A 57,671-nucleotide genomic window follows, 5' to 3' on the forward strand; every position below is an offset into this window, starting at 1 on the left:
CCATTCCAGCACCAGAGGAGCCTTCAACAGTAATCAACGCCAATTTCCCTTGCATTTCACTCATTTTACTTTGCATTTGTGATGCTTGTTTCATAAGATTAGCAAAATTTTTCATACTTTATAAACTCCATTGGTTAAAATCATCTTATTCATCAGGATCATAAGGTGGAATGTCTTCATCAAAACGCATTGCCCCGTCATCATCATCCATTGATGAAATATCTTCTGGAAATAGACCATACTCATCTAGCTGAGGATTGACAAGATTCCCAAGCTTTGCACCTGGAAATATTTTTAAAATCCCTAAAATAAATGGATCTTGTCCTACCTCTTTTAAATCTGCTTCTGCTTGTATTGCTTCTTGCTCCATCAAAGAGGGCTCCCCTTGATGTTGAGACAACACAATCGTCCAACGCTGCGTCGAATAAGTATTAAGCAGTTTAGAAAGTTGCTGTGCTAGATTATTCGGTGCTTTATCCTCTACCCTAAATTCAATCATTGGCGGTGCGAATTTAACTAAATGCACAAGATTTCGCAAATGTGCATGTAATAAACGTTCCTGTTTTTCCTTAACAAAAACGACCACTTCACGCCAGGTCTGCCATGTTGTTTTTTCATGAACAGGCTCTGCTTCTTCTTGCACTTCTGGAACAGCATAGGCTTGAGCAACCTCTCCTTGAGGATACCCAGCAGAAACCGCACTGTTTTGACCAACAGCATATAAAAATGCGTCCCCTCCACCTTGAGCAGAAGAGGATAATGACGCTGTTGATGAAGCAGAAGGCGATGAAAGAGCTGAAGGTTTGCCTCCACCCATTTGTGGAGTGCCACCACCATTTTTAATTTGCTTAATCAACTCATCAGGAGACGGGAGATCAGAAACATAACATAAACGAATAAGCACCATTTCCACAGCAGCTTTTCGATTAGGTGCCATATCAACTTCACGCGTTCCTTTAAGCAGCATTTGCCATGTGCGCCCTAAAACAGGCACGGACAATTTATCTGATAGCTCCCCACCTTGAACACGTTCTAATTCTGATAATTCAGCACTATTTCTTAACGCTGGCACGGATTTTATTCTTGAGAGTAAATGCACAAGATCTAATAAATCAGTCAGCAATACTCCTAAATCTGCACCACTGGCATAAGCTTGATCGGTAAGCTCTAAGACTTGATCTGGCTTTCCAGCCATCATTGCTGTGAATAAATCAAACATTAATGCACGATCTGCAAAGCCCAACATTTCAGAAACGGTAGAGGCTTCAATTTGTCCAGCATCTGCATCGCCATCTCTTTGTGCAATAGCTTGATCTAACAAAGACAACCCATCTCGAACCGATCCATCCGCAGCTCTGGCAATAAGATTAATGGCCTCTGGGGCGATAGAGACATTCTCTAACTCAGCCAATTTTGTAAAGTGATCTTGTAATTGCTCTTGCGGCACACGTCGTAAATCAAAACGCTGACAACGCGATAAAACAGTGACTGGAACTTTACGGATTTCTGTCGTTGCAAAGATAAAAGTAACTTGTTCAGGAGGTTCTTCTAACGTTTTTAATAATGCATTAAATGCATTACGAGATAACATATGGACTTCATCGATGATGTATACTTTCATCCGTGCTTGTAAAGGACGGAAACGAGAGCCTTCAATAATCTCTCTGACATCATCTACCCCTGTATGAGAGGCGGCATCAATTTCCAACACATCAGGATGACGATCAGCCAAAATCGCTTTACAGTTCGGACAAACTCCACAAGGATCAGCCGTAGGACCACCTTGGCCATCTTCCCCGACACAGTTTAACGCTCGAGCAATAATCCGAGCCGTCGTTGTTTTTCCAACCCCACGCACACCCGTCAACATAAACGCATGTGCAACTCGTCCCATGGCAAACGCATTGCGCATGGTTCTGACCATTGCTTCTTGGCCAATTAAATCATCAAAATTTTGGGGGCGATATTTACGTGCAAGAACACGATAAGATTTTTCAACAGTTGGTGGTGGTGTTTGCGGCAAATCTTCAAATAAACCAGCGGATTGTGTCTCGTCAGGTAAAGGAAAATTCTCGTCCGGAAGATCTGTCATCAACTCATTCCAGGAAATAAAATAACAAAAGCAGGCAATTTAAATAAAGACCTGCATCCTTACCCTTGCTTATAAAGGAAATCTCTTTCAAAGGTGGCAAGCCACAAATGACCCGAACGATACTCACGATGGCTGCTTCCTTCCGGATCTGACCGAGTTCGCAAGGTATTCGTCCATTTGTGACTTCCCACCCCTCTTCTAGCATAAAAGGTGGGGTGGATGACAAGTCTTTTTTTTCATTTTATGAAAAATTATTCTCCAACAGCGGCACCGCCTGGATGACGATAGTCCGTACCACCATAATAAATACGTTTTCCATCTTTATCTTTACCGACAACAATACCCTCTGCAATCCCCCACGTAGAGTATAAATCCAGAGGATATCCCTTTTTCTTTAATTCTTCACGCACCACAGGACTTAACGCATTAAATTCTAACTGCACAGGAACAGGTTCCCATTGTTGATGAATGCGAGGTAAATTAATCGCTTGTTGAATATTCAAATCGTAATCAATAACGCCAGTTAACACAGATAAAACGATTGTAGGAATACGAGATCCACCAGGGCTGCCAATAACCATAAATGGTTGATTATCTTTGGAAATAATGGTTGGAGTCATAGAGGATAAAGGCGTTTTACCTGGTGCAATGGCATTGGCTTTGCTTCCAACAATCCCATACATATTGGCTTGACCTGCTGCCGTAGCAAAATCATCCATTTCGTCATTCATGACGATTCCTGTATTTCCAGCAACTACACGAGCACCAAACCAACCATTTAAGGTATAAGTCATAGACACAGCCATACCGTTTTTATCGATAATAGAGAAATGAGTCGTTTCATGTTTCTCGTGTGTTTGTGTAACACCAGGTTTAACATTTTTAGCCAATGCCACTTGCCCTGGAACCAATGCTGCAGAATTAACCGCTTGTTTGAAATTCAGAGTTTTACGAACATCTGCTGCATATTGTAGATTTAAAAAACGTTCAATATCATTTTTAACAAACGCAGGATCGCCTAAATCACGACGATCAGAGTAAGCACGACGCATTGCTTCGATTTCTCTTTGAGCAGAAGGTAAGGTTTGCAATCCAAGTTTATGCATATCATAGCCCGAAATGATATTTAACATTTCACATAAAGCCACCCCACCGCCACTTGGAGGAGGTGCTGTATCAATCGTATATCCACGATAAGAACAAGTTAATGGTTGCATAATACGCGGTTGATATGATGCAAAATCTTTCATTTGTAAAATACCACCATGCTTTGCACTCGCTGCAACGATTTCTTTGGCGATTTTACCTTTGTAAAACGCATCATTGCCTTTTTCAGCAATCAATTTCAGCGTTCTTGCCAAATCTTCTTGACGGAATACATCCCCAACTTTCCAAGGCGTGCCATCTGCTTTTAAGAAAATCTTTGCTGCTTCTGGATCTTTTGCAAAATCAGACGTAGAGGTTGAAAGTAATTCAACATCTTCTTTGGTTAAAACATACCCATCTTTTGCAAGTTTAATCGCAGGCTCAATCAAGTCAGCTCTGGATTTGCTGCCCCATTTTTCACGAACCAGCTCCATCCCTGCCACGGTTCCAGGAACACCAACCGCTTTCCATCCAAGAACAGACGCGTTTGGAATAACTTTACCATCTTTATCTTGATACATTTTTTCTGTGGCAGCACTGGGGGCTTTTTCACGAAAATCAACAAAATGAGCCTCACCATTAGGCAAGCGAATGGTTAAAAAACCACCCCCACCAATATTCCCCGCAGCAGGATAAGTGACCGCCATTGCATATGCCACAGCAACCGCAGCATCCGCAGCATTTCCACCGTCTTTTAAAACTTGTGCGCCAACTTTGGCAGCCAAATCGCTGGCAGATACAACCATCCCATTATAAGCAGCAACAGGTTGTGTTGGAATATTTTCAGCAGGCGTTCCACCAAATGCCAAAGCATCAGCACCATTTCCTGCTTGCGCATAAGCAGCAACCGAAAAACAGCTGCCTGACAACAGCAATGCACCAAAGGCAGATTGTAAAACACGTCGTTTCATTTTCGGAGAAATCTTTTCCACGGCAATTCTTTCTTGATATAATTAAATTCCATCTATTCCAGAAATACTAGTCTATTCTGTATAACGCTGTCTAGAGTAACAACAATTAAGTCTGGTTAACATAACTATTTCTGATCATCAGGAGCCTCCGTGACTTTGGTCACTTGTGGATATATTTGACTAATTTGATAGACACGCTTTTTGCCTAAAAGGGTAGGATATTGATATAAAACTGAAGACGCTAAATGATCCTCTATATAAGCAGGATCTTTGGCATTCGTATCCATAGTGCCATAGCCCTCGAATATCGTTTCATAATTAGAGGGATTATCAGAATAAACACATAAATTTGTACTAAGTGATGAATTATTACAGGTAAAGAGAGGATTATCTTTTCCGATAGGTCTGACGATTTTTATTTTATAATAGATGAGATGCATCGTGACCGTTTGTCCCTTGGTATCCCACATGGTGGGTTGTCCCGTATTGGGATTACTGGCAATCGGTACCTGCCATGTATAGGTCTGATCATAGGTCTTTAATACCCCAGAATCTATCATCGCAATGACGTTAGGCTGCCCTCCTTTTGTCATTGTCTTTTGAGAATTTCCTTGACTATCTAACCATTCAATAGATTTAGATTCCTCCCCTCCCCCAGCATGAAACCCTGTATCTGTTAACTGATATCCTAATGCTTGTAATCGTTCTTCCGTATCAACTTTTCCAATCATTATATATTGTGCTATATCACCATTTTTTCTCCAATCTGAGTCATTACTACGAGCTTTTGTGACATATTGAGTAAGTTTCTCAGGGACGATGACTCTAATGGTGTCGTCAGTTTTGGATAAAGGTTTGGCATTTCCTAATTGATTATCAACAGGAATATAGAAGATATTAGGACCACAAGCGGTTAGCCCCAAACAGAATATGAATGTTGTTCCTATGGCATAAGATTTCATTTTTTATTCTCCACTTGTACTAATATTTCCTATACATCTAGTTTTTGATACTGCTGGAAGGGTATAGTAAACGAATACAACAATAAAATTCCTCTATTACTCTTTGATTTACACCCGTTAATTTCAACATGAAAAAGACAAATATTTTCTTACGTATCTTGGGCTATAGTGGCAAAGCCATTTTATTTATACTTGATGTCATTATTTCGAATATTGAACTCATTATTTATTTAGTGGGCGCAGGCGTCTTCATCTATCTTATTTATATCTTAACCCCTTTAATCATTGCCACTTTTTACCTTTATTATACTTATCTATCCTTGATTGCTTTTATCATATTCATTGTTGGCATGATCATGGCGTTTTTATTTTTTATCGACTCGTAAAAAACAATTATCTCAACGCCAAGAACTCGCAATCATCATATCCAACAAGTCTATAAACTCCCATCCTTCTGCTCTGACGGAAATCATGGACAAGCAATCTTGTTTTTCTCTGCCTGGACGACCTGCACCTGTCATGTTCGGTTTCATATTTAAATCAAAAATCTTGAATATTCCTGCTTTATTCGCACGGCAATCAATACGAATGGGGGCTCTGGCCTCTACAATTTCAGCAGCCTTCACACACGCTTGAACAATCGCTTGCATTTCCACAGATTGTAACTCTGTTACACTAATCGCAGCACTATTTTCTGTTACAGGCGTATCGCCATTATAAGGCGCAATATAATCTTTTTGATTAAAACGATGCACAGGACGTAATGCCCAATAATTAGAATGTGCTTCCCAACGATCTGAACCTTTAATCGGAGGCATAATGGTTAAGGTAATTTCTTTGCCTTCTAGTAATTCCTCTACCATAAAGTAAGAACCGAATTTTTGTTCTTGTTGTAACTGTTCAAGCGTCGTTTTTAGATGCGAAAAGTCGTGAACTACACTCACCCCTTGGCTACCCCTGCCACGCACAGGTTTGACCACCAAAGGAAAACTCATCTGACCTTGTTCTATTTTCTTTTGCAACTCCGATAAAGACAAAATCCCAGCGTGAACTTGCTCTCCAACCAAATAAGACTGTGCAACTGGTAAGTTTCTTTGACTTAACAAATAATTGGTTTCAAATTTATCATCAAAGCGTTGCATGCCCTTGGTTGTCTGGCCAATTTTATAAATCGTGGCTGGCACTCTCTCAATCGGATGCCCTTCAAATAAAACAGTATTTAACCAAAGATGTGTCGCCCCTGCTTTTAATGCCGCGTCTATCCCTTCTTGTGTATCAGGAAAAACCCAATCAAAAACAACTTGTGCAGAAGGATTATTACTTGGAGTTATCACCGAACGATGGTGTTGTTGCAGAGTAAAAGCAATATCTGCACCACCATCTGAATATCCTCCTGGTTTCCCATCTTTACGTAGTCCATCAATCACAGGAGGCGATAATGCTTGATATAAAAGTGCTATATTTTTACCTGACATTACAATTCTCCATTTTGATACAAATTGTAGTTAGCATAGCTCTAAATAATTAATTGAGTCATATAAAAATTATTTGACTGCCTTCTTATCTTTTCAATTAAATAAAAAACAAAAAAGGCTATGTTGCTTTCTATACAACACAGCCTTTTCTTAATAATTTAAATAGAAGACTACTTAATCTTATTGACTTAAATCACCACATTGACCAAGCAATGCTTCGAATACACGTGCAACAGCTACCGCACCTGGATCTGCATTTCCAGCCAAGCTATCACTGTTCAAGTAAGAAGAACGACCAGCATTTGCTTTAGTGGATTTTGAAGTATTATCTGCACCTTGAACCGCTGCTTGCGTTGCTGCTTCAAGGCTATTGCTTTTTGCGAATGCTTCCAAGGCAGGTTGTAATGCATCGATCATGGTTCTGTCACCCAAATCAGCGCCACCATAATGCTTCATTTGTTTTAAGCCAGCTAATAAACCTTCAGATAAAGATTTACCTTCTGCAATTTTTTGCCCCGTCGCAGTAAAGAAGATAGACATCAACACGCCACTTGATCCACCCATAACCACAGCCAAGCGTTCACCAACAACTAAACATAATTTAGAAAGATCAGCTAATGGAAGGTCTTTTGCTTTTAACAATGCGGCAACACCACGAGCACCCGCAGCAAATGTTGCACCTGTATCCCCATCACCTACTTTAGCATCTAAATCATTTAATTCATCTTCAAGATCACTTAAGGTTTGGGTAACAACATCAACAACTTTACCTGCAACTTCATTTGAAGATGCTGTATATTGAACTTTTGTTTCAACAGTTTCCATAGAAACGACTGGCATTTTTTGTGGTTGAACAGCATGAATCCAAGAAGACGCTTCTGTCGGTGCTGTTAATGCTTTTTCAATCTTTTCATCTAATACGAGTAAGCTTAAAGAGAAGCCTTTCATATCTAACGCGGTAACAACCAGTGCTGGCCCAACAATCCAAGAGATTTGTGGAGCTAATGCACTATGATATAATTCTTTGGTTAAGATCGCCATTTCAAGAGCTGAAACACCACCTAGATTATTCACCATCACTGCGACGCGAGCATCATTTTTAATATGTGGTGTTAATTTAGATAACATTAAATCAATCACTGCACGACTATTTTGTGTCGCAACAGTGCTAGCACCTGGTTCACCGTGAATCCCTAAACCAACTTCGATAGAACCTTCAGGAATACGTTGTGCATCACTTTGTGCTTGAGGCAAATGACATCCAGACATTGCAACACCAATACTGGATACCTGTTGATTTGCATGATCAACAAATTCTTTAACTTCTGCCAAAGAATGTCCTGCTTCTGCAGCATAACCAGCCATTTTATGAACAAAAACTGTTCCAGCAATTCCACGAGGTTGTTTATTATCTGGCAAAGAAATATCATCACGAACGATAACCATTTCTACTTTATAGCCAAGTTGTTTTGCTTTTTCAGCAGCTAATCCAAAGTTAAGACGATCACCTGTATAATTTTTAATAATTAACAAACAACCAGCTTCACCTGTTACAGCGATAATAGCTGTTAATACAGCGTCAACACTAGGAGATGCAAACAAGTCACCACAAACTGCAGCGGTCAACATTCCTTTTCCAACAAATCCAACGTGAGCAGGTTCATGCCCTGCACCACCACCAGAAACAACGGCTACTTTTTTCTTGTCCCAATCGTTACGCACCACAATACGCATCGATGGATCCGTATCTAACTTAGCAAGATTTTTATGTGGTGCTGTAACTAAAGATCCTTCAATAGCATCATTTACAAGCGCTGTACGATCATTAAAAAAGAAATTCGACATGATCCATCCCTTACGTTGGAAAAATTTTAAATAACTGTTTCTACTATGCACCAAGGCAAATAGTCGTGACAAGATGCTATTCAAGATTCTGTGAAAAAATATATTTTTGCCAGTTATTTCCTTGTTTTTTGACAATAATCAGGTAATAATAGAAGTTTCCCTTTATGCTAAAATAGCACAATATTTATCCTATTAAGGAATAAAAAAAGGAGTGAATAACCACTCCCCTTTTTATCATATTGATATAAAGTTATTATTTCTCTTCATAAGGCGGCTGATTCATTCCTGTTGGAGAATATGTAAAGACTTCACACCCATCTTCAGTAACTCCCATCATATGCTCAAACTGGGCACTTAAAGAACGATCACGCGTTACTGCTGTCCATTCATCATCTAAGATTTTAACGTCTGGTTTTCCTACATTCAACATTGGTTCAATGGTAAAAACCATCCCAGGTTTTAATTCTAGCCCATGTCCTCTTTTACCATAATGCAAAACATTAGGCTCTTGATGAAATACACGACCAATACCATGACCACAAAAATCTCTTACCACTGAAAAACGTTGAGCCTCGGCATATTCTTGAATGACATATCCAATATCACCCAATGTATTTCCTGGTTTAACTTCTTTAATCGCACGCACCAATGACTCATACGTTACATCAATAAGCCGTTGCGCTAAACGAGATGCTTTACCAACAACATACATACGGCTGCTATCACCATACCAACCATCTAGGATTGGGGTCACATCAATATTTAAAATATCTCCATTCATTAAACGGCGATCACCAGGAATCCCATGACACACAACGTGATTAATAGAAATACAACAAGACTTGGGAAAGCCTCTATAATTCAAAGGAGCTGGGATCGCCCCATGTTTAAGCGTATATTCATGGATAATTGTATTCAACTCTTCTGTTGTTACCCCTTCTTTGACAAAAGGGGTAATCATATCCAACGTTTCAGCCGCCAAACGTCCAGCGGCTCTTAACCCAACGAAATCTTCTTGGGTATGAAATACCATCCGTCGATCAGCCATGTTAGTCTCCAGTTTCAATAATCTATAAAATAAAATACCCAACTAATAATACATATTAGTTGGGCAAGGTAAACTCATTCTTAATAACATTTCTGTAGATTGTTACAGTCTACAAAATAGATTTATCTTTTCTTCTGTTTTTTAACAGCACTACTACTATGGGTGGTACGTTTTACAGACGAAGCTTTTGCTTTCTTCGTTGGAAGTTGAGCAACCTCAACAGTCCTCCCTCTGGAAGATCGTGTTGCTTTAGCTAAAATTACATTAGAACGTTTACGCCCACGTGGTGTTGCTCTAGCTAAAACCATTGGCCTCTCTGCAGGAGCAATGCCATGCTTTGCAAACCCATTATCAAGCGCATTCATCATAATCGTATTCCGTCGACCATTGCTAGGAGCACCCATTACAACGCCTACTAATCGAACATTTCCCTGAACAGCAGAACCAACCAAGTTATGCCCAGCCGCAGCAGTATAACCCGTTTTCAACCCATCAGCCCCTGCATACCCTCTGATAAGCGGATCATGATTAGGAATATTACGACCACGAAAATTAAAAGACGGCGTTCTAAAAAACGGATAATATTCAGGATAATCTAACACTAAATGACGAGCTAATGTTGCCATATCTCTTGCTGTCGTCACCTGATCTGGATTAGGAAGCCCAGAAGCATTTCTGAAAGTAGATCTGCTCATTCCGATCACTCTCGCTTGCTGAGTCATCATTTGAGCGAAACGAGCTTCATCACCACCGCCTATAAACTCACCTAATGCACAAGCAGCATCATTTGCAGATTTCGTAACTAACCCTAAAACAGCTTCACGGATCGTAATCATTGATCCTGGTCGTAAACCAAGCTTTGAAGGCTCCATCGAAGCTGCATGAATTGAAACAGGAATCCGTTGGTCCAATGAAATTGCATTTGCGTGTAACGCACGAAACGTCATATATAACGTCATCATCTTCGTTAAACTGGCAGGATAACGTTGCAAATCAGGATCATCTTTAGAAATAACATCACCGTTAATATCGGTAACGATTGTACTAACTCTTCCTACATATTGTGCGTGTGCCAATGGGGACAAAAAGAAAGAACTAAGAGATACTGAGAAAGCAACAGCCTTTGCTACTTTTGTTTTTTTAATTTTTAGTAATGACCTCACGATTGAAAATCGTTTCTTAATCAAAACATATTTATTACAATTAGAAATATACCCTGTCACTTTGCTCCCCTATACGCCACAACAATCAAAGACAAATGAATTATTTAGATTTTAGCACACACAACCCGATGCGACATACTATTTCACGTTTACAAACAACATTTCCTACATCGGTCTATAATTTTTTTAACGTTATCATTTTAATCGTTTTCTATCAATCAGAGAATATAATAAAAATATAAATTACAATAAGATACTGCCTATATTTAAACTACATGAATAAGAAATAATTGTGACATAAAAATAGGATTTTATGATAAATCTTGCCATTTAGATGATTTTTCAACGAATTATTGGATTTTTACAAAAGAATAATCCCTTGAAAATGATGGGTAGATATGCTTTACCTCTTTTGGCTCAGATTAAAAGTTTAATTCTTTCCACTCTTCATTTTGAAGTATTCGTTTAAATATGTCTGTTTTTGCACCACTCTACTCACTTATTTTTCACAATAGCCTTTCTAATTGTGTCGATTCTCCAACATTGGATGAAACAAAAGCAGCGTCATTACACCAAACGAAAAAACCTCCTATGTATAAAGTTATTATGTTAAATGATGATTTTACACCAATGGATTTTGTTGTTTATATTCTGGAAGCTATTTTCCAAAAAAACAATGATGATGCCATGCAAATTATGTTAGATATTCATCATAATGGTAGTGCCAATTGTGGTCTTTATACTTATGAAATTGCAGAAATGAAACAAACACAAGTCATTCAATTTGCAAGACAGAATCAATATCCTTTACAATGTATCCTTGAAAAAGAATAAAACCTGTTTATCTATTTAGACACTCATCGTAACATTTTCTTTAACATAGATTAAGGCACATCTATATAAAATAAAGTTGGAAAAATAATTTTCTTGCAATAGAATAAATATAGTTACGCGTCTTGCTAGTTATAAAAGGTATTATATTGTGTTATCCAACAATTTAGAGCATTCCATACGCCGGGCTTTTGAATTAGCTGGGAAATATCATCACGAATATGCTACCCTAGAACACCTTCTTTATGGGTTAACAGAAGACCCTGACGCTATCGCTATATTTAACGCTTGTCGTATTAATGTGCAACAACTCCGTCATGATATTCAATATTTTATTCAAAATGACTTATCTATTTTAACGACAACAACAGATACACAACCTAAACCAACAACAGCATTCCAACGGGTTATTCAACGTGCCAGCATCCACGTCCAATCAAATGATGCTCAAGATGTAAGTGCTGCTAATGTTATTGTTGCTTTATTCTCAGAACATGAAAGTCATGCAGTTTACTTTTTACAAACTCAAAATTTAACAAAATTAGATGTTTTAAATTACATTGCTCATCGAATTACAAAAAACACTTCCTCTCATCCATATACATCTGAAGAAAATGATGACTTGGAAGACTTTTTCCTTGAAGAACAAGGACAGCAAAATCAAAACGACAATCCTTTAAAGCAATATTGTGTTAACTTAAATGAGAAAGCAATTGCAGGATCAATTGATCCTCTTATTGGTCGTGATGCTGAAGTCGAACGTACAATACAAATTTTATGCCGTCGTACGAAAAATAACCCTTTATTAGTCGGTGATCCTGGAGTTGGAAAAACCGCAATAGTCGAGGGTCTAGCACTAAGAATTACCCAAGAAAATGTTCCCACTATTTTAGAGAATTGTAAGATCTATGCTTTGGATATGGGGATTTTAATGGCTGGAACACGCTATAGAGGCGATTTTGAAGAGCGATTAAAAGCCATTATCCAAGCCTTACAAAATGAAGAAAATGCTATTCTTTTTATTGATGAAATTCATACGATTGTTGGTGCTGGATCAACATCTAATGGGTCTTTAGACGCATCTAATCTCTTAAAGCCTGCTTTAGCAGAAGGTAGCTTGCGTTGCATTGGCTCAACAACCTATAAAGAATATCGTCAACATATTGAAAAAGATCATGCCTTAGTCAGGCGCTTTCAAAAAATTGACGTTGTAGAGCCTTCTGCAGAAGATACTTTTCAAATTCTTTTAGGACTAAAAGAAAATTATGAAAAATATCATAATGTTTCTTATACCAAAGATGCCATTAAAACTGCGGTAACGTTGTCTATTAAATATATCCATGACCGTAAACTCCCCGATAAAGCACTAGATATTATCGATGAGGTTGGTGCGATCCAAGCGCTCCTCCCTAAAACCAAAAGAAAAAATTATTACCGTCAATGATATTGAAAAGACAATTTCTAAACTGACAAAAATCCCAGAAAAGACAATTTCTTCTGATGACAAAAAAGCATTAAAACAAATTGATGCTAAATTAAAGAAAGCAATCTTTGGGCAAGATCCTGCTATTGATATTCTTGCCTCTGCGATTAAACTCTCCAGAGCAGGCTTGCGCTCTCCTGAAAAGCCTATTGGAAGCTATTTATTCTGTGGCTCTACGGGAGTAGGAAAAACAGAAGTAGCTCGTCAACTTGCAGAAGTCTTAGGGATTAAACTCATTCGCTTTGATATGTCTGAATATATGGAAAAACATTCAGTTTCCAGACTGATTGGGGCTCCTCCTGGTTATGTTGGGTTTGATCAAGGTGGATTATTAACAGATTTCGTTGATCAACATCCTCATTGTGTATTATTGCTTGATGAAATTGAAAAAGCACATACTGATATTTATAATATCTTATTACAAGTAATGGATCATGGATCTTTAACAGATCATAATGGCAAAACGATTAACTTTAGAAATACGATTATTATCATGACAACCAATGCTGGTGCTGCAGAATTCAGCAAACCTGCCATTGGGTTTATTAATAATCATGTTAATGTTGATAATAACGAAGCGCTTAAAGACACGTTCTCTCCTGAATTTAGAAATCGTCTCGATGCAATCGTTCCATTTGCTGCTCTGTCAGAAACAACCATCAGTAAAGTAGTCAACAAGTTTATTCATGAACTGCAAGACAGATTATCTGCACAACAAGTTATCTTAACTTTATCCAACAGTGCCAAAGATTGGTTAATTAAACATGGATATGACGCTGTCTATGGTGCCAGACCTCTGGGCAGAGTTATCCAAGATCATATCAGCAAACCATTAGCTGATGAAATCTTATTTGGTAAGCTTATTCGTGGTGGAAACGTTGAAATTCATACAAAAGATGATCACTTAACATTTAAATATCACCCCAATCCTGCCCCAAAACGTAAAGTTAAGAAAAAAGCAGAATTAGAAGCATCTTAAAACTCTGCTTTTACTCAATAACTAGTCGTATTTAACGCCATTAATCATTACATATCCTGAATGTGGCCATTTACGACTAGTTCCTTTATGTGTCCAGTCAACACCTTGACGTCTGGGGTTATCATAATAATAACGTCCAACGACTTCGACATAATCCCCTTTATGAACCCATGGCCATGACGGCGCATTCATTTCATCAAGGTTGCTTACAATACGAATAGAAACCCCAGAACCAATATTTAAATAAAAATATCCATGCTCCCCACTTCGTGTATAACGCGCCTTAGAGAGTGCAATGACTTTCCCACAAACATGAACAGGAACGTCCGCTTTTGAGGGAAAATATGAATTATTCTTAAAAATCTGCTGTGCTTGTAAAAAACCTTGATTATTACAAGCACTAACAGGATCTTTTGCCAATGCTATGACACTGGCAAAAACTAAACAATACAACGCAATAAAGCGTATAATATATCGAAAAAACATCTATTTAGAACGATAGTTTAATTTATTTTTTATCTTTCTTAACCTTTTTTGTTTTTTTTGCATCTGCCTCCGCAGCGCCTAACTCTTCTTTAAATAAACGCAAAGACTGTAACTCTTCTGGAGTAGACGTTTTTTTAATTTCCTCTTTTTTCTCTTTGATCATTTCTTTTAATTGAGGATCGCTATTCAGCTTATCCTTAATAATCCGCAAAGAAGCCAATACTTCAGGGCTAGACTCACTAACAATTTTCTCTTGTTTTTCTTTAACAAGAAGCTTTTTATCAGGATTTCCCCCTAACTCCTCTTTTAATAGATTCAAAGATGCCAAAACCTCCGGATTAGGTTTAGGTGCAACCATTTCAAATTTTTCAAGCTCTGCAATCATCAGCTCGACAACGACAAGACGAGCAAACCATTTATTATTGGCAGGAACAACGAACCAAGGCGCATGAGGTGCCGCGGTAGCTTCAACAGCTTCTTGATACACATCTTGGTATTGTTCCCAAAATTTTCTTTCTTTTGGATCACTTGGAGAAAACTTCCATTGTTTTTCCGATAGATCTAAACGAGATAAAAGACGTAAACGCTGTTCCTCTTTAGAAATATTCAAGAAAATTTTGATTATACTATGCCCTTGACGATGCACATAAGTCTCAAAATTTCGAATATCTTCATATCGATGTTCCCAGAAATCTTTATCTGCCGTAACACTGGCAGGCAAACGTTGAGCACCTAAAATCTCAGGATGCACTTTTGTAACCAATACCTCTTCATAATGACTACGATTAAAAATACCAATTTTCCCAGCAGGAGGCATTGCCATATGGACACGCCATAAATAATCATGAGAAAGCTCAACTGGGCCTGGCTGCTTAAAAGAAGCAACAAAAATACCTTGAGGATTAATTCCTGAAGTTACATGCTTGATTGTACCATCTTTTCCAGAAGTATCCATGCCTTGCAAAGCAACAATTAAAGTACGCTGGGAATTAGCATATAAAAGCTCTTGTAATTCAGATAAGCGTTTTACACGTTGTTTAAGTGCTTTTTTTGCTTCTTTTTTAGATAAAGAGAGGCCTGCTGTATCTGCTGGGTCAAAATCATTTAATTTAAATTTTTTACCATTTTCAACACGGTATTTAGTTCTTAATGTTTCTCTGATGGATTTATCAATCATTTTACGCTCCTATTTTTTATTTATTCATTAATTTATTTTTTTCTAGAAACAGCTACCCCTGCTGGGGCTTGACATACAGGCATCATCTCAATTCGATTAATATTCACATGAGCAGGCAACCCAACGACCCAAGACACCGTTTCTGCAATATCTTGCGCAGTTAAAGGTTGTGTACCTGCATAAACATCTTTCGCTTTCTCATGATCTTTTAACCGAACTTCACTAAATTCAGTTCCTCCACAAAGGCCCGGCTCTATATTCGTAACACGAATAGGAGTTCCCAATAAATCAGTCTTTAAATTCAGCATAAACTGCGCGACAAAAGCTTTGGTTGCACCGTAAACGTTTCCTCCTGGATATGGATATGTACCGGCAATACTGCCAAGAGAAATAACGTGTCCTTTCTGTCTTTTTATCATTCCACCGATTATATATTGTGTCAAATGAATTAGCCCAACAATGTTCGTTTGAACCATTTGATCCCAACTAGGTAAAGATATATTCGGAATAGGATCTACCCCCAAAGCTAACCCAGCGTTATTCACCAAAATATCAATATTCTGCCACTCTGTCGGCAACTGGTTTATTGATTGTTCAACGCCCTTAGTATCCATCATATCCATTACAACTGGATAAATACTTTCTGGAAATTGCGCTACCAACTGCTCTAATTTTTCTTTACGGCGAGCTGCTGCAATCACCTTATACCCGTCACGAACTAAACGACAGGTAATTTCTCGACCAAATCCAACAGAAGCACCCGTAACTAAAGCAATCCCTTTACATGTCATCGAATAGTTCCTTACTATAATAAAACCTTCGTTTCAGTATAGGATACTACTAATCTTTTATTATAGTAAAAATAATTTGAACATTATATCTACTCTGTATTAAAAAAATACTTTATTTTCCTAATCCTAATATTCATAATCACAAATTCATAAATAGTTGTTTTATTTTTCATAACATCACAAAGACTATCAATAATATTTATCGTGTATAAAAAAATAAACTAAAATTATTATCTCAATAATTAACTCTCTCCATTGCCATTCATATACTAAAAGTCATATTAAATTTATAAAAAAGAAGATTTTAAAGATATTTTACTTAAAGCCTTTTAAAAACATTATAATTCTCATAAAATAAAACTTCATATCTTTTTTGCTTCTATAATAAGGTAAAATGACTTTGCATTTTTCTGATCTTACAAATGGTTTGGCTGGTCAATTATTAATTGCTAGCCCATTTATTACAACTCCTCCTTTTGCACAAACGGTAATATTTCTTTGTGCATATTCTCCACAAGAAGGTGCAATGGGGATTATTGTAAACCGTCATTTAACCAAGCCTACTCCAGATGAACTCTTACAACAAATTGGTATTCCCCCTATTCCTAAAGAAGCTCATTTCTCTATTAGTGCGGGGGGCCCAATTGAAAATGCACATGGATTAGTTTTACATTCAGCAGATTGGGAGACAAACGGTTGCATCCCAGTTAATGACAAAGTCATGCTCAATGCTAGCCTAGATGTACTGCGGGACTTATCTATTGGAAAAGGGCCTAAACATGCATTATTAGCCTTAGGACATGCCAGTTGGTCAGCAGGTCAATTAGAAGAGGAATTAAAAAATAGTATTTGGCACATAGCACCTTGTGATGAAACCCTATTATTCAGCACACATTACACTCAAAAATGGCGTGATGCGCTTCATTCTATTTCTATTGATCCTGGGAAATTATCTTTTTTTGTAGGTAAATCTTAATCATAAAAAGGATGTTATAATCTTACACACCGGATTTAACATCCTCTTTTAATACTTTCTTCATTAAAATATCAATTTGATGATCTGTTCCTAAAACAAACTCATGTTGGCTAAAAGGCACAAAGCCGTTTTTCTTATAAAAAGCCATAGCTTTGTAATTATGCTCCCATACACCAAGCCATACGTAATCAACCTCTTTTTCTTTGGCTATTGAAAAAGCATGAGCATATAATGCTTGTCCAACTTTTTTCCTATGAAATTTCTGTAAAACATATACTCTTTCAATTTCTAAAGCATTATCTTCTTTGAACTCATGCTGCGCATGACCTAAATTAACTTTTAAATATCCCACATATACCTGATCAAGCTTAGCCATATAAAAAGCAGATAATGGCTCATCCATTTCTTTCTTTAGCTGTTCTAATGATAAATTATTCATTAGATACGCATCCATATCCTCTTTACTATTCACCTCTGCAAAAGTTTCATAAAAACTCTGACGTGCAATTTGTTGTAGAATCTGAAGTTGTTGTTTTTCTAATCTTTCTATGATTACCGTCATCCCTATCCTCTTATAGAATTTACGTATCTACCTTAATACAAAAAAGGCATGCTTATTATCAGCATGCCTATCTAAACCACTTTATTTGAGCTTAGAACTAGTCTAAAAAGCCATCACGCTTTAAAATCTCTAGTACAGTTTCAATACGCTTACTATATGTATGATCTTTTAATGTACGAGCTTGAGCTTTTTTAGCTGTTTCCAAAATTAACTCTGGATTATTTAGATATTTATCCAATAATTGTTTAAAATCATAACATGTGGAGAAAACTGGCAATTCATCACGTTCATAAAAATCATGAATAGCATAGTTATCTTCATGAAACAGCTGCATTGCCCCTGCTGCTGCTGCCTCGAATGTTCTTGGTCCTGGATTTGATGGCATAATAATGAAACGTTTGTTTTCAAAATGCAAACTACGTCCTAAATTTAAAACAATTTTAGAACGTTGATAAAGTTCAACTAACTGATCTTTTTCAATACGAGCATCAGAAAAACCAATCCCGAATTCACCCCAACCAGGACCTACAATTTTAAGATTTAAATCTGATAAAGCTGGATGAATACTACGCATAACGTCTTTGCGGCTACCAAAAGCAACACCACAAAACATAACATCAATATTTTTCTTTATAGTTTCATCAATTGGACGATAGTGTAACTTTTCACAGGCTGCTAAAGGCAAAAAATGAACATGTGGATGGTCATAAAAATTAGTACCCCAACGATCACAAGAAAAAATAACGTCAAAATCATCTGTAATGCGATAGTTTGCATCCTGTTCATAAGGATCTTCTGTTGCCCAAAAAATTGTTGTTGCCCCAACAGCTTTTGCCTTTTGGCAAACTTCACCAAAATAAGTACTTTCTGGCAAATAAGATCCAATAGAAAATACAATTTTTGGTTTAATATACTCAATTGCAGCTGCTGCACCTGCAATATTAGTAGAAATTACATTTCCTTCACCAAATACACTTTCCCAACCTGACATAATTGCTTCACGAATTTGAGCGTTGGCCTGTGATTCGTAACGACCACCACTACAAACCATGACTTTACCACTGATCCCTTGACTAATTACCTTAGCTGTAGGCGCTGTTTTTTTTGGAGTAATGCTTACTTTTGTTGAAGCTTTCTTTTTTGTTGCTTTGACTGCCATTTTGCCCATTCCCTATTTATGCGAAGTTACTTGTGTTAAAATCTGTTGAAGGTTACTTCTAAAGCGATCTTCATTACATTCAGTATCAATACGCGACAATGCATTATCACGCAGCTTATTCCATAGTTTCTCTTTTTGATAAAGACGGATAATTTGCGATGCAAAAAAATCTGCATTATCAATCGATGCTGCTAAAATATCTTGGTCATCATCCCATCCTAACTGATGCACTAATAAATCTGTTGCAACAATTGGAATTCCATAAGACGCTGCTTCATGTAGCTTATAAGGGATTCCGCCTGCGAAACGAGTCGGTGCTATATAAACACGATGATCATTATATAAATGTGTCAAATCTTCGACTGGACCTAGTAATTTAACCTGAGGATATTGTGAAAATATTGACATATCTACAGATGGATGAACATACCCTGCAATTGTAAAAGTAAAATCATCTCCCATTTCTTTTACCAAAATAGGCAAAATAGCATCTGTAAACCATTTTAAACTATCAAAGTTAGGAGATAGATCATCATGTAATGCACCAACGAACAACAATCCAGTCCGTTGCGCCCATGTTTTTGGTGTTGGACGCACATGCATCATATGCCCTAAAATTGACACTTGATTAAAACCAGCTTGTTTGGCGTAATCCGCATCAATTTTATTCACTGTAATCATTGTTTGACAATGACGCGCACAAGAAAGCTCTACTTCTAAAGCTTCTCCTAACGTTTCTTCACTTTCGTCTTCTAAACCTAAGATTTTTCGACGTAATAATGTTCTAGGAGAAGCAATAACTTCCGTATCCAAAACCAAACAATCTTGAGGAATATAACGATTAGCTTCCCCCATCATCGGTAGAATACGATGTAAATTATGCGTACGCCCTATCCAAATTGCATCATAATATCCTGCTCGCTCTAAAAAGAAATCGCGAATATTATCAATTGTTTTACTAAACATAACCTCAACGGTTTCAGGTAAGTCAGAATAAATTTGATAAAGATGAGGATAATAATTATTAATAGGATAGACTGTTACATGATATCCTAACTTTGCCATTTGATGAACAATATCATTAGAACGAACGTATCCAGATCCTAAACGCCGTAAAGGCACCCGGTCTTCTATAAATAAAATACGCTTGCCCGTTCCCATACGTTCTCGTGCGATAACAACATTATCAGAATGTCTAGGATGTTGAAAACGTAAGAAATCTGTATGCTCTTTAACAAACTGACGATGATTTCGACGAATTAATCCACTAGAAACTATAGGATCACTGGAGGCATATTCCATATGCTCTACCACTGCATCTGGATGATATACAACACGATAACCAGCTTTTAAAATTCGAACACACAAATCTGTATCTTCGAAATATGCTGGATAATAAATTGGTGAAAAACCTTTAAGCTGTTGAAGTAAAATTGTTTTAATAGCCATCATTGCTGTCGAGCAATAATCAACATCCCTAACAAAATTAGCTTCAGCAATAGAAGGATCTTCGCCACGCAAATATCCTGCTGTTGTTCCATCCCGCCAAATCATTGAGCCAGCTTCTTGTAAATTTCCATCTGGATGAATAATTTTACCGCCCACAGCACCTATATCTGATTTAGACATTAAATGTTTGCATAAAACATCAATAGCATTTGGATATAAATAAATATCATTATTCAGAAATACAGTAATAGGAGCTTTAACTTGCTCAATCAAATAGTTACAGGCTCTGCCATATCCAAAATTATATGCAAATCGTGTAACTTGCACACCAATTAAAGAATTTTGAATAAAACGTGTGTCATCCGTTGAATAATTATCACCAATTAATAATTGTATTTTTCCATTATAATTTGCACGCAAAGAGGCCAAAGCCGTTAACGTCACCGCCAACTGATTTTTCACTAAGATAATAACACTAATATCTGGTTTACCTTCATAAGAAAAATCTAATTTTTGGTGTGCAACAACTGGAAGCATGAAGTTCGCTTTTTTACGGAAATACTCCCGAGAATCTTTTGTCTTATCATTCAAACGATAATGAGAATCTTCGGGAAGATTATTAATCCATGCTTCTAATCGTTGATCAAAAATCCAATGTGCGAAAGCATCTCTATATAAACCATTTTCAATATCTTCTTGGATAGATCCAGATAAAAAATAAGATCTTAAATCAACATCTTCACATGGTTTTCTACACTCTAACGAGCCATGTAAAATGAAATGTTGATAACCATTCCTGAAATTTCCTTTACCATTCTCTAAAACAGATCCTGCCAAATCTGGATTATCAGCAGCATAAAATGTTTCAGAGAACCAAGGTAAAGGATCATAATATGTTGGCGTCGAATTTAAGAAGTAATGTTGTAACGCACTGGAATATTCTTTTGAATTTATTTTTTGTAAAACTTCAGGATATTTATTTAAATACCAATCAGAATCAAAATACAAAGAAACACTCGCTTTAAGATCTGCTTTTCCTATATTTAATAAATAATTTCTATAAGGGAAAAACGTTTTTTCAACATCACCACTTTCATAACAATGACGTTCATAAACCAATGGATCAAAGAATAAAGATCCTGATTTACGCAAAGCATCTCCTTTTTTCAAGTAATGATCGTAAGCATTTACATATTCTTCTGTCTCATTAATTTCAAAGGTGAATTGTGGATTTTTACTTAAATAATAATGGGATGAAAACAACCAGTGAGCTTCATGCTTTTTAAAGCCTGTTTTACAATAATGTTCAAAACCAGTTTTAAATTTTCCTCTTTTAATAGCCTTCCTAACAACCTCATAAGACTTTAAATACCATTCCTCATCAAAATATGCATTAGGGCTATGACCTAAAAAACTACCAATTTGTGTATAATATTCTTCAACGGTCTCGACACCACAAATTTCCATTTTTTCATAGACGTCTGAATAAACTGATACATACCATGCCTCATCAAACAGTGCCCATAGCGCCCCTTTATAAGTTTGATCTGTAACCATCAGATCACTAACATTAATCTCTTGTTCAACAGGCTCCTGTACTAAGTCCTCAGTTTTCTGAATCTTAACATGATTAGCCAACCAATGAACATAAATATTAGGGTATAAGCCTTCACTCATATCTTTCTTTACCTCTTTACTTAAAGAGTAACTACCCAAATTTACAAATGGTGAAGGTTGCCATAATAAACTAATTCCTTTATCAATAAAATGATCATACCCATTACGATACTCTTGGAATTGTCCTTGTTCCTCTAAAAAAGACATATATTCAATATTATAAAAAGCTTCATCAAACCATAATAAAGGTGAATATTCAGTAGGATCGTTATTTGTTAAATAATGATGTAATGGATTACTATATTCATGATTTAAAACTTCTTTATCAACGTCAGGATATTGTTGTAAATACCATACAGGATCAAAATACCATGACGTACGAACCAAAGGATCAATTTCGTTAATATGTTTTAAATAATAAGCGTAAATTCCCAACTCTATTTGAATAGAGCATTCATAATGACTAAGGAAAAAATTAGAATCAAAGAAAACACTACCATTTCTTCCTTCCTTATCTCCCTCTTGTAAATAATGATCATACCCATTCACAAAACCATTTCTATTTAACACTTCGTTTGTCAACATAGGGTTTTGTTGCCTATAATAAGCTTCAGAATATAACCAATGCGGAGAGTTAGTTAAATATCCTTGTTGGCAATAGTGATCAAAACCAGAGCTATATTTTGATTGGTCAACAAATTCTTTCACATGAGGATAGGTTCGAAGATACCATTGTTCATCAAAGTAAGGATTGGGTGAATGCCCCTGATGGCAACCAAATGTTCGATAATATTCCTCAACACTATCTAACTCTAAAGCTTTCATCTGAGCGATACCGTCACTATATTGACGCACATACCATTCTTCATCAAAAACACGCCATACAGCGCTATCTGATTTTAAAGCTACAGTTTGCTTATGCTCATCTGATACGACAGTTTCTGATGAAGCCTCTTGCACATTTTTCTTATTTACATGCTGACTTTTATATTCATCAAATTTAATTTTTTTATTCGGTTGCTCTACTAAGAATAAACTGGGATCTTCACCAACCGTAAAACCAGAAAAACTTTCCTTTTCTTCTTCTGTTTCTTTTGCCTCAATTACTACTTCATCTTGATTATTATCAGTGTCTTTTTTCGCTAATAAATTTTCAGAAGTAGATATAACATTTTCTGTATCTGGTGCTATGGACTCTAAAACATCATTTGCAACTAGCTGTACATCATCATCTTTCGGTAACGAAGCTCCTACAAGCTCGTCTAAGAGATCTTCTGAACCATCAATATCATTTAGTGAATCATTTTTTTTAACTGATTTTTCTTTAAATGAAAATCCCATTTTATCACAAAACTGTTGAAATAATACGGGCTGATGCTGTGCAACATAATATTCAAATGCATTTTTAAACACATGCGACGAAACTGCTTGAATAACGCACTCTTGTTTCTTATACTCTTCAAGATTTAAATCTGCATTTGGCTTTCTTCCCTCTGCAAATCCATATAAAATATAATGAATATATGCATTCCTTAGTAATTTTCCTATTCCAATAGAAGATACTACGTCAACGTAAGTATCAGTGTAGAATTTCGTAGAAAAATCAGATAGCGGAGAAAAGTCTGTTACTGTAGTACTTGATAAATAATGATGTATACCACTCACATAAACACGACGTTTTACTAAAGCCGCTACATCAGGATATGTTTTTAAATACCACTCTTCGTCAAATAACCATGAAAACCTTATATCAGCTTTATGAGAAAGTTGTGTTTGTAAATAAAACTGATATGCGCCGCCCTGCTGAATCACTTCTTCTTGATTATCAACCTGAAGTAAATATAAAGTAGGATTAAAAAAAAGGCTTCCTGAATATAAAGAGCGATCTCCTTCACTTAAGTAATGATCATATCCATTTTTATAACCAGAAAAATTATTTGTTTGTTTTGCATATTGTTCTTTATAATAATATGCAGCAAACAAATAATGTGGGGAATAATCTGCATATCCTTCTTTACAATAATGTTCAAACCCTGATTGAAAATCTGAATTTTGAACACGTTTAGCAATATCTGGATAAGCCAAAAGGTACCATTTTTCATCAAAAAATGGATTAGGTGAATGACCTATTTTACTACCTTTTTCTTGGTAATATGCATAAACATCTCCTCCATAAATATCCTCAACAATAGGAAGGATTGAAGAATATCGCTTACAATACCATTCCTCATTAAAATCTTGCCATTTGGGAGTAGAGATATCTTTTTTTACCATATTAGTATTCAACCACACTATTTAACACACCCCGACCTTATGAAGAACAAGTCAGGGTGTTGAATTAATTTTTAATATATAGTTATAATAATAAAACAAACAATCAAAAAAGTTATTTAAATTTACGGTCTATTAGGTGCATACTTTTTTGTATTATTTTATCTGTTAAAATACTATCAGAGATATCTTCTACAGAGTTATTAACAATATTAATTACAATATTCGTCTGAGCTACTTTGTATTCTTTTTGAATAACATTAACCAAATAAATATGATATTTTCCATTTATCTGTGAAAAACAACCTTGTTGCAAATTAACATCTACAACAAAACCATTATTTAATGGTGCTGATTGAAAGAACTCCGCAGTTTGATGTCGCATACATCTTGAGGTACCGATCACAAAACATTCTTCTGCTTCATCACTGACAAATGCAATATACATCCGACCTGCCATCGTATTTGTACGATTAAATGCCCAACCAGAAATCCTAAATTGGCTTTTATCGGCATCAATTGCAACTTCAGACGCATCATCATCTTGAATAAATCCTGTAAAGTGCTCAATACAATATTCTAACTCACCAAACCGCTGAGCGTGAATATTTTTTTCAATAAAATTATTTAGCTTAATCCCACGTATTAACCCATCTTTTTCAGTAATACGTAAAAAATCATCTAAAATAACTTGATTACTATGTACTGAACTATAAATCGCTTTTATTTGCCCTTCAGCAACCTCTATTTCATTTGTTGTTAATTGAAAAGCTGCAGATCCATTGACAACATTAATTAAGCCTATTCTAAAGCGTCCTTCACACCATTTTCCTCTTAATGCTGCAGTACCAGAGAAACCATTACGTATCGGAGCATTTGAAAAACTATCAGCAACATCGCTGCGATTTTCACGTTGACATTCTAAGAAAATAGTTAAGTCACTACTATCATGAATTAACACAGTATATAAAGCACCAGCATTAGATAGCTCAGGGAAAATAAACCATCCACGAATATGGAATTCATTAGCAGGTTTAAATTTCTTATCATCATCAACATTTAGAATATGATAACAAATATCATCTAAATAATAATTAGCGCCTTGAACAACAGCCCAATCATCAACAATTTGTGGCAACTCAACATGTAAATCATTTCCTGTTGGTGGATCAAAAATATGACGTGGTGGTGCCTGATCTTTCCATGATGCATGAGGTAAATAATGTAAACGACCAATATCCCATTTTAAATTACTGACCCCTAATTTATCATAAGGAACAACGCTTTCATAAATGGATAACAATTCTTTTGAATAATCCGCAGCAGTTACCCATAAATCAGGTGTAATATTATCCATGATTTGCTTACGCAAGGATTCATCAGAACGGATAAGCTCTAAACGATCAATAACCGTATTTACAGCCCCAATTTCAACTTTAAATCCATTTACCCCGTCCTTAACACGATCCCCTAAAGCGCCAACATCCGTCACAATAGGAATTAATCCATTTTGCCAAGCTTCTGATAAGGAAATACAATAAGTTTCCGGCCATATAGATAATGTCATTGCTACATCAGCAATTTTTAATGCTGCCACTTCACCAAGGCCATAAGCTCCGTGAAGAATAACTATTTTCTTTTTTTATTTCTTTTAAGACATTTTCATAATCTGGTTGCATATACCCAAAAATATGGAATTCATAAAGATCTGGATTTGCAGCCTGTACAATAGATAATATTGCATCCGCTCCTTTAGAGCGAATAAAGTTTCCAACTGTTGCGACTCTTAACTTTCTACCATTTAATGGTTCATATTTCTTTTGTTTTAATGGAATAGTTGTGTCAGGTGAAGGAATTCCTAAAACATAGTTTTTCTTATTATTTAAACTTGGATAAATTTTACGAGCTAACTCATATGAGTGTTCAGTTCCATATAAACAAATATCAACATACTTCATAATCTTAGCTACAAAAGCACGTCTTGTTTGCTGAACACCAAACTCTAATTTTTCCGAAGTCTTTAAACAAATGTCGCAAGCGCCAATATTCTTTTTATCAATTTCACAATAACGTTGTTCAAAATTCAACAGATTATAATGAGAGCATACAGCTAAAAAATCATGAAAAGAGAAAATAACACCAACACCACATGCCTTAGCAATAATAGGTAAAGATAACGTATGATGTCCTAAATGTTGAATATGAACGACATCAAAACCATATTGATTGATTACACTAGAAAAAGCTGTTTCTTCCCCAGCATCATTCATAGAATCAAGCCAGCCGACATCAGGCATATCAAAACGTTCGATTTCTTTTCCGTTAGCATCTGTTAAATAACAAGCACCACGGCGACGCAACCAATAGAAGAATTCAACGTCTTTTACTAACGTTGTAGACAATATTTGCTGATAAACCTCAATTCCGCCCCAAACATGTTCATGAACAGTTGAATGAGTTACAAACAAGACACGTAACTTACCTTGTCGATCAGGTCTAATCGGCATTATATCTTGTTTTTGTTTTTTACTGAAATTTGCTTGAGTAATATCAGCCATTTTTTGCAAACGGTTCTCATATAGATGCTCACTTAAAGCAGCTTTTTGAGTATCTATTGCTAATTGTTTTCTTAAGCCTTTTTCACTTAAAATACGTGCAATTGATTCAATAACTTCTTCTGTATTACGAGCAACAGAAATACCATTTAGCTCTTTTAAATATTTCTCATCCATTTCAGATGGAAGCTCTACAACTTGAGCAGTTCCCGCTAATGCAAGCTCATATAAACGAGGACCAGGAGCTGTTGCTTGCCCAACATCACCATGACTTGCATAGTTGCGGAACATCGTCAGTGTTACTTGGCTGGCATTTGCAAAATCAATAAAAGATTCAATACTTACAGGTCTTGGAATAATACGCTCGACTAAATCTCTTGGCAAAGGAGGCAAATAGTCATTCCCAGGACAAATCAACTTAAAGCGAGCCTCTGGAAACGCAATTAATAAACGGCGTAACACAGGAACACGATTAGGCCACATCGTTCCTGCAAAGAAAATATCATAATCAAGATCTTCAGTATTTTTGATATCTCTAAAATGAATCGATTGACTAGCACCTAAAGGTAAATAATGTGCTTCAACTTGATACGAATCTACACAACTGGGATCATTTGTAAAAACGTAGTCAAAATTAGAAGTCACATGGACATTAAAATCCAACATAAATGGATCTTCAAAAGCCCAAAAAATCATTGTTTTAAAACACGGGCGCACTCGCTTCATCAGCTCAAAGTCTGTCCTCTGACCGTCAATACAAATTAAAACTTCGTGCTCATGTGTAGCTGCAACCTCTAATAAATTCATATTATCGGCAACAACAACATTCTCCTCGCCCCACAGCTTTTTCGCTGACCTTGCAACAGCAAGTGTTAAATAGGAATTTGAATTATGTGTATAATTTGTATTGTAAATAACAGCCATGACTAATCTTATCACCCAGTTGACATTTTAAAGCGTAACTCAATCATATAAACGATGTAAGTTACGAAATTGAATTATAATCAATAAATATATTTATAAACAAAATAGTCAATAGTTACTATTCTTTAATTGCATCAATATATAACAAATTTGGCATAAAAAAGGTTAAGTGCTGTAAACAACACTTAACCTTTTCAAAATTACGCTAAAATCAATTCTAAAGAATAGAATTATTCAACGTCTGTATCTTCGTTACGACGACGAATAGCTGCTCCAAGAATATCCCCTAAAGAAGCCCCGCTATCAGCAGAACCATAATCAGAGATTGCTTGCTTATCTTCTTCAACTTCGCGACCTTTAATAGTTAAGGTCAAGCGACGAGCTGCTTTGTCAACCGTGACGATTTTTGCATCAATGCGTTCACCAACAGAGAAACGTTCTGGACGTTGTTCTGCTTTGTCACGAGAAAGTTCTGTACGGCGAATAAAGCCAACAAGAACATCATTTACACTAACATCAACACCGTTTGCTTGAATACCAGTAACAGTACAAGTAACAACACTACCTTTGTTCACTTGTGCTAATGCATCAGCAGCTGGATCAGCTTGAAGTTGTTTAATACCCAAAGAAATACGTTCTTTTTCAACGTCAACATCAAGAACTTTAGCTTTAACCACATCACCTTTTTTGTAGTTAGCCATTGCTGCTTCGCCGGTTTCATCCCATGACAAATCTGACATGTGAACCATACCATCGATATCTGCAGAAAGACCAATGAACAAACCGAATTCAGTAATGTTACGGATTTCGCCTTCGATTTCAGAACCAACTTTGTGTGTTTCAGCAAATTGTTCCCAAGGATTAGGTTGAACTTGTTTCAAGCCTAATGAAATACGACGTTTTGAGCTATCAACATCCAACACAACCACTTCAACTTCTTGAGAAGTAGAAACGATTTTACCAGGATGTACGTTTTTCTTTGTCCATGACATTTCAGAAATATGAACAAGACCTTCAACACCAGCTTCTAACTCAACGAATGCACCGTAATCAGTGATATTGGTTACGCGGCCTGTGAAACGAGAATTTGCAGGATATTTATTTGCAACATTTTCCCAAGGATCAGCTTCAAGTTGTTTCATACCCAATGAAATACGATGTGTATCAGAGTTGAAACGGATTACTTGGACGCGAACTGGTTGACCAATTTGCAATGCTTCTGAAGGATGGTTAACACGTTTCCAAGCGATATCGGTAACATGCAATAAACCATCAACGCCACCTAGATCAACGAATGCACCGTAATCAGTAATGTTTTTAACAACACCGTCAAGGATCATGCCTTCTTTAAGACCTTGGATCAATTCGCTACGTTGTTCTGCGCGTGTTTCTTCAAGAACTGCACGACGAGAAACAACGATATTTCCACGAGCACGATCCATTTTTAAGATTTGGAAAGGCTGAGCAACACCAATCATTGGGTTGATGTCACGTACTGGACGAATATCCACTTGAGATCCAGGTAAGAACGCCATTGCGCCACCAAGATCAACTGTAAATCCGCCTTTAACACGACCAAAAATTGTTCCGTTAATACGTTGGTTGCTTTCGAAAGCTTTTTCAAGAGCTGACCATGCTTCTTCACGACGAGCTTTTTCACGTGAAAGAAGAATTAAACCGTCACGATCTTCGTAACGTTCAATATATAATTCAATCATATCGCCAGGTTTAATTTCTGGCTTTACACCTACTGGTGCAAATTCTTTTAAAGGAACACGTCCTTCACTTTTTAAACCGACATCAACAATTGCATAATCATCGGTTAAGCGAACAATTCTTCCTGTTACAACAGAACCTTCGAACCCAATATCTTGACCCAAGCTTTCTTCAAGAAGGGTTGCGAAATCTTCACCAGCAAAGTGATCTTGGTGGTTGTGTGTGGCTTCAGCCATGTGCTTTCCTGCAATCCTAGTCATAATCCCAAGGACAATTTTGCCTTGATCGATATAGACTGTTAATATGCGCGTTTTTATTGTGAGTATCTCTCAACAATAACCATACGACTTTTCTTTGAAAATATTCAAAAAACAAATGAAAATAGTAAATTTAATACTTCGTTAAAAATATTAGCAGGGACTATATAGGAACTATATAAGCAATTCAATTGTTTATTATACAATCTCTCTAAAAATATTGTTTTTTTCTCATTCAAACATTTTGCAATGAAAAATCCGTACATATTCCGCATGTAAACAAGTCGTATCATATAATGGCACATGCGTATCTTTTTGTTGAATTAACAAGGGAATTTCAGTACATCCTAACACAATTCCTTCTGCACCTTGCTGATATAAATCCTGAATAATATCTAAATAGATTTTTTTAGAATCAGGATTAATAATCCCTAAACAAAGCTCATCATAAATAATACGATGCACTGCATCACGCTGAGATAAAGTCGGAATAATCGTTTGAATATTATTTTTCAGCAAACGTGCCTTATAAAAATCCTCTTCCATTGTAAATCTTGTACCTAACAATCCAACTTTTGTGATATTACTCTTTAATATCTTGTCAGCCGTTGCATCGATAATATTTATAATAGGTATAGAAATACGATCCTGAATTTAATCTGCAACTTTATGCATTGTATTGGTGCAAATCACTAAAAAATCAGCACCACCAGCCTCTACTTTCTGAGCCGCATTCGCAAGATATAAACCAGCCCTCATCCCACTTTCCTTGACGTTGCAACAATTCAATCTCACTGAAATCAATGCTGCACAAAATAATTTTAGCAGAATGTAATCCGCCTAGCTTTTCTTTAACTCTCTGGTTGATAAGTTGATAATAAGTCACTGTTGACTCCCAACTCATCCCGCCTAACAAACCAATTGTTTTCATTTCTTTTTACTTCAGTTTTAATTACATTTTCAGAAACTTTACGACGATAAAAATACTTTGAAAACAATTTTGAGAAATTACACAACCTATCGCTGGATAATCTCCAACGCTTTAGCCAAAACCTCACTCGCATTCAAATGATCGGTATCAATAATATGCGCATCTTCCGCAGGACGTAATGGGGCCACAGCTCGTGTTGAGTCTGCCTCATCACGTTGCGTCAACTCTGTTTCAATCTGTTTAATTTGCGCTGTTTTTTGTGGATCATTTGGATCGGTTGCATATTGCAGCCAACGGCGCTCTGCACGAACCTTTGCAGACGCTATTACAAAAAGCTTCACATCCGCATTGGGGAAAATCACAGTGCCAATATCTCGACCATCCATAACAACCCCTTGTTGGGTTGCAAAATGACGTTGCATATCCAACAAAGCCGCTCGAATTTTAGGCTGAGCAGCAACTTGACTGGCAACCTTATCTACTGCAGGCGTACGAAGATCATCTCTTGCCCAGTCTGCTGGCGTTAATCGCTCTGCAATTTGAACAACCGCTTCACTTTCTGCGGATAACCCAGCATCCAGCATTTTTCGTCCAACCGCACGGTATAATAACCCTGTATCCAAATAAGGAAGAGAAAGTTTATCTGCCAATGCTTTGGCCAATGTTCCCTTCCCTACGCCTGACAACCCGTCAATGGCAATAATTAACTTTTTACTCATACGTCAAACTTTGCCCCCAAAGCGTTCATTAATGGAAAGTAATTGGGAAAACTGGTGCGAATAAAGGTCACATCATCAACATTAACACCTTTTTGAGCCACCAACCCTAAAATAGACGCACTCATCGCCAAACGGTGATCCATATGCGTAGATACGACGCCACCGCCAGAAATGTTTCCTGCTGTGCCGTGAATAATTAAATCATCACCTTCAATATCGACTTGCACACCATTACCACGTAACATTTCAACAATGCTGGTAAAGCGATCACTTTCTTTAACTCTTAATTCTTCCAAACCTCTAAAACGGGTAATACCTTCAGCATACGCTGCTGCAATTGAAAGAATCGGGTATTCATCAATCATAGAGGGCGCATGTGATGCCGGAACATCCACAGCTTTTAAAGCACCTGCTTTAATCATCAAATCACCAACAGGTTCTCCACCTTCAACACGTTCATTCAGGATTTGCAAATCAATACCCATCCATTTTAGAACCTCAAAAGCACCCGTACGGAGTGGATTTAATCCAACATTTTCAATACAAACTTCTGAACCTTGAATCATTGATGCAGCGACTAACATAAAGGTCGCAGATGAAGGGTCACCGGGAACTTTTATATCTTTACCTTGTAAGGTTACGGGCCCTTTAAGGCTGATTTTCTTTCCACCTTCAGGTAAATCTTCAACAAGCACTTTAACACCAAAATGACGGAGCATATTTTCTGTATGATCTCTAGTTGCAACAGGCTCTTCAACCCAAGTTACCCCATGCGCATTTAAGCCTGCTAATAAAATCGCTGACTTTACTTGCGCAGAAGCCACTGGCAAACGATAACCAATCGGTGTTGCTTTGGATGTTCCCATAATCGCCATTGGCAATTTACCTGCGTGACGCGTTGCAAAACATGCCCCTGTTTCAGATAACGGAATAGTCACTCTGTTCATCGGTCTTTTACGCAAGCTGCCATCGCCAGTCATAATACTTAAGAAACCATGACTCGCTAAAATCCCACTCAATAACCGTGCTGACGTTCCAGAGTTCCCCATATTTAATACATCATCTGGCTCTGTCAGCTGACCGATCCCTTTACCCACCACATGCCACTCACCTTCGGCAATTCGTGTTGGTTTGGCACCTAACGCCTGCATTGCTGCAGCCGTTTGCATTACATCTTCACCCTCCAGTAAGCCTGTAATATGACTTTCCCCCGTTGCAAGGGCAGCAAACATCAATGCACGATGGCTAATTGACTTATCACCAGGAACATTAATTTTACCTTTTAAAGGCGTTTGCAAAAAAGAAACAGTTAAGGGTTTAGTTGCAGAAGAAATCGTCATATCTTTACTTTCTAAAATAAATTATTGCTAAATAATTCACTACGGGTCATAAAACTTTTATCAGAAATATTAAATTTGTCATTTTAAAGTTTGACATTGCGGTTATATACTGGCATGTCGGCCTGTGTATATTTTATTGGTTAGAGGTAGAATAAATCAATGGTTAAAATAGAGTTAGGTATTAAACGAGTATGTTGTTCATGTGGAACTCGTTTTTATGATCTCAACAAAATGCCACCTGTATGCCCAAAATGTGGCACAGAACAACCCATCGAATTACCCCGTGGTCGCCCACCCGAAGAAGATGACGATACCATTACCGATAAAGATTTGGATACATCAATCGATACAGATGATCTAGATACAGACGATACAGATGTAGATGATGTAATCGAAGATACTTCTGATCTAGAAGATGATGTGGATACAATCGGTTCTGAAATCGAAGTCATGAAAGATGACGGTAGAGACGACGATTCTTAAAAAAGAATTTTATAAGTTTTTTAAGGGCTTTGATTTTTTCAAAGCCTTTTTTTATGTTTAAAGTAAAGAAAATTACTTACTTATTGTTAAATAAAAAAATTAGATATTGCAATACTACAGTTATAATCAGAAAATGAATGCTTAAAATCTGTATTAGAAACTAAACAAAAGACGATAGATAGCTTCAAGCTATTAGAACATAAAGATGTTCATATTGTAGGCTCCATACCAGACAAAGAACCAAAACCGCTCTAGCAAAGCAAAAGAAATGCTTAAAAGTTATTTAGCTCATTATATCTGCATAATTTTTGCGATAATTATAATTTCAATATAAATGACCAACATAATATATTTAAACATAAGGGTATATTGATGACAACAGAGCAGAATTTTTTTTAATAGCAATATTAACGACACTAATGTTTTTATATCTAATGGTCAATTTGAAAACTTTAATCAAATCAACTCAGGTGGAACACTAACCGTTAACTCTAATGGTTCAACATACTATAATACCATCAACTCAGGTGGAATATTGAATATTCTTGCGGAAGGGAAAGCAGATTTAATTACAGTTTTTAGCGGAGGATTATTATCTGTTGGTAACCAAGTTACTATATCTAAGGTAACAGTCAATTCAACAGGCAGTGCTATTTTCAATGAAGGTGCGATTCTTTCTGGAACATTAACACTTAATAATGGTGGATATGCTGTCATTACGACCTCTACAGGTGGAGTAATTAATTTAGTAGATAATACCACGCCTGTTTATTTAGTTGGAGCTACAACCAGAGAAACAACCACGAGTAATATGAGCGGGTTAGTTATTTCTGGAACAGGTAGCGCAACAACGGTAATCAGTGGATTTACCGGGGATGCATCGAACTCAATTACATTAGCAAATGTTCACACAAGTAATGTAACGAATGTTGCTTATCCTGATGTTAATCATGTCACTTTTACATTAAATGATGGGACCACGGTTACATTAAATATAACAGGTGTTGGAAATTATGGATATGCACTGACTTCTGATGCAAATGGAAATTTAGTTTATGAAATCTGTTTCTTAACAGGCACAATGATTGAAATCCCTGGCAGCGTTTGTGCTGTTGAGGATTTGAAAATTGGCGATAGTGTTCTTACTTATAACCCAGTCACTCAGGGAAAAGTGTCCAAACCAGTAACTTGGATTGGACATAAAACAGCCTCTATAAAATCAAACTTACTCAATGATGAAGCAGGTTACCCTGTTCGTATTTTAAAAGATGCCATAGCACCAAATGTGCCGAATAAAGACTTACTTATTACGGCTGAACATTGCTTGTATTTTGATGGTAAGTTCATTCCTGCACGTATGTTAGTTAATGGTTACTCTATTTATTATGATACTTCGATGACTAGCTATGATTATTATCATATTAAAACTGCGGAACATTCTATTTTAACAGCCGATGGAATGTTAACAGAAAGTTACTTGGATACAGGTAATCGTCATACGTTTAATCTAGACCATAAAGTCATCAAACTCTCTGGCAATAAAGTAAAGGCTTGGCAGAATGATGCGATTGCACCTTTGGTAACAGAACGTTCTATTGTTGAGCGGATTTATAATTATCTTTTACAACGTGCGCATGTTCATGGATGTTTAAAACAAGAGCAACCCTTTGAATTGACACAAGATCCAGATCTTTGTTTAATGACAGATCAAGGCGAAGTTATTCATAAAAAAGCATCTTCTACGGATAAGAAACTAGACTTTATTATTCCTAATAACGTTAGTGCGGTTTGGATACTATCTCGAACCAGTCGTCCTTGTGATGTAATTGGTGCTTTTGTTGATGATCGCCGTTATTTAGGAGTGCTAGTCGGAGAGGTTACTTTACAAAGAAACGGTAAAAAACATCCGATTACAACGCATTTAGACGCGGATCATTTATTAGGATGGGATGTTAAAGAAACCATTCCTTTTCGTTGGACAAAAGGAAAAGCATTCTTGCCATTAACTCAATTAAAGTGCCGCTCTGATAAACCTAACTTGTTAACCTTAGATATTTTGTCAGATCATGCCTATATTATCGATTATTCAAAAGAAAATAACAAAAAGCTAGCTTAATCTATTCACATAAGAGAACCATCCTTACAAAATACCTGTAAAATCATCTTGACAAAGTTTACAGGTATTTTCTCTATTCATTTTTATTTAAATAATCGATCTATTCGAAGTCGATCTCGATTATCCGTCAACCGTAAAACAGCTAAAAACGATACCCCAATCGCAGCCATAATTCCTGCACTCGAAATAATAATCAGCAGTAAAATTTGATATTTAGCGGCATCAAAAGGATTCATTCCTGCCAAAATTTGTCCAGACATGGTTCCTGGCAACGTCACAATTCCAGCAGCAGACATTTGATTAATTAAAGGCATAATCCCCATCACAACAGCTTGACGAACCAGAGGATTAAACGTTTCTCGACGTGTGTGCCCCAGTGCCAATCGTGCTTCGATGACTTTTTGCTCTCTTTGAACCATATCTAACAGCCCCTTTAAAGACAGAGAAGCTGCACTCATCACGTTCCCTAAAATCATGCCAGTCAAAGGAATAAAATATTTTGCATCATACCAAGGTTCTGGACGTAGAGCCGTATTTAATGCCACAAAACTGACAATCAAGGTAACAATTCCAGTGACTGTACCACTAATTCCCAAAGACCAACGCCATTGAACTCCAGACTTTAACCGAGCAACGATCTCTCGACTGGCCGCCAGCATCATGACAAACACAACCAACAAACTGCACCAAAATGATTGCACAGCAAAGACTTTTAATAATAAAAATCCAACCAATAGTAATTGCAAAACCAACCGAACCGCAGCAATAATCACAGTCCGTCCGATACCAATCGATAATATTACGGATAACACCGTTATAAGCAACAATAACGATACTGCCAAAGAAAGATCGATAAAACTGAGATGAATATAACCATTCATTTAAAATATACGCTTATAAAGTGAATTTACTGTTGGTGTTTATAAATGAATTTCTTTGAGATACTAGAGGTTGTCTGATTTATTTGAAAATATATATAAATGGGTCATATCTTGACCCATTATTCACATTACTCATTATTTAGTCGTTTATAAGCATCACAGCCATCTTGTGATTTATTTAAACATGCTTGTTTATAATAAACTTTGGCTTTTTCTTTATCTTGTAAAATGTTTTTTTTACCCTGCTCATAAATGGCTCCAATCCCCAAGAAAGCAATAGCATTCCCTTTGTTCGCAGCCTGCGTATATAATTCTATCGCTTTAGCATAATCTTGAGGAACTCCTTGTCCATTTTCATACATGTTTGCAAGCTTTAACTGAGCTTCAGCATCCCCTTGATCTGCAGCCTTTGAAAACCACTTTATTGCCTCAAAATAATCTTGAGGAACACCTCTACCTTCAGCATACAGATACCCAATACCTACTAAAGCATCTATATTTCCTTGCTCTGCAGATTTGTGAAACCATTCAAAAGCTTTTGTATAATCTTGAGGAATACCCCTACCTAGATAATACATTAACCCAAGAATATATTGAGCTTGTGCATCACCCTGCTCTGCAGCCTTAGTAAAATTCTCAAAAGCTTTGGCGCCATCTTCAGACACTCCCTCACCTCTGAAATACATCAATCCAACATTAAGCTGAGCTTTTACATCTCCTTGAGAGGCTTTTTGCTCCAATGCTGCAATATCCTGTGGGGTTGGATCTTCTGCAAAAACTTGTAGACTGATACAAGTAAGGCCAACCCCTATTAACAAAGCATATTTAAATATTTTCATAACTTAGTATCCTGACAATTATTTTTTATAAAGATAATTTCTTTATAACTGATTTAGTCATATCATTCACAAATCAACTTTATTACGCCACTAACTACAAAGCACTAATTGATCTGTTATTAATTGGTAATGCGATGTTGCCAGTCGTTTTACTTGTTCCATATTATGAGAAACCAATAAAATACCGATATTTTGTTTCTGTAATTCTTGGATGCATTGTTCTACGACAATGACCGATTTGGGATCTAATGCAGAGGTAATCTCATCGAGAAGTAAAAATCTTACTTTAGAAGAAAAAGCCCTGATCAAAGCCATTCTTTGCTTTTCACCCGTAGAAAGCTGAACCACATCAGCATCCAACAGCTCTTCTTTTAGGTTAAATTTAGGCAGCCAGTAATAAGCCATCTCTAAATCTGTGAAATGCTCTTTGACCGTTTTAGCCCACCACCCTGATTCAGCAGCAATATAAGTCACTTGCTTACGCCACTCCGAAGGGGCAAAGCTGTTACGTTCTTTGCCATCCAAGAACACTTGCCCTGCATTGGGTATCAAGTCAGCAATCATCCGTAAAAATACAGACTTACCAGCACCAGACTCTCCTGTAATAACAACACAGCTACCGCTATTAATTTCTAAAGAATACGGTCCATGATGCAATGCAAAAAGCGCTCGAACAGATAAGGTAGATTGATTTCTAAGCTCGATCATTTTTATACTTGAACTTCTTTATTCCAACGTTCAATTTCTACGCCTACCCCTTCTGCTTCTGGAATAATATCAAGCTTTTCTAGCATCACACGCGTAACGTAAACGCGTTTATCTTCAAGGATCGTCTCAACAATCGTTTCAGCTAAGGTTTCAACCAAGTGAAAATGGGTATTACTGACGATTGCTTTAACCTGGTTTGTAATATCTTCATAAGATACCGTCCGAGCAAGATCATCAATTCCAATCCCTTTTTCGTCCTCTACCCCCACAGAAATACTAATTTGCAAGCGTTGGGTTGTTTCTTGTTCAAAATCATAAACCCCAATACGCGCTTGTAAAATTAAATTTTTAATAAAAATACGTCTTAATGCTGGTCTGTTTGACCACGAAGGAAAAAAGCTCATTTTAAATTCTATTACTCATCAGTATAGGTTCCCACCGCAGGAGACCATTGTAAATGCTGCCCACCATCTAACGCTAACATTTGCCCTGTAACAGATGGTAAACAAAGCAATCCTAATACTGCTCTTGCGACTTCTTGTGAAGTCGTTCCTTGCCCCAAAGGCGTTGACTTGCATTGATGATCAAACTGCTCATCGGTTTGTCGTTTATGCGCCATTGCAGGTCCTGGCCCCACAGCATTCACCCGAATAGACTTAGACGCCAACGCCAACGCCATTGTTTGTGTTAATGTCCACAATGCTGCTTTAGAAATTGTATAACTCACAAAATGAGGCGTTAAAGACCAAACGCGTTGATCTAACATATTAATCACACAGCCTTCTGCCCCCATAGGTAATAGTTTGGCAAAATCTTGGATAAGCTGAAAAGGTGCCCATAAATTAGGATTTTGATGATGCTGCCATGTTTCCAATGTCACCGTATCCCACTCGTCACGATCAAAAACGCTGGCGTTATTGACTAACACACCAATTGGCCCCAATTTTTGAGTTGCTTGCGCTACTAAAGACGTCACTTCATCAGGATTAGAAAGTTCAGCTGTTAATAAAACAGCAGAACGCCCAAGCGCTCTGATTTCTTTTAACACCTGATCGGCTTGAGGCGTATGGCTACGTGCATGAACAGCAATATCAAAGCCAACTTTAGCCAAAGTTAAAGCGATTTCACGCCCTAAACGAATGGTTGCCCCTGTAATTAATGCAACTCTTGGAATTGTGGTCGGGACCATAAAAAAATCATTTAACAATAAACTGTCCACCCATTAGAAACTTACTTTCAAACTCATTTGAAATTATTTGCATAATACTCTTATTTATCTTAATAACCATTAAAACTTTTATTTTTCTTCATTATAATATGGTTTCATAATGCTCCTCAACGATCTCTTAAAAAAAGAAAATAATAACCTTGATCTTTTTAGGCTGATCGCAGCATTCATGGTAATTTATGCGCATGCTTATCCTCTACTTCCTACACCAGGAAAACAAGATCCTCTTCTGACTATCACTTGGTTTGAAGATATCGGTGGCTTAGCTGTTAAAATTTTCTTTTTTTTAAGCGGACTACTCGTTACTAATAGTTTATTAATAAAAAAAAATATTATTACATTTATCATATCTAGACTGTTTAGAATTTATCCAGCACTTATAACCTTACTCATAATCACTACTTTTATTATAGGACCATTATTTAGTTCACTGTCTTTTTATGATTACTATACATCTCCTTTAACACATATCTATTTTTTCAATAACCTCATTTTAAAAACAGCTTATTTTTTACCTGGTGTTTTTGTACATAATCCCTATCCACTCTTTAATGGTTCTTTATGGACACTCCCTTTTGAGGCGACATGCTATATTCTTTTAAGCGTCTTTTTTTTATTAGGTGGCTTTCGTTTTAAAGGAATGATTATTCTTATTTTTATTATTCTAGTAATAGACACAATTTATAATAATCACCTCGTAATAACTTGGTACGCAAATGGCAACCATAGAGAAACCCTTCTTGCTCCTTCTTTTTCATTTGGATGCTTACTGGCTGTTTATAAACATTATATAAAAATTAACTTATGGATCGTCCTGGCAAGCTTTTCCTTATTTGTTATATTCGGACACTCCGCCTATAATTTTTATTTCTTTTACCTTTGCGTATTTATAAGCATTTTGTACATTTCAAGCCTTAAATTTATAATAAAAGTCAAGTTTTCGGCAGATATCTCTTATGGTGTTTATTTGTGGGCTTTTCCTATACAACAAATTATTATATTAGAATTTCCTCAATATAACCTTTTATTTAATCAAATTATATCCATGATCATCGCATCAATTGCCGGATTACTTTCATGGTATTGCATTGAAAAAAATAGTATATGTCTTGGTAAATATATCAATAAAAAGCTACAACTTACTAAAACCATTCGATGAGACTATTTTTATAAAATAACCTCATCTTATATTTAAAAAATAGGTTTAGCAAAACTAATTAAACTCATTTTTTAATCAATACAAGCAACATATTTCGTGCCATCATTATTTTGCTTTAACCTACTTAATGCTTTTGGTATTTCTTCAAATTGTACTAGATTTATTGGTTGCAAAGACAACTTACGATCCGCAATTTGATTTAATAATTGATGCCCATCTTGCACTAAACGTGCCCATTGCTGGTCACTACCAAAAGCATGTGTCGACGCTAATGCGATTTCGTGAAGCGAAATGCTACTTGTAAAAGCAGGTAATGGTGATTTCTCTATTCTATCTTGGATACAGATTAAATGCCCATAAAAACCAAGTAATGGTGCAATATTAGACGCACTTTTACCACTCACAGTATCATATGCTGCATAAAGAGATTGTCCTGCCAAGTGATTTTGTAAATGAGATTTCCATTTTTTATCATGATAATCAAAAGTTGCAATAACACCTTGCTGATGCAAATTTTGATGATGATACGGACTAGCCGTTACATAAACTTTAGCACCGGCATTGCATAATAACTGCGTTAAAATACTACCAACGCTTCCCCCTGCACCACTCACCAAAACTCTTTCTCCTGCAAGGTTAGGTGCTTTTTGAAAAGCTTGCCATGCTGTCAATACAGGGCACGGAAAAGAAGCTGCAGACACACTACTCAACCGATCAGGAACAGCAATTAAGGCACGTCCATCAACGACAGTATGATGACTATAACTGCCATGAAAACGCAAATCTGTATGGTAGGTATATCGAGATCCAATACGAATATGACGCATATTCTTACCAACTGCAACAACAAGGCCCATACCATCCACACCTGGAATTTGGCCTTGCTTCCAATCTTTGCCAAACCCTGACATAAGCTTCCAGTCTACTGGATTTAAACCAACGGCTCTATTTTCAATTAGGACTTGATGATCTGCTAAAGGTTCTATTTGATGAGATGTTAACACCAAATCCAGAGGATTCTCTGAACCATTCCAACTCCATGCTTTGGTTTCAATAAACATGAACTGTTCCTTTAAATATGATTTATTTACCTATAAATATAACCCTTACATATTTTTTTTAAATAACAAACAGTTTAAAAGGAAATCACTTTTATGATTTCCTCTGAATAAATCTATTGATTAACAGCAACATTTTCATATGGTTGAACAAAATATGGCCCGCCTGCTAAAACTTGAACCACTAAAATAGCAGTATCATTATCATTTTTATCCTCCAAACGTATTAATGCATTCCCATTCGTCCAACGATAGGGCCCTTGCTCATTCACATCCCATCCTTGTAAATTAGGCATTACAAAATGATCACTCACCTGACGGACCGCATTTTTTTCTAATATCGTTATATTTCCAACCAACACACCTAAATGACGACGATCATCAACAAAAGACCCAATCACCTCGCTAGGTTTGCTGGTACGAGATACTAATCGCACATTATCAGTTTGAGGAGGAATAACGAAAGAGAAACGTCCTTTTCCTTGATGTGTTGTCTTAATCACCTCCCCTTTATCCGTCACAAGATGTAAATTACTATCTTCTGTGATTTGATGTTCAGCACCTTTATATTCACAACCAAGCTGTTGCGCACGCTCTGTTAACTGTTGATAAATGGGCTCTACAACTTCTCGTGCAACTGTTAATGGATAAGCTGAATCTGCATGCCAATTTTTTTGTTTATTATGAATATCAATAACATTATTGCTTTGTTTGAAATAACGTCTATTCCCTGTATCTAAATAACTTTCAGTCAACATGCCATCCGCAGTAATCACAGAATGATCTTCGGTTTCAATATGATAGTAAGTATATTCTGTAATAGAAGTATCATAGTAAATAGAATAACCATTCACCAACATACGAGCAGGAATAAATTGATCGTTAAAGAATAAACAATGCTCAGCTGTAACCAGTAAATCCTTATAAGGCACCCCCTCAGCAACTGCATTTTTTAATATTCTTACTGGATAGTCCGCTTGATCTTCCAGCAATAAAGGGCAAGCAATAACATGATTATATCCAACCCATGTAATGGCACGATTTTGTGCCCCATCTCTTGTATGTGTAACAACTTGATCACCAACATTCAACTTCTCAACAGCAACTGGACCATTAATCGTATCAATTAAAGTTCCTTCTACAAAACAAACCACATCCTCAGCATCATTTGTAATAGTTGCACCATTATATTGATATACATTTACAGTACTACCCGTTGCGACACCGACATAACTATTATCAAATGTTGAATTCGCATATACATTAATATTTCCTGCACCATCCGCCAAATGAAAACGAGTATTTACACCACTTGGCAAATTCGTTAAATTATAGGTCGCATAAGAACTTCCAGGCTCATAAAAATAATCATTAATTGATGAGCTCCCACTATAAATATTTGTAATTTCAGAAATATAAATATTATTACGCGAAATTCCTGTTGTAGTACTGGAACCAATCCGTAAATAAGTATTAGCCAAAAAAGAATTTTGAATAGTGCCATTATCATAAATGGTCGGCGTAGAATTCCCTGTTATAGTAATCCCATCAACAACTGCCCCAGCGTTAATAGTTAAAGATGAAATTGCAATTAAATTAATTGGCCCTTCAACATTTGTGACTGTTCCATTTGAATTTGAATAAACAGTTTTTCCATCGACAAGGCTGGCTGTCCATGTTCCTCCTGAATAAGATGGATAATCATTTGATAGTGTAAAATTACCATTACTATAATCTGCGTGTGTCTCTTGTGCGATCACAGAAGATCCATATGAAGATCCTCCATAAACACGAAAAGTTTGATATCCTGTTGTAGGAGCGCTCGCATTATGAGCACTAATATTTGGAAAATTTGGATTTAATACAGTAACATTTGTTGCCGTAGAAATACTGCTCGTTTTACTGGATGTTGTAAACGTAGTCGCCGTACCAGAAGGGAGTTGTGATAAGTTCAACGTGCCGCTGGTGCTACCTGTTGTGCCTGGATTGTAAAAGGTATCATTATCCGATTCAGATCCAGAACTGAATGTTACCGCTTCTGCTACATAATTGTTAGAAGAAGATATTCCACCACTAGCAATCGTTACTTTGCCATTAAATATATCGGAGTTCTCTAAGGTGCCACCTGTTTGCACAGTAATCGTTGGTGATGAGTTACTAGAGCTTCCCACGACAACTGCATTATCAACAACAGCACCCGCAGCAACAATCAGATTAGCACCAATTAAATTAACTGGACCATCAATCGTTTGTGTGCCATCAGAACTAATATAGACTGTTTTACCATCCTGTAACGTTGCAGTCCATGTTCCTCCAACCAAACAAGCATAATCATTAGTAATAACTACATTGCTAAAATCGGTTTCTTGATTAATATAATTTGACATTTTCATTACCTAACTTTTTCACAATGTTTGTTAAAACACCGTATTGAACACCTGTTAGGTATTGATATGTGATGATATTTTTAAATTTCAAGAAAAGATGTATTTTATATGCATAAAAATATACATGATTATAACAATGAAATTAATAAATAAATTTATTTAGAAGAAGGAGGCATAGCTTGATGAAAATACTCTTTATCTGCGTTTAAATCCCGCCCAACAGGGAAAAACCACATGCCAACCGTAACAATTACAAAGAGTAAAATAATCGCGCCACCGTAAATAATTTTTTGCATGTGTTTTTCCTAATATTTTTTAAACTATTTTTGTTGATAAGGGGCTAACATTTGCATCATCTCGGTCCACTCTCTTTTTGTTAAACCACTATCAGCTTGCTCTATTGCTTCGCCGTTTAACATTCTTCCAAGAACTTTCATCATTGACGCAGAAAAAGTCACAGCACCACGACGATAATCTTCGAATGCTTCACAAGCAATTGGCACCCATGCTTGAAGCGTTTTTAACATTGCTTCAGCATAAACTCTTATTTCATATTGGGCATGAGGATCAATACGTAATTGTAAAAAATGGAATAAATTATGTAAATTAATTTTCCAGTACCATTGACTATAACTATTTAACGTTAAGTTCATTCTGGCCAATTCACGCGCTAATCCATAGCCACCTTCTTCAGCTGGATTCAGCATCGTTTCATAGTTGTCATAACATTGTTGCGCATCTTGTTTTAACAAATTAATAACAGCAGCAGCCTGTTCAGAAGATAAAACATCTCCTCTTCCTTGATTATTAATCTTACTTTGTGCTGCCAAAACCTCTGGCTCAGGAATATAAAATTCACGATCCATAATCGAATAACGTGCAGAATATTCATTCACACTTGCAGTACGATGACGTATCCATTGACGTGCTACAAAAATAGGTAAACGCACATGATATTTAATCTCACACATTTCAAATGGTGTTGTATGATGATGACGCATCAAATAACGAATTAATCCACGATCTTCAGAAACTTTTTTTGTTCCTGCGCCGTAAGAAACACGTGCCGCCTGAACAATAGAAGAATCATCCCCCATATAATCAACCACACGAACAAACCCATGATCTAATACAGGTAACGCTTTAAATAGCATTGCCTCTAACCCAGGAGATACAGGGCGCTTTGTAGGTATTTGAAGATTAGACTGAGATTCTATTTCTGCTTGTTGTTCTGCTGTAAGAGGCATGTTCATTCCACTCTATTTAAAAATAAAAACGCAAAAAGGCATTTCTTTATAAACCACAAACACAGTCATGATAAGAACTAATTTTTAGACACGGCTGTGATTGTCATATTATTCTGATTGATTAACTTAAAAAATTCTATGAAATTCATATTCAATAATGTGTTAACACGCTCTGATGTATCAAATACGATCGACAATCGCATCATATGCTTGGGGTTTTGTAATATATCAGCCAGAGCAGTATAAAGTTGACGATCCAACTCAAAATCTTTTCCTTTAGAAAAATCAATAAACTTTCTTAAGGTATCATCATAAACTTGTTTTTCAGTTTGACCTGAAGTCTTAGCCAAAATAGAGAAAATACGCTTCTTCAATCCTGCATCGTAGACAGATAATGTCATTGATTTTAATAAAACACTTTCTGACCAATTAACCGTATAAGGATTAAATATTTTTTGGTCAATATAAAAGCGACTTTGTAAATAAAGACCCAGAAAATCATAACCAAAATAATTTAGTTTATGCAAAGCAAACAATGAATCTTTAGAGTAATACGTAAAATTAGAGTGAAACGCTCCATTAATATGTGTATATCCTAGCCTTTTTAAATATTCAGAAAAAAGGCTAAAAGAGGATAAAAGGTCATAATCCATCTTATCCACTAAAATTTCTCCATCCCAAGTTGTATCCTGTCGTGAAAGATGAAGATTTAACTGACCAATAGATAACCGCTGCTGATGCGCACGAAAACCAACCACTCCATAAGCTTTTAAGAAAAAATTAGTGCTGGTAAAAAATGAAGAAAAAAATTCTTTTTCATTAAATTTCTGATCATTAGACATCTCCAAAACCAGCTGGTCAAAATGAAGCGCATCTAAAGAGGCTGATTGACCTACTTTAATCTGAGGAGCAATATCTAAATTATAAAAAATATATGGTCTATTCTTTGCAGAACCTACCCGAGAGATCTTCCAGCTTCCTAAACGTAATTTTCCCCATTGCGTATAAAAATACGCTCCCTTCATATTTCCTTGATCAAAAGAAATATTCCAAATGTCTGATAATGATAGACCTGCCTTTTGATTGGCTATATTTAAAGTCGGAATAGTTAGATTGCTAAATGCTAAAACGGCAACCGATGCAGTTAAAGACGAAGATTTAATCGCAATATCTTCAATATTTAAATTACTAAGGTTATGACTATCTTTTGGTATTGCCGAGATTTTGCGAATAGTAATTTCTGTATTATTTGATAAAGACAGTTTAATATTATCCACTACAACAGATTGTGTCAGCCAATTAATATGAGCATCTGAATAAGAATAATGCCCTTTAGCACCAACAATTTGCTGTAATCTACCTTGTACATGTAACAAAGCACTTTGCGCATGAGAATGAGCAACTTGGTATCCTTTTACCCCCACCCACACAAAGAGCGAGAGAATCACCAATATCAATAATAACTTTTTTTTCATGCTGTTGGTAAAATTCACAATTCAATAAAACTATTTATTGCTTTTCTTTATAGACCATAAAGCAAAAAAACAAGAAAACAAAAATTTATTTTATATCCCCTTTATTATCTAAATACATACTCTATTCAATATAAAAAAAGCCATCTCACCATTAAAAAGAGATCACTTTAATATATAAAGGAACAATTTTATACTTAGTTTACTGGCTCTGCTTTGATATGCATGTTAAGCAAATCAAAAGTTTCTTGTTCATTTCTTCCTGCTAAACTAGCCCCATTCAACGGCGATGTTGGAATAGAAGTCAATTTAATTTCTGTTTTTTGCGGGTCTTGCACCCATTGATTGGCTGCTTTTATAACCTCTCCAGCGAAAGTAGGACTCATTGTTTCCAAATATACAGAGCCTGCTTTTACAGAATTAACAATGTTTTTCTTTACTTCCTCTTCACTAATACCTTGCTCTTGACTGACCTGTTGAATAAATTTTTCTATAAACCCTGTACTTTTCATAGTCAGTGTAAATTCTCTAAATTTTACATCTGGATTTTGTAAATTATCTACAAGATTATTATAATTCAAATTAACAGGTATATTCGCTTTAAATGTTGCACTGACCTGTCCAATATCTTTAAATAATAATTGATCCAGTGATAAGGAAAGTAATTTTGTCTGTAATTGATATTGCTCTCTTAATATTCCTGAAACAAAAATAACTTTATATCCCAAATCAGTAAGAATTTGTGTATTGGAATAATCTTTTGGTAAAGTAAAAGTAAGATTATCTAAACTATAAATCGCTTGCCTTTCTCCTTGTTGGTGCACTTCTACATTCGCTTTAATTGAGCCCAATGAAATCTGAGCATCACCAAAAACTGATTTTAAATCTGTAAGACTTATATTCGCTTTTTGTGCATTCTCTTGCTGTATATAGTCTTTTTGCATAGCAAGGAAACTTGCCATGAATAAATCGTAATTCGTATAATTTAAATTTTGATAAATTCGATCAATCAAAGAAAAGTCAACACCATTTACATCCAATGACGCCAATTTAAAATAATTATTCCCGCCAAACCCATCAACCAAAGAAAAACCTTTTAATGATTGATCGGACTGCCGTCCAAAACCATAATTTTTCATATCATAATGGGCTAATTTTAGAGTTCCAATATACTGTTTTTTATATTGCAATTGGTCAATACTAAATAAATCAAATTTTAATTTTGCAAAAGTTTCAGAGTATCGTTTCATTAACTCTTGCGTAGAAATCGTATAAATATCATTATTATTAAATAATGCTTCTTGATCTTGCGACATCTCAGCAAGATTAACTTGGTTCAGTGTGATTGCTGACAATTTAAATTTATCAGAACCCGCTGTTATCAAAAAATCTTTTAAAGTAATATCAGTCTTTTTACTCAATCCATAATTCGTCATTTGATATTGAGCAATTTTAAAATTAGAGTGACTTCCTTCACGATATTCAAAATTTTGAATATTAAGCAAATCAAAACTGATTTTTGAAGGGTAAAGTTTTTTAATAGCCCCATTTCCAATGACAATCCAGCCGGCTTCTGCCTTAGCATCTTCTAACTCTAAATGCTCCACAGTTACATCATTGTCATCACTTCCGTCTTCTTTGATAGCAACTTTATCTACAATGAATTTAGGTAAACTATTTCCTAAACCAAAGATAATATCCACTTTATCTGCACTATAAGTTATACCGTCATCATCCTTAAAAACCACTTTATCCATAGTAACATCTTGAGAAAAAATACTTATATGGTGATTGGCATACGTTAATGTTGATCCTGGTAAAGCACTCTTAATCAAATTAATATTTTCTTGAAATTTTTGCTCGGCTTGTTGAGCAACATAATAATACCCTCCTCCACCGACAGCCCCCATACCAACAATAACAACAGCACTAATAATCGTGGCTTTACTCATCGACAACTACCTTAAAATATAACTCATAAAGATCATATTGCATAAAAAAGCTGTAAGAAGAATATTCTTACAGCTTTAAAATAGCCTATATCATTGAATGATCAACAATATTATTTTGCGTCTTGTGTTGTTACTTTTAATTGTAAAGCATTAAAAATATCAGATTGAGATTTGCCCATTAACTCCATTGCAGTAACTGGAGTAGCAGGATTAACTTCGATAACAAGAGATTTTGTAGGATTATTAATCAAATCAAGGATTGCTTCATCACCTTGTTTTTCTACTGTTGTTGTAGAATTCTGTGCATCTTCCTTAATCGTTGCGATCATTTGTTGTTTAACTTGATCTGCAGTCACTGTTTTATTCGCTGTTGCATCTGAAGAAGATTGACTTTGTTTTTTAGCAGCACTTTCAAAGATTTTTTGGAATAAACCTTGATCATGTAACACAACTTTTAAAGCAATTAACTTATAGGATGCAAGTAACTCTTGAGGATTTACCGTGGAAATATCTTCAGGCGCATTAAATTTCAAATCAGCATTCAGACTACCCATATCTTTGATGGTCAAACTAAATGGTGTAAATGCCCATTGTTGTTTCGCTTTATCATAAGTTGCTGAGATGTTTCCAGAGGCATCAATTTGATCATACCCGATTTGAGCTAGAGGATATAATCTTATGTTATGAGCTGTTCCAATTTTAAATCCAGAAAACACACCAGAACTTTTTAGATCACCACTGGCAGCGACAGAATTTTCTGTTTCAAATTTAGCAAGCGACCAAGTTTGACCAGCTAAATTCGCAGATAACCCTTCTAAAGTTGCTTTTGCAGGCTGACCAGGAAGCGTTTTAGGAGATTGTTTTTGCTCTATTTGAGCAGCAATCTCTGCAACATTCAGCCCATCAATCTGAGCTTGATCTAATTTCAAAAATTCTTGGCCATCAGCACTTGCTTTAAGTTCTAACTGTTTTAAAACTTGATTAGAGTTCTGCTTTAAACCGTAATTTTTTAATTCATATTGACCAACAGTAATACCTGTTTTATCTGGCCCTATCGCACTAAAATTCTGAATATTTAATAAATCAAAACTGACTTTAGAAGGGAAAACTTGAGTGATTTTACCATTTTCAATAACAATTGCCCCAGCACCAACAGCGATATTTTTTGCATCAACATGTGCAATATCAATTGTACCACCTTCAAAAGCTGTATGGAACTTATCAACAGAGATATCTCCTACTTTATCAGCAGAAACACCACCAATGATAACCGTATCAGCGGTATATTCCTGCCCTTTTCCATCTTTAAAAATTACTTTATGCAAAGTAGCAGATTGCGAAAATGGACTTACGCTGTGGCTTTCATATTTAATAGAAGATCCCGGCATTGAATTTTCTGCCAACTGAATTGCATTCGTTAGCTCTTGCTCTGCCTTGTTAGACGCATAATAATATCCGCCTCCACCAACAACACCAATACCAATAATAACAACAGCACCAACAACCGCGGCTTTACTCATTAAAATTATCCTTTAATAAACGAAATTAGCTTTATTATAATTACAGTTTGTATATAAGCAATAACCCCATAGAAAAAAAGGATTATAACTCTTTATATCCTAATAAAAACTTAAGTTTTATCTTTTTTTTATTTTTGTCTTTTTTTATTCTATAAAAAACTATATACTACAACTGTTGGTTTACCAACTATGGTAATAAACGGTATATGGAATAAGCGTAGTGGACCCGGGGGCGGTACCCGGCATCTCCACCATTATGGGGATGAAACAGGATCGACACGCGTAGTAAAGATATATTTTTTACTCGGCATTGTACCGCCGTTATCGGGCTTATTTTTACAAATGCCAACGATAATTTCGAGGCACACGCTGTTGCGGCTTAATAGGCCAATGTAACAAGCGCGGCTGAGGGTGCGCCGGGCAACAGAAGCCCCTCACTATGATAAGTTTTATGATAGAGACAGTATATTTATGACAAATTTCAATGATTCTGATAATAACGGTTTTGATGGCAACCCACCAACCATTCTTTTACCTTATCAAGAATGGATTGAATCCGCTTATCGTCATGTTGTGATTAATGCTTTAAAATATGCTGCAACAAATAAACTCCCTGGTAATCATAGTTTCTACATTACTTTTGATACAAACTATCCAGGTTTATCAATTCCAAGTCGCGTAAAAATAAAATATCCAAATGAGATGACAATTGTTTTACAACATCAATTTTGGGATTTGATCGTTGATGAAGATAGTGAGATACTATCTGTAGGTTTGTCTTTTGGAGGCGTCCCTACAACCTTAATTATCCCTTTTGGTGCGATCTCTGCGTTCTCCGATCCAGAGGCTAAATTATTATTAAATTTTACAATCGTTCCTCCCCCTATTTCTGCTGTTGATAATATGCATTTAGTTGAGGAAACAGATCACTCGACTGCAGATACCTCCACAGAGACAACGAATAATACGGACACTTCAAATAAAGAAGATGCACAAGTCATTAGCCTAGATGCTTTTCGTAAAAAAACTGATTAGTTTATAGTTTTATATTCATAATTATAAATTACAGATAGTAATATGTATTTGTTTTATAATTTTTTTAATAAAGCAATGGTAAATTATAATGTATCTGAAATACAAGTATCGGAAGGTTATGATATATATCCAACTGATTTATCACAATTAGGTTTAAGCTAAGACCTGACCTACTAATAAGTAACTCTAATTCTAACACATAAACTAATTGTTTTATTTATTCACCTCACACTATCAGTTTAAAATCTTTTTATAAAACAACCCATTATCATTCTCTTAATATTCGATATGATGACAGTTAATACTTATTCAACATGAAGGAAAATATTATGTCAGCTCGTATCTTAGTTTTATATTACTCTACCTATGGTCATATTGAAACAATGGCTTATGCAATCGCAAAAGGCATTGAGGCAACAGGTGCTACCGCAGTTGTTAAACGCGTTCCAGAAACCGTTCCAGAAGATATTGCAAAAGCTAATCATTTCAAACTAGATCAAGCTGCTCCAATTGCAACACCAGCTGAACTTGCTGAATATGACGGAATTATTCTTGGTACAGGCACACGCTTTGGAAGACTTTCTTCTCAAATGGCAAGTTTCCTTGATAAAACTGGTGGCTTATGGGCTCAAGGTGCATTAATTGGTAAAGTCGGTGCTGCATTTACCAGCACAGGATCACAACATGCAGGTCAAGAACTTACATTAATGTCGTTAATCACAAATTTAATGCATTATGGAATGACAATTGCAAGCTTCCCATTCTCTTTTGCTGGACTAGCTGAAATCAATGAAGTTTCAGGTGGCACGCCATATGGTGCATCAACAATTGCTGGGCCAGATGGTTCTCGTGCTGTTTCTCAAAATGAGTTAAACGGTGCAGAATTCTTTGGTAAACATGTGGCTGAAGTAACAAAGAAAATCGCTTCTTAATTTTACTACAATCTGATATTCATTCCGCTTTAAAAGAGTTAACCATACTTATTTAAAGCGGTTTATTTTTAACTAAACAAGACAAAAAATAGGCGCTACACACAAAATAGTAAATATTTTTTATTGACTATCATAAATATAATATTTGTAATAAAGTAGTGTAAACATAAAATGTATGTTTAAAATCAACTGTGCTATTAATACATATTTTGTCAAAAATTTTATATATAAAAATATAAAGATATTTGATTAATCAATCATAATAAACATGCATTTGTTAAAATTTAGCAAAACACTGGATCAACACTAAAGATAATACATAAACAATATTTATATAAGGCATCATAACTATGAATAATCAATAAAGTGATACTATAGAACAAGCAATGCAACAGATAAAAGAGCTAATATCCCCTCTTAGACATGATGGCTTTTTTACAAACACCAAAAAAACAATACCTTACATCAAAGAAAAAGTTGATATTTGGCTTCAAACACACGAAAAAAATATAACTCATAATTTGGAGATTTTACTTACTCCTCAGCAGTATGATCTATCTTGGGTTATCGCTCAAGCCAAGGCTATCTCGCAGTATATAGAATAATATCTGCTTCAACTTAAACATACTAGTTCAAGTGAACAAAATGTAACGAGACTTACACAAAATTTTATCTTTGATTTTATGGATTTAAATTCATGCTTAAGAGCATTGTCTTCTGAAAAAACATTTTTACCATCATTTTATGACCCATCTGAGGAAGATATACTCGCTGATATTAAAAGATCTCAAGAGGTTATGTCTTCAGGCGCTTTTGAGGCAGAAAAACAATCATGTTTTGACGTTAAAAAAAGCCCAATAATGTAAATGTATGAGGAAAAATCAGTCCGTTCTTAATTCGTCATGCAATAGAACTAAAAATTAAACGTAAAATGCTTGGTATAGTAAAGGTTATTAGTAAAAATAAACACGTTTATAAACAAAAAACTATTCAAATCAGGAAATATATTAACTTTATAGGTAATAATGAAAACCTTTTTAATTTACCACAAGATGTAGATATAAAAAAATTCAAATAGTAAATCAATGGTCAAACAATTTTATTCATACTGGTAAATATGAATATTCATGGCATATATACGCCGCTATTTTAGCTATAAAGCCTTTATTTATAATGGAAAAAGATAATGAAAATTACTCCATCGATTCTTTTGATTTTAGAAACAAATCTTTTACCAAAAAACTCGTCATACAAAGGTTCAAAAAGTATTTCGGAAAAAACAAAATCTTTATCCTAAATTAAATATTTCATAAATTTTATGGCGGTCAAATATCTTACTAAGATTTAGCTGTCATAAAGTTGTTAAATAATTTCGCTAACTTTATTGTAATACGCATAGTCTGTATTAAAAAAAAGAAGAGCAAACCTATTCCATACATCAATAAAAATATATAATTCATTTTCTATCCTCTTAACGTCGTTATAAGCAAAATCATCTATTGATTAATTTCAAGCATTCGTTATCTATAAACATATTCGCTTTTCCTTATATGACCAATGGATAATCTGAGATGACTGACCAAACTGCTGATTTTGATTTTGATTTACCAGAAACATGTATTGCACACCAACCAATGCGTCCAAAAGATCTGGCTAAATTATTATATATTCCTACTGGTCAAGCACTCGAAGATAAAATCATCCGTGATCTTCCTTCCTTTTTTCGTAAAGGAGATATCTTAGTCGCGAATGATACCAAAGTCATTCACGCTAAATTATCCGCCATGCGTGGGGCTGCGCATATTGGAATTACGTTAGATCGTCCGATGGGGGATGGGCGTTGGCATGTGTTAATTAAAAACAGTAAAAGATTAAAGCTCGGCGATAAGCTCGACTTTCCTGATGGTCAAGTTTACGCAACGGTCGATGAATTAGAAGATGGTGGCAGTGGCTTTATCCGTTTTAGTGTTGAAGGCGATGCATTCGATCAATGGTTAAGAGATATTGGAACGCTTGCTTTACCCCCTTATATTGAGCGTCCTACAGGCCCTACGGAACAAGACGAAAAAGATTATCATACAATTTTCTCTCATCATCCAGGGGCTGTTGCTGCACCAACCGCTGGGCTACATTTTACAGATCAACTTTTGGCACAATTAGACGAAGTCGGTGTTGAACGTCTGACGTTAACTTTACATGTTGGAGCAGGTACATTCTTACCTGTGCGTAGTGATAATATTAGCGATCATCATATGCATGCAGAGTACGGTATCATTACTCCTGAAGTTGCAGAACGTTTAAATAAAGCCAAAGCGGAAAAACGTCGTATTATTGCAGTTGGCACAACGTCTTTACGATTATTGGAAAGTGCCGTTGATGAGCATGGGGTTATTCACCCTTTTCATAAAGAAACTTCTATTTTTATTCGTCCAGGCTATCGTTTTAAAGCCGTAGATATGCTGATGACCAATTTTCATTTACCTCGATCCACCTTATTTATGCTCGTTTGTGCATTTGGTGGTACGGAAAAAATGCGGCATGCTTATGAACATGCCATCAAAACGGGATATCGTTTTTATTCTTATGGAGATGCTTGTTTAATTGAAAAGGCATCTTTGTAAAAAAGAGAGTTATTTAAGTTTATCAAGATCAACACAGCCCTCTTGTTTTAAACGTTCTATAATCTTCACATATGCTTTCATAACGATTTCCCCTACGGCTTGAGGTGTATTTCCTGTTTCTGTCATACTATTAAAAAAACTAGGATGTTTTAACTGTCTCATCATAATATTTTGTTTCTGCATGAAATCTAAATTAGAATAAGGATCAGTTTGATAATTATTTAGATATTGTTGTTGTTTTTGTTTAATCGTAAAAACAACAGTCATATCCTCTATAATACATTGATTCATTTTTTCATGTGCACTATCTGCATCAACATTTGCATAACAATTTTCAACTATTTTGATTGCATTAGGAATACTATTCTCACAAAAAGCAGGCTTTAAATCATTTGCTGCATCTTGAACGACTTGTTCACCACCTGATTGTGCATGCGCCGTCAATGGAATAACCATCATTGATAAAGCAATAAATATTTTTTTCATTTTATTCTCTCTATATTTTTTATATTCATTAAAGTTAATGGATTAAGTTAGGATTAAAACAATTCTCTTTATGTAACGCTACAGCAACCCTCATCGTATCATTATAAAGCTTTTTATACATAACTTCTGATGATGCATTTTCATAGGCATAAGAATTCTGTATTTAATTAATCGCACTTGCAGATTATCAGGATCAACAAAATCATTTCCAGCATAAGGCTCTGGCAATCCTTGAGCTGCGGCTCTCTTTCTCTTCATTTACACTAAACCACTCACAGTGAAATCTTCTATGACACACTGATTAGTTTTATTGATCGTTGCATCTTGTGTATTTTGATAACAATCTTGTGCTATTTGAATAATTTTACTCAAATTATTATGACATAATGCTGGTTTTAACGCTTCAGCCGCTTTCTGAATAATTGTATCTGACACTTCGGTTTGTGCATTAGCCATGCATGGTAACAATAGTATCATGACCAAACCAAATATTTTGCTTATTAGTTCATCATATCCATAAATAATCTTTTTTCAAACGATCCTCACCATAACATATGTTTTTTTGTAAGGTGAATATCTTTCATAAACTTGTCATGCACAGTATAAAAACGACAGTCAGAAATGATTTAATCATTCAAAAAGCATTTGCTTTTATTTTACTTAAAAATATTTTATGAGTAGTTACAATTTTATGCTTACTGTCAAGGAGTCTTGTATTGGTAGAAAATAAATTAAAAAAAGGGCTAAGTAAACGGCATGTCTTTTTTATTGCATTTGGCTCAGCTATTGGTACAGGGCTTTTTTATGGTTCAGCTGCAGCAATTAAATTAGCAGGCCCTAGTGTTTTATTCGCGTATTGTATCGCAGGCGCCGCAGTATTTATGGTCATGCGTGCTTTGGGTGAAATGGCGTTACATACTCCTGCTGCAGGTTCCTTTGGATATTATGCCACCACTTTTATCAGCCCTTTGGCAGGGTTTATCACTGGATGGACATATGTTTTCGAAATGGCATTAGTTTGTCTCACCGACATTACTGCCTTCGCCACGTATATGGATTTCTGGTATGTCGGCGTTTCTCCATGGATTTGGACGTTAGGCATTACCTTAATTATTACAGCGATTAATCTTGCTGCGGTTAAAATTTATGGCGAGTTAGAATTCTGGTTATCTGTTGTAAAGATTGTTGCTATTATTGCGATGGTTTTAGCAGGTGTTATCATTTTAACTTATGGATTAAATTACTCTCATCATGCTTCAGCAGGGCTTCATAATTTATGGTCTAATGGAGGGTGGATGCCCAATGGTTGGTTTGGATTAATCGCTTCTTTTAGTGTCGTTGTCTTTGCTTTTGGCGGTATTGAAATTATTGGTTTGACCGCGATTGAAACCAAAAACGCTGAAAAGAATATTCCTAAATCCATCAATGCTATTCCATTTCGCATACTACTTTTTTATATTATGACCTTAACCATGTTAATGTCGATCTATCCTTGGGATAAAATTGGACTTGAAGGCAGCCCTTTTGTGACGATTTTCAATAGTATTGGCATTAAATCTGCTGCTAATATTTTCAATGTTGTTGTCATTACTGCTGCAATCTCTGCAATTAACAGTGACATGTACGGTGCCAGTCGCATGATGTATGGTTTGGCACAAGAAGGTCAAACTCTAAAACGCTTAAATTATATTTCTAAAAACGGCACTCCAATTAGCGCTGTATTTGTGATGTTTTTAGCCTTGCTCGTCGGTGTTGTTTTAAATTATTTTTATCATGAGGGGTTATTCTTTTTCATCGCTGCTATGGCAACTTTTGCCACAGTTTTAGTTTGGTTAATGATTTTACTTTCTCAAGTTTACATGCGTATGAAATTACCCAAAGACCAAATTGCTACTCTTAAATACCCAGTTCCGTTTTGGCCACTTGGCCCTATTCTAGCAATTCTATTTATGATTTTTATCATTGTCGTGATTGGAATAGTACCAGAAACACGTGTAGCTCTTTGGATAGGATTGATATGGGTTATATTCTTAGTTGGTTGTTACTATTTATCCCAAGTGATGAATAAGAAAAAAGCTGTTTAATGATAGATCCGATAGCTAAGAAATTTTATATCTCTTAGCTATCTAGAATTTGGCCTCATTAAATTTATTTATAATCACCCAACATTTTAGATCTTTACTCTTTTAAAATTGGAATCTGTTCCAGCATTTCTTGTAAATGAATAGCATCCCAAGGCATATGCTCTGTAATTCCCAGACCTACAATCTCCGTCAATGGAAGAATATCTTGTATTACTCTGGTTAATTCAGGAATTGTCATCGCACCTTGCGCAACACCATCAAATATCTTTGGATCTTGATAAGGGTTGGCAAATAATAACGAACGAAATAAAGAAGCATTTAACACATCTAAATCGATATGAATAAAAAGTTTGCTAATTTGCTCTTCTTTAATCCATTCTATGACAGAGTTGCTACTTTTTGATAACTCTTTTGGGCCGACATGACGCAATCCTAGACGCTGAATAACCTCTGTTTCATATGCCATTGTTTCTTGTAAACCACCCAACATGACCTTCTTCGGATTGAGTTTAACAGGAACTTTTTCAGCAAAAGCAGGATCTCCCTCACCTAGCAAGTTTCCCAAAACCATTGCATGCTCATGTTGAAAGTCTTTAGG

The 57,671-nt window shown here is 35.8% G+C and carries 47 protein-coding genes, 2 other RNA genes and 1 pseudogene (2 of these 50 running past the window's edge); 13 read left to right on the forward strand and 37 right to left on the reverse strand.

The genetic code is table 11. The features are described from left to right. The 9 genes from CIN_RS05935 to CIN_RS05975 all read right to left on the reverse strand — a co-directional run. Positions 1-115 carry the 5' end (the start) of a YbaB/EbfC family nucleoid-associated protein gene (locus tag CIN_RS05935; RefSeq protein ID WP_008854158.1) on the reverse strand. 209 nt of this gene lie to the left of the window's left edge, so the window shows 115 of its 324 coding nt (coding positions 1-115); it begins with the start codon at positions 113-115; its stop codon lies beyond the left edge, outside the window. 30 nt (positions 116-145) lie between these two features. Beyond that, positions 146-2,092, reverse strand: a complete 1,947-nt coding sequence (locus tag CIN_RS05940; RefSeq protein WP_008854159.1) for a DNA polymerase III subunit gamma/tau — start codon at positions 2,090-2,092, stop codon at positions 146-148. Positions 2,093-2,185: 93 nt separating this feature from the next. Beyond that, positions 2,186-2,280, reverse strand: an RNA gene (ffs, locus tag CIN_RS11675) — signal recognition particle sRNA small type. Positions 2,281-2,343: 63 nt separating this feature from the next. Further along, on the reverse strand, positions 2,344-4,149 hold the full coding sequence (gene ggt / locus CIN_RS05950) for a gamma-glutamyltransferase (RefSeq protein WP_040364031.1): 1,806 nt from the start codon (positions 4,147-4,149) through the stop codon (positions 2,344-2,346). A 125-nt stretch (positions 4,150-4,274) separates the two neighbouring features. Continuing rightward, positions 4,275-5,111, reverse strand: a complete 837-nt coding sequence (locus CIN_RS05955; protein WP_008854161.1) for a hypothetical protein — start codon at positions 5,109-5,111, stop codon at positions 4,275-4,277. 398 nt (positions 5,112-5,509) lie between these two features. Further along, a complete protein-coding gene (locus CIN_RS05960; protein WP_008854162.1) occupies positions 5,510-6,586 on the reverse strand; it encodes an ATP-grasp domain-containing protein in 1,077 nt (358 codons plus the stop codon). A 180-nt stretch (positions 6,587-6,766) separates the two neighbouring features. Continuing rightward, on the reverse strand, positions 6,767-8,431 hold the full coding sequence (locus tag CIN_RS05965) for a dihydroxyacetone kinase subunit DhaK (protein WP_008854163.1): 1,665 nt from the start codon (positions 8,429-8,431) through the stop codon (positions 6,767-6,769). 253 nt (positions 8,432-8,684) lie between these two features. Further along, positions 8,685-9,479, reverse strand: a complete 795-nt coding sequence (gene map, locus CIN_RS05970; RefSeq protein WP_040364032.1) for a type I methionyl aminopeptidase — start codon at positions 9,477-9,479, stop codon at positions 8,685-8,687. A 122-nt stretch (positions 9,480-9,601) separates the two neighbouring features. Then, a complete protein-coding gene (locus CIN_RS05975) occupies positions 9,602-10,642 on the reverse strand; it encodes a D-alanyl-D-alanine carboxypeptidase family protein (protein WP_370684119.1) in 1,041 nt (346 codons plus the stop codon). Between the two features lie 471 nt (positions 10,643-11,113). Here CIN_RS05975 and clpS point away from each other — a divergent pair, with 471 nt between their 5' ends. Together clpS and clpA are read left to right on the forward strand one after the other, a co-directional pair. Continuing rightward, positions 11,114-11,476 carry an ATP-dependent Clp protease adapter ClpS gene (gene clpS / locus CIN_RS05980; protein WP_083813356.1) on the forward strand — a complete coding sequence of 121 codons (363 nt, stop codon included), beginning with the start codon at positions 11,114-11,116 and terminating at the stop codon, positions 11,474-11,476. A 148-nt stretch (positions 11,477-11,624) separates the two neighbouring features. Then, positions 11,625-13,935, forward strand: a pseudogene (gene clpA, locus CIN_RS05985) (ATP-dependent Clp protease ATP-binding subunit ClpA). Between the two features lie 21 nt (positions 13,936-13,956). Here clpA and CIN_RS05990 read toward each other — a convergent pair. Genes CIN_RS05990 through CIN_RS06000 form a run of 3 tightly spaced genes read right to left on the reverse strand, consistent with a single transcriptional unit; the run spans position 13,957 to position 16,389 of the window. Beyond that, positions 13,957-14,421, reverse strand: a complete 465-nt coding sequence (locus CIN_RS05990; protein ID WP_040364033.1) for a DUF3465 domain-containing protein — start codon at positions 14,419-14,421, stop codon at positions 13,957-13,959. A 22-nt stretch (positions 14,422-14,443) separates the two neighbouring features. Further along, entirely contained in the window at positions 14,444-15,598 is a 1,155-nt protein-coding gene (locus tag CIN_RS05995; protein WP_008854171.1) for a PPK2 family polyphosphate kinase, read from the reverse strand. Positions 15,599-15,630: 32 nt separating this feature from the next. After that, positions 15,631-16,389, reverse strand: a complete 759-nt coding sequence (locus CIN_RS06000; RefSeq protein WP_008854172.1) for an SDR family NAD(P)-dependent oxidoreductase — start codon at positions 16,387-16,389, stop codon at positions 15,631-15,633. Between the two features lie 394 nt (positions 16,390-16,783). Here CIN_RS06000 and CIN_RS06005 point away from each other — a divergent pair, with 394 nt between their 5' ends. Next, positions 16,784-17,365 carry a YqgE/AlgH family protein gene (locus CIN_RS06005; protein ID WP_008854173.1) on the forward strand — a complete coding sequence of 194 codons (582 nt, stop codon included), beginning with the start codon at positions 16,784-16,786 and terminating at the stop codon, positions 17,363-17,365. Between the two features lie 22 nt (positions 17,366-17,387). On the opposite strand, the gene CIN_RS06010 is transcribed toward CIN_RS06005, so the two are convergent. The 9 genes from CIN_RS06010 to aroA all read right to left on the reverse strand — a co-directional run bounded on the left by CIN_RS06010 (position 17,388) and on the right by aroA (position 32,865). Then, positions 17,388-17,927 (reverse strand): GNAT family N-acetyltransferase, encoded by a 540-nt coding sequence (locus tag CIN_RS06010; protein WP_008854174.1) that lies wholly within the window; start codon positions 17,925-17,927, stop codon positions 17,388-17,390. Positions 17,928-18,024: 97 nt separating this feature from the next. Continuing rightward, the gene (locus tag CIN_RS06015; RefSeq protein ID WP_139016959.1) at positions 18,025-19,086 is read right to left on the reverse strand and encodes a CgeB family protein; all 1,062 of its coding nucleotides are present in this window, start codon (positions 19,084-19,086) and stop codon (positions 18,025-18,027) included. A gap of 12 nt (positions 19,087-19,098) precedes the next feature. Next, positions 19,099-24,426, reverse strand: coding sequence for a glycosyltransferase (locus CIN_RS11420; protein WP_008854176.1), 5,328 nt, complete (start codon positions 24,424-24,426; stop codon positions 19,099-19,101). A gap of 112 nt (positions 24,427-24,538) precedes the next feature. Next, entirely contained in the window at positions 24,539-26,020 is a 1,482-nt protein-coding gene (locus tag CIN_RS11425; protein WP_008854177.1) for a glycosyltransferase, read from the reverse strand. A gap of 1 nt (position 26,021) precedes the next feature. Next, complete coding sequence (locus CIN_RS11430) at positions 26,022-27,902, reverse strand: glycosyltransferase family protein (RefSeq protein ID WP_050798369.1); 1,881 nt, start codon at positions 27,900-27,902, stop codon at positions 26,022-26,024. A 230-nt stretch (positions 27,903-28,132) separates the two neighbouring features. Continuing rightward, positions 28,133-29,854, reverse strand: a complete 1,722-nt coding sequence (rpsA, locus tag CIN_RS06030) for a 30S ribosomal protein S1 (protein ID WP_008854179.1) — start codon at positions 29,852-29,854, stop codon at positions 28,133-28,135. Between the two features lie 252 nt (positions 29,855-30,106). Next, entirely contained in the window at positions 30,107-30,529 is a 423-nt protein-coding gene (locus tag CIN_RS12080; RefSeq protein WP_342619805.1) for an aspartate/glutamate racemase family protein, read from the reverse strand. A 363-nt stretch (positions 30,530-30,892) separates the two neighbouring features. Further along, on the reverse strand, positions 30,893-31,525 hold the full coding sequence (cmk, locus tag CIN_RS06040) for a (d)CMP kinase (RefSeq protein WP_008854182.1): 633 nt from the start codon (positions 31,523-31,525) through the stop codon (positions 30,893-30,895). After that, positions 31,522-32,865, reverse strand: a complete 1,344-nt coding sequence (gene aroA, locus CIN_RS06045) for a 3-phosphoshikimate 1-carboxyvinyltransferase (protein WP_008854183.1) — start codon at positions 32,863-32,865, stop codon at positions 31,522-31,524. Before aroA ends, cmk begins: the two co-directional genes overlap by 4 nt. Before the next feature lie 159 nt (positions 32,866-33,024). On the opposite strand from aroA, the gene CIN_RS06050 reads away from it, so the two are divergent. Together CIN_RS06050 and CIN_RS06055 are read left to right on the forward strand one after the other, a co-directional pair. Then, positions 33,025-33,348 carry an FYDLN acid domain-containing protein gene (locus tag CIN_RS06050; protein ID WP_040364034.1) on the forward strand — a complete coding sequence of 108 codons (324 nt, stop codon included), beginning with the start codon at positions 33,025-33,027 and terminating at the stop codon, positions 33,346-33,348. A gap of 535 nt (positions 33,349-33,883) precedes the next feature. Beyond that, positions 33,884-35,464, forward strand: coding sequence for a Hint domain-containing protein (locus CIN_RS06055; RefSeq protein ID WP_008854185.1), 1,581 nt, complete (start codon positions 33,884-33,886; stop codon positions 35,462-35,464). Positions 35,465-35,547: 83 nt separating this feature from the next. On the opposite strand, the gene CIN_RS06060 is transcribed toward CIN_RS06055, so the two are convergent. The 5 genes from CIN_RS06060 to CIN_RS06080 all read right to left on the reverse strand — a co-directional run bounded on the left by CIN_RS06060 (position 35,548) and on the right by CIN_RS06080 (position 39,081). Beyond that, positions 35,548-36,345, reverse strand: coding sequence for an ABC transporter permease (locus tag CIN_RS06060; protein ID WP_040364035.1), 798 nt, complete (start codon positions 36,343-36,345; stop codon positions 35,548-35,550). A gap of 128 nt (positions 36,346-36,473) precedes the next feature. Beyond that, complete coding sequence (locus CIN_RS06065; protein ID WP_008854187.1) at positions 36,474-37,184, reverse strand: tetratricopeptide repeat protein; 711 nt, start codon at positions 37,182-37,184, stop codon at positions 36,474-36,476. A gap of 90 nt (positions 37,185-37,274) precedes the next feature. After that, entirely contained in the window at positions 37,275-37,892 is a 618-nt protein-coding gene (locus tag CIN_RS06070; protein ID WP_008854188.1) for an ABC transporter ATP-binding protein, read from the reverse strand. Positions 37,893-37,894: 2 nt separating this feature from the next. After that, positions 37,895-38,296, reverse strand: a complete 402-nt coding sequence (gene folB, locus CIN_RS06075; protein WP_008854189.1) for a dihydroneopterin aldolase — start codon at positions 38,294-38,296, stop codon at positions 37,895-37,897. Positions 38,297-38,307: 11 nt separating this feature from the next. After that, positions 38,308-39,081, reverse strand: coding sequence for an SDR family oxidoreductase (locus CIN_RS06080; protein WP_008854190.1), 774 nt, complete (start codon positions 39,079-39,081; stop codon positions 38,308-38,310). 139 nt (positions 39,082-39,220) lie between these two features. On the opposite strand from CIN_RS06080, the gene CIN_RS06085 reads away from it, so the two are divergent. Continuing rightward, a complete protein-coding gene (locus CIN_RS06085) occupies positions 39,221-40,279 on the forward strand; it encodes an acyltransferase family protein (RefSeq protein WP_008854191.1) in 1,059 nt (352 codons plus the stop codon). Positions 40,280-40,350: 71 nt separating this feature from the next. On the opposite strand, the gene CIN_RS06090 is transcribed toward CIN_RS06085, so the two are convergent. The 7 genes from CIN_RS06090 to CIN_RS06115 form a co-directional block, all read right to left on the reverse strand. Next, on the reverse strand, positions 40,351-41,340 hold the full coding sequence (locus CIN_RS06090; RefSeq protein ID WP_008854192.1) for an alcohol dehydrogenase catalytic domain-containing protein: 990 nt from the start codon (positions 41,338-41,340) through the stop codon (positions 40,351-40,353). Between the two features lie 113 nt (positions 41,341-41,453). Next, on the reverse strand, positions 41,454-43,724 hold the full coding sequence (locus tag CIN_RS11435; protein ID WP_050798370.1) for a Hint domain-containing protein: 2,271 nt from the start codon (positions 43,722-43,724) through the stop codon (positions 41,454-41,456). Positions 43,725-43,879: 155 nt separating this feature from the next. Further along, entirely contained in the window at positions 43,880-44,020 is a 141-nt protein-coding gene (locus tag CIN_RS11890; RefSeq protein WP_008854194.1) for a hypothetical protein, read from the reverse strand. Positions 44,021-44,044: 24 nt separating this feature from the next. Beyond that, positions 44,045-44,971: an FAD-dependent thymidylate synthase gene (gene thyX, locus CIN_RS06100; RefSeq protein ID WP_008854195.1), complete on the reverse strand. Its 927-nt coding sequence runs from the start codon at positions 44,969-44,971 to the stop codon at positions 44,045-44,047. A 77-nt stretch (positions 44,972-45,048) separates the two neighbouring features. Next, positions 45,049-46,422, reverse strand: a complete 1,374-nt coding sequence (locus CIN_RS06105; RefSeq protein WP_139016960.1) for a hypothetical protein — start codon at positions 46,420-46,422, stop codon at positions 45,049-45,051. 218 nt (positions 46,423-46,640) lie between these two features. After that, positions 46,641-48,395, reverse strand: a complete 1,755-nt coding sequence (locus CIN_RS06110; protein ID WP_008854197.1) for a hypothetical protein — start codon at positions 48,393-48,395, stop codon at positions 46,641-46,643. A gap of 110 nt (positions 48,396-48,505) precedes the next feature. Continuing rightward, positions 48,506-49,915 (reverse strand): hypothetical protein, encoded by a 1,410-nt coding sequence (locus tag CIN_RS06115; RefSeq protein WP_008854198.1) that lies wholly within the window; start codon positions 49,913-49,915, stop codon positions 48,506-48,508. A gap of 135 nt (positions 49,916-50,050) precedes the next feature. Here CIN_RS06115 and ssrA point away from each other — a divergent pair. The 6 genes from ssrA to queA all read left to right on the forward strand — a co-directional run bounded on the left by ssrA (position 50,051) and on the right by queA (position 54,503). Beyond that, positions 50,051-50,354, forward strand: a transfer-messenger RNA (tmRNA) gene (ssrA, locus tag CIN_RS11680). A gap of 32 nt (positions 50,355-50,386) precedes the next feature. Further along, positions 50,387-50,950, forward strand: coding sequence for an SspB family protein (locus CIN_RS06120; RefSeq protein ID WP_008854199.1), 564 nt, complete (start codon positions 50,387-50,389; stop codon positions 50,948-50,950). A gap of 329 nt (positions 50,951-51,279) precedes the next feature. Continuing rightward, on the forward strand, positions 51,280-51,882 hold the full coding sequence (wrbA, locus tag CIN_RS06125) for an NAD(P)H:quinone oxidoreductase (RefSeq protein ID WP_008854201.1): 603 nt from the start codon (positions 51,280-51,282) through the stop codon (positions 51,880-51,882). 386 nt (positions 51,883-52,268) lie between these two features. Beyond that, a complete protein-coding gene (locus CIN_RS06130; protein ID WP_040364037.1) occupies positions 52,269-52,487 on the forward strand; it encodes a hypothetical protein in 219 nt (72 codons plus the stop codon). 105 nt (positions 52,488-52,592) lie between these two features. Then, positions 52,593-52,748 carry a hypothetical protein gene (locus CIN_RS11895; protein WP_170314036.1) on the forward strand — a complete coding sequence of 52 codons (156 nt, stop codon included), beginning with the start codon at positions 52,593-52,595 and terminating at the stop codon, positions 52,746-52,748. A gap of 705 nt (positions 52,749-53,453) precedes the next feature. Beyond that, positions 53,454-54,503: a tRNA preQ1(34) S-adenosylmethionine ribosyltransferase-isomerase QueA gene (gene queA / locus CIN_RS06140; protein ID WP_008854203.1), complete on the forward strand. Its 1,050-nt coding sequence runs from the start codon at positions 53,454-53,456 to the stop codon at positions 54,501-54,503. Between the two features lie 9 nt (positions 54,504-54,512). Here queA and CIN_RS06145 read toward each other — a convergent pair whose 3' ends face one another. The 3 genes from CIN_RS06145 to CIN_RS06150 form a co-directional block, all read right to left on the reverse strand. Next, the gene (locus tag CIN_RS06145) at positions 54,513-54,989 is read right to left on the reverse strand and encodes a hypothetical protein (protein ID WP_008854204.1); all 477 of its coding nucleotides are present in this window, start codon (positions 54,987-54,989) and stop codon (positions 54,513-54,515) included. A 90-nt stretch (positions 54,990-55,079) separates the two neighbouring features. Beyond that, positions 55,080-55,247: a hypothetical protein gene (locus tag CIN_RS11900; protein ID WP_170314037.1), complete on the reverse strand. Its 168-nt coding sequence runs from the start codon at positions 55,245-55,247 to the stop codon at positions 55,080-55,082. Continuing rightward, on the reverse strand, positions 55,248-55,466 hold the full coding sequence (locus CIN_RS06150; RefSeq protein WP_139016961.1) for a hypothetical protein: 219 nt from the start codon (positions 55,464-55,466) through the stop codon (positions 55,248-55,250). Positions 55,467-55,705: 239 nt separating this feature from the next. Between CIN_RS06150 and CIN_RS06155 the strand changes: the two genes are divergently transcribed. Continuing rightward, positions 55,706-57,073: an amino acid permease gene (locus tag CIN_RS06155; RefSeq protein ID WP_008854206.1), complete on the forward strand. Its 1,368-nt coding sequence runs from the start codon at positions 55,706-55,708 to the stop codon at positions 57,071-57,073. Positions 57,074-57,167: 94 nt separating this feature from the next. On the opposite strand, the gene CIN_RS06160 is transcribed toward CIN_RS06155, so the two are convergent. Beyond that, on the reverse strand, positions 57,168-57,671 hold the 3' portion of the coding sequence (locus CIN_RS06160; RefSeq protein ID WP_008854207.1) for an arginase family protein. The gene runs 369 nt beyond the window's last position; the window shows 504 of its 873 coding nt (coding positions 370-873); the start codon falls outside the window, past its right edge — the gene reads right to left on this strand; it ends in the stop codon at positions 57,168-57,170.

Origin of the sequence: Commensalibacter intestini A911 (assembly GCF_000231445.1) — a bacterium.
Lineage (GTDB): Bacteria > Pseudomonadota > Alphaproteobacteria > Acetobacterales > Acetobacteraceae > Commensalibacter > Commensalibacter intestini.

Coding starts and splice junctions, on each gene's coding strand:
- CIN_RS05940 (WP_008854159.1), bottom strand. CDS start 2,092: ATGACAGATCTTCCGGACGAGAATTTTCCTTTACCTGACGAGACACAA.
- ggt (WP_040364031.1), bottom strand. CDS start 4,149: ATGAAACGACGTGTTTTACAATCTGCCTTTGGTGCATTGCTGTTGTCA.
- CIN_RS05955 (WP_008854161.1), bottom strand. CDS start 5,111: ATGAAATCTTATGCCATAGGAACAACATTCATATTCTGTTTGGGGCTA.
- CIN_RS05960 (WP_008854162.1), bottom strand. CDS start 6,586: ATGTCAGGTAAAAATATAGCACTTTTATATCAAGCATTATCGCCTCCT.
- CIN_RS05965 (WP_008854163.1), bottom strand. CDS start 8,431: ATGTCGAATTTCTTTTTTAATGATCGTACAGCGCTTGTAAATGATGCT.
- map (WP_040364032.1), bottom strand. CDS start 9,479: ATGGCTGATCGACGGATGGTATTTCATACCCAAGAAGATTTCGTTGGG.
- clpS (WP_083813356.1), top strand. CDS start 11,114: ATGTCTGTTTTTGCACCACTCTACTCACTTATTTTTCACAATAGCCTT.
- CIN_RS05990 (WP_040364033.1), bottom strand. CDS start 14,421: ATGTTTTTTCGATATATTATACGCTTTATTGCGTTGTATTGTTTAGTT.
- CIN_RS05995 (WP_008854171.1), bottom strand. CDS start 15,598: ATGATTGATAAATCCATCAGAGAAACATTAAGAACTAAATACCGTGTT.
- CIN_RS06000 (WP_008854172.1), bottom strand. CDS start 16,389: ATGACATGTAAAGGGATTGCTTTAGTTACGGGTGCTTCTGTTGGATTT.
- CIN_RS06005 (WP_008854173.1), top strand. CDS start 16,784: ATGACTTTGCATTTTTCTGATCTTACAAATGGTTTGGCTGGTCAATTA.
- CIN_RS06010 (WP_008854174.1), bottom strand. CDS start 17,927: ATGACGGTAATCATAGAAAGATTAGAAAAACAACAACTTCAGATTCTA.
- CIN_RS06015 (WP_139016959.1), bottom strand. CDS start 19,086: ATGGCAGTCAAAGCAACAAAAAAGAAAGCTTCAACAAAAGTAAGCATT.
- CIN_RS11420 (WP_008854176.1), bottom strand. CDS start 24,426: ATGGTAAAAAAAGATATCTCTACTCCCAAATGGCAAGATTTTAATGAG.
- CIN_RS11430 (WP_050798369.1), bottom strand. CDS start 27,902: ATGGCTGTTATTTACAATACAAATTATACACATAATTCAAATTCCTAT.
- rpsA (WP_008854179.1), bottom strand. CDS start 29,854: ATGGCTGAAGCCACACACAACCACCAAGATCACTTTGCTGGTGAAGAT.
- cmk (WP_008854182.1), bottom strand. CDS start 31,525: ATGAGTAAAAAGTTAATTATTGCCATTGACGGGTTGTCAGGCGTAGGG.
- aroA (WP_008854183.1), bottom strand. CDS start 32,865: ATGACGATTTCTTCTGCAACTAAACCCTTAACTGTTTCTTTTTTGCAA.
- CIN_RS06050 (WP_040364034.1), top strand. CDS start 33,025: ATGGTTAAAATAGAGTTAGGTATTAAACGAGTATGTTGTTCATGTGGA.
- CIN_RS06060 (WP_040364035.1), bottom strand. CDS start 36,345: ATGAATGGTTATATTCATCTCAGTTTTATCGATCTTTCTTTGGCAGTA.
- CIN_RS06065 (WP_008854187.1), bottom strand. CDS start 37,184: ATGAAAATATTTAAATATGCTTTGTTAATAGGGGTTGGCCTTACTTGT.
- CIN_RS06070 (WP_008854188.1), bottom strand. CDS start 37,892: ATGATCGAGCTTAGAAATCAATCTACCTTATCTGTTCGAGCGCTTTTT.
- folB (WP_008854189.1), bottom strand. CDS start 38,296: ATGAGCTTTTTTCCTTCGTGGTCAAACAGACCAGCATTAAGACGTATT.
- CIN_RS06080 (WP_008854190.1), bottom strand. CDS start 39,081: ATGGTCCCGACCACAATTCCAAGAGTTGCATTAATTACAGGGGCAACC.
- CIN_RS06085 (WP_008854191.1), top strand. CDS start 39,221: ATGCTCCTCAACGATCTCTTAAAAAAAGAAAATAATAACCTTGATCTT.
- CIN_RS06090 (WP_008854192.1), bottom strand. CDS start 41,340: ATGTTTATTGAAACCAAAGCATGGAGTTGGAATGGTTCAGAGAATCCT.
- CIN_RS11435 (WP_050798370.1), bottom strand. CDS start 43,724: ATGTCAAATTATATTAATCAAGAAACCGATTTTAGCAATGTAGTTATT.
- CIN_RS11890 (WP_008854194.1), bottom strand. CDS start 44,020: ATGCAAAAAATTATTTACGGTGGCGCGATTATTTTACTCTTTGTAATT.
- thyX (WP_008854195.1), bottom strand. CDS start 44,971: ATGCCTCTTACAGCAGAACAACAAGCAGAAATAGAATCTCAGTCTAAT.
- CIN_RS06110 (WP_008854197.1), bottom strand. CDS start 48,395: ATGAGTAAAGCCACGATTATTAGTGCTGTTGTTATTGTTGGTATGGGG.
- CIN_RS06115 (WP_008854198.1), bottom strand. CDS start 49,915: ATGAGTAAAGCCGCGGTTGTTGGTGCTGTTGTTATTATTGGTATTGGT.
- CIN_RS06120 (WP_008854199.1), top strand. CDS start 50,387: ATGACAAATTTCAATGATTCTGATAATAACGGTTTTGATGGCAACCCA.
- wrbA (WP_008854201.1), top strand. CDS start 51,280: ATGTCAGCTCGTATCTTAGTTTTATATTACTCTACCTATGGTCATATT.
- CIN_RS06130 (WP_040364037.1), top strand. CDS start 52,269: ATGCAACAGATAAAAGAGCTAATATCCCCTCTTAGACATGATGGCTTT.
- queA (WP_008854203.1), top strand. CDS start 53,454: ATGACTGACCAAACTGCTGATTTTGATTTTGATTTACCAGAAACATGT.
- CIN_RS06145 (WP_008854204.1), bottom strand. CDS start 54,989: ATGAAAAAAATATTTATTGCTTTATCAATGATGGTTATTCCATTGACG.
- CIN_RS11900 (WP_170314037.1), bottom strand. CDS start 55,247: ATGAAGAGAAAGAGAGCCGCAGCTCAAGGATTGCCAGAGCCTTATGCT.
- CIN_RS06150 (WP_139016961.1), bottom strand. CDS start 55,466: ATGATACTATTGTTACCATGCATGGCTAATGCACAAACCGAAGTGTCA.